The organism is Gordonia sp. UBA7860, from assembly GCF_002500165.1.
Classification (GTDB): domain Bacteria; phylum Actinomycetota; class Actinomycetes; order Mycobacteriales; family Mycobacteriaceae; genus Gordonia; species Gordonia sputi.
In genome coordinates this window covers 1-49,556 of record NZ_DLSO01000080.1, presented here as the reverse complement: position 1 = coordinate 49,556, position 49,556 = coordinate 1, and the positions used below count along the sequence as shown (strand labels likewise).

Here is a 49,556-nt window from a genome sequence, read left to right as displayed (position 1 = left end):
TTCGCGGTCGATGGCGAACGCGATAGCCTTACGAAGGCGGACGTCGGCCAGAGCGGGATTGGCGACGTTGATTCCCACGTACTCCTGCTGCTCGGCGCCGGTGTAGGTGATGTTGTTGAATCCGTATCGGCGCGTTGCCAATTCCTGGTCGTGGTTGTTGAGTCCGTAGGCGAGGTCGATCTGGCCCGTGCGGAGTCGGGTGTAGAGCGCCTGCTGGTCGGTGATGATGTCGAGGTCGATGGCGTCGAGGTTGGCTCGCGGACCCCAATAGGAGTCGTTGCGTACCAGGCGGACATCCGAATTCGGTTGCCACGACGAGAATCGGAACGGTCCGGTTCCGTTGAACACCTTGCCCGCGCGCAGCCCGTCGAGAGTGTTGCCGTCGATGATCGGTGCAGAGTCGAGCAGGTCGAAGATGTTGCTGAGCGGATGGTCGAAGGTCAGCACCACGCGGTGCGGATTGCTGGTGTCGTAGCCGGTGACTGCTGCGGCGGTCCGCTTGAACTGCGGTGTCCACGGCCCCGCGGTGTACGCCTTCAGTGAGCTCTCGACGTCGGCCGAGGTGAATGCCCGACCATCGTGGTAGCGCACGTCGTCGCGCAGATCGAGTGCGACGGAGCGTCCGTCTGGAGCGAGTTGCCAGCGTGTGGCCAGCGCCGGCCGGACGGTCAGATCGTCGCGCGAGTAGCGGATCAGGGTGTCGAAGACGTTCGACACCACGTGGCCGTTCATGCTGCCGGTGCCGATCTGCAGGAAGGTCTTCGGGCTCAGGTCGTTGAGCACACCGACCCGTAGGGTGCCGCCCTGCGGCGGCTTGTGGCCCGGCGGAAGGGCGGTCGCTGTCGAGTTCTGCTGCTGCGCGACGGCGGAGGTGCACGCGGTGGCCGTGGCCATCGTCAGCAGTGCGACGAGCGCGAGCAGCGCGGCTCGTGTGCGAGTGGGCATGGTCTTCGGATTCTCTTCCGTCCGATGGGATGGGGGCTGGGGGTGGTCGGTGATGCGGCAGGAGCCGAGCCGGACATCGACCACACGACGCACGGCCGAGGGTCGGTGTGCGTTCGTCGAATACGAGCAACTGTGAGGGCATTCGGGTGGCGACTTCAAGCTGATGAAGCCTTTCTCGGCAGCGTCGGAGAAAGGGTTGACAGACCGACCGGCCGTGCGGATGGTGTGTGATGCGCAACCGCGGACGGCGGCGGTCGCACGATCTTCGAGGAGGGACGATGGCAGACGGAAACAGCGAAATACCCGACTACGCACGGGGTTACGAAGGTTTCGAGGGTCGGGTCGGCCGTACATCGTCGCAGTCGACGCCCTGGTGGAAGCCCGAACCGAGCGCGCCGGCGGGTGCTCCGAACATCGTCGTCGTGCTGATTGACGACATGGGCTACTCCGATATCTCGCCGTTCGGTGCGGAGATCGATACCCCCAACATCGCGGCGCTCGCAGAGCGTGGATTCCGACTGTCGAATTACCACACGACGCCGGTCTGTTCGCCGGCTCGGGCTGCTCTGCTGACGGGGCTCAATCCGCACCGCGCCGGTTACGGCAGTGTGGCGAACTCCGATCCGGGCTTCCCCGGTCTACGTCTCGAACTCGCCGACGATGTGCTCTCGCTTCCGGAGATATTGCGCGCGAACGGCTATGCGACGTATGCGGTCGGTAAGTGGCATCTCGCCCGCGACGCCAACATGAGCCCCGGGCGTACGCGCGATTCGTGGCCGCTGCAGCGTGGGTTCGACTCCTATTACGGTTCGCTTGAAGGGCTGAACTCCTTCTTCTATCCCAACCAGCTCATCGCTGACAATTCGGTCGTCGACGTCGACGAGTACCCCGATGACTACTACGTCACCGACGATCTCACCGATCATGCTGTCGCGCAGATCAAGTCGCTGCGGGCGCACGATGCCGAGAAACCCTTCTTCCTCTACTTCGCGCATATCGCCATGCACGGTCCGCATCAGGTCAAGGAGTCCGACCTCGAGAAGTATCGCGGAAAGTATGCGGATGGATGGGATGCTGTGCGGCAGAGACGGTTCGACCGACAGGTCGAGGAAGGTTTGTTCGACGAGGGCACCCCGATCGCCGAGCGCAACACCGAGCCCGGCTACGATGCGCCACCGTGGGACGAGCTCGACGTTGCCGAGCAGGAACGATTCGCGAAGTACCAGGAAGTCTATGCGGCCATGGTCGATTCGGTCGATCAGAGCGTCGGGCGCATCGTCGACACCTTGACCGAGCTCGGTGAACTCGACAACACGATCATCGTGTTCACGTCCGACAACGGTGGTACCGCCGAGGGCGGTCCGGTCGGAACCCGTTCGTACTTCAGCCAATTCGTGCATGGTCCGGTGCCGTCGGACTGGGAGCGCGACGTTCCCCATGACGAGAATCTGATCGGCAGCGCGGCTCTCGGTGTGCACTATCCACGCGGGTGGGGCCAGGCGTCGAACACGCCCTTCCGCTTCTACAAGGGGCAGACCTTTGCCGGAGGTGTGCGGGTGCCGTTCGTGCTGTCGTGGCCCGACGGCCTGCCGCGCGACGCGGACGACAGCGGTGTCCGCCGACAGTATGCCTACGTGACAGATCTGGTGCCGACGCTGCTCGAGTTGGCGGGCGTCGAGGCGCCGACAGAACGGCACGGCAAACCCGCGCAATCGCGCGACGGTGTCAGCGCCGCAGGGTTTCTGCGCGATCAGGCAGCGAGTTCGGACCACACCGAGCAGTACGCCGAGTTCGGCGGACACCGCGGGTTCTATCGGGACGGGTGGAAGCTGCTGTCGCTGCACCGGGATCCCGATCGCGTCGACGACCCGGAGTGGGAACTCTACGACGTGACAACTGATCCCGCGGAGACGCACGACATCGCTGCGGAACACCCGGACGTCGTTGCCGAGCTTGCTCGCGCGTGGGACGAAGCCGCATGGCGCAATACTGTTTTCCCGCTATACGATTCGCCTGCTGATCAGGGACGTCGACGCCCAGACGAAGAACGCTACAGCGACCCGGTGCGCATACTCGCGGGCACTCCGACGCTCGAGCGGTACCGGTCGAGCAAGCTCATCGCGTACCGCGACTTCGACATCGAGATCGAGTTGCGCGACTGGACACGTGCAGACGAAGGCGTACTTGTTGCACACGGTGATCCGCAGGGCGGCTATCTGCTCTACATCGAAGACGGCACAGCGCATTTCGTGTTCAACAGCTACGGCCGCATCGCGCGTGTGTCCGGCGAGCTACCCGACGGCGTGGAGACCCTTGGGCTCCGTGCCGTCGCCACACCACAGGTGCGATGGGACTTCGTTCTCGAGGCGTCGGGTGGCGGGCAGGTCGAGGTAATCGCCAAGTTGGACAACCAGTTCCAACTCGTCGGCATGTCCCCGTGGACGGGAATCTCCGTCGGGCTCGATGCGCGGGGTCCCGTCGATCTGGAGCTACGGGAGCGGCGTGGCGTGTTCCGCTTCGGCAGCGCACTGCGCGCGGTGACGTACCGGCCGGGTCCTGTGCGGGTGCCGGCCGGTATCCGTCGCGAGATCGATGAGAGCGCCGAGTATCACGCCGACTGAGTATCGCGTCGACCGAGTATCACACGGCGGCACAAGGTTGTAATCGACGTGGGCGAGAACCTTTCGCCGATCGCCGATCAGTGGAGAAATCGAAGTAACGACGACATCAGCCAAGAGATGAGCCAAGGAGTACACCAGTGACACTGACCGACATCGAACGACGCACCGACAGCGAGTCCGCTGCTCAGGCCCTATACGACGACGCGTCGATCACCGTGACGAAGCTCGGCGAGAACATTGGCGCCAAGGTCGAGGGCGTCCGCCTCGGCGGTGATCTGTCCGCCGAGCAGGTCGAGGCGATCCGCACCGCGCTCGCCGTCAACAAGGTCATCGCTTTTACCGGGCAGGACCACCTCGACGACGAGACCCAGTACGCGTTCGCGTCGCTGCTCGGTGAGCCGACAGCACCGCACCCGACGGTGACGTCGCGCGGTGATCAGCTGCTCACCATCGAAGGCGCCGCGAACAGTTGGCACACGGACGTGACCTTCGTTGATCGCATCCCCAAGGCGTCGCTGCTGCGGCCAATTGTGTTGCCTGCCTACGGTGGTGCGACCACCTGGGCGTCGACCGTCGCTGCCTACGAGCAGTTGCCCAAGCCGCTGCGTTCGCTCGTCGAGGAACTGTGGGCCACGCACTCCAACCTGTACGACTATGTGGGACAGAAGGAACCGTCCGGCGGCGTCGACGTTGTGCAGAAGGAGGAGCACTACGCCGAGTTCACCAGTTCCGAGTACGAGACGCTGCATCCCGTTGTCCGCGTGCACCCGGAGACTGGTGAGCGCAGCCTGCTCCTCGGCCACTTCGCCAAGGAGTTCCGCGGCCTGAAGGCGTCGGAGTTCGCGAATCTGTACCAACTGCTTCAGGCTCGTATCACCAAGCTGGAGAACACCTTCCGCTGGAATTGGAGCTACGGTGACCTGGTGATCTGGGACAACCGGGCCACCCAGCACTACGGCATCGCCGACTTCGGCAACCAGAAGCGTCAGCTGCATCGGATCACCCTGGCAGGCGACGTGCCCGTCGATGTCAACGGCCAGCAGAGTCAGATCATCACCGGCGACGCGTCGCATTATTCGTCGGTGGAGCAGCCTCGGCGTCTGGCGGTGTTCGCTGCCTGATTCTGCTCGCCGGAGATTCTCTGGAGAGTGCACGATGCGGTCGGACCACGGGCTGGGTCCGGCCGCATCGTGCGTTGTCGAGCCTGTGGATGACTCACGTGGCGTACGGCTTTCAGAGCATTAGACTCCTCGCATGTCGAAGAGGATATTTGTCGGGACCTGTTGTGGTGCGGCGCTCATGCTGTCACTTGCTGGTTGCTCATCGTCGGGTGAGCCGGTAGCGCAATCGAATTCGAGTGCCACAGACGTCGCGACGAGCGCTGCGGAGTCCTCCGCGGCTCAGCCGACGGGACCGTCGGTGGGCACCGCGACGATGAAAGTGATCGGCGGTTCGACGCCCGTCACCATCCGCTACCGCATCAACGGTGGGCCGGAGACCACCGAGACCGCCGTGACGCTGCCCTGGAGCAAGGACTACCCGGTGTACGACAAGGTCTCGTCGAGCGTCAGCGTGACCGGCGGCGGTGAGTTGAGCTGCACGATCATGATGGGCAGCAACCTGGTCGCCTACAAGACCGAGCCCAACCCGACCTGCGAGTTCGCGTATTACGGGTGACCGGGCACTGGCGTGGCCAAGACGGAGCCGCCTAGGAGAATCGAACTCCTGACCTATTCAGTTCGAGTCTGATGCGGTGGCCTGGTCGCAAAGACCAGACCACCTTTGACCAGGCATTGAGGAACGTTGACGAACACGGTGGGCCAGCTGAGTAGTGTTGACTACCGACACCACACCGACACGGCTGCGTCGCGCAGTTGTGTGGGCGCAGAATCCAGCCAACGAACCCGAGTAGCAGATCAGTTCTCGGGGACTGGCCGTCAGTATGACCCGGGCACCTGGAGCTGTATCGCGAGGAGTTCGGCCGCAGCGGTAACGCCCGCAGAATTTTCCGGGTCGGAACTGATGAGATCGGAATAGGGAAGGAGTCGGCCTGCAGAGTCGACGACTACTCGTTTCTCGCCCGGTGCACTCCGCTCGGTGAGGATGCCTGCCTGGATCAGGGCGGGGTAGACGAGGACAAATGCCCGTCGTGAGTCCATCGTTGATGTGGGGTGGACGGCCGCTGCGGGGATGGGTTGGGTGGTGCGGTTGAGGATGTCTTGCGCGACTGGGCACAGTCGCTCACCGGGTTTGGGATAGGGCGTCGCGAATTCTGTTCGGATGCTGTCGTCGCTGACCGAGGCCATGATGGTGGAGTTTCCGGAGATCGCGGTAGCGACGCATACCGTGGACCGGTTGAACACGAATTCGGGTCGTCGGGAGTGCTTCGATGAAGTGGTGACATAGGCGACCGGATCGAGCACGTTACCTGCGGAGGTGTTGATGACCTGCAGGGTGATGGTTCGGGCGGCGGAGGTGGCACGACATCCGCGGGGGCCAAAGCCGTCGATCGAGATGTCCGTCCAGGTGGCGGGGTCGACGTCGAGTGCGCGCAGTGTGTTGGAAGTCAGGCTGGTGCATGGTTCGAACGAGGTGCCGTTGTTTCCGTTGTTCCAGCGTCCGGCCACCGGCGTGGGGTTGGTAAATGTTGTCGACGTGGGGCCGGTGTTGTCGTTCGACGAACCGCAGGCGGACACCAATCCGATGACGATCAATGCAACTAACTTGGTGACCAAAGCTGCAACGGTGCGGACTCTACGGGGTTGATCAGAGTTGGCGCTGCGATTCACTTTTCTCCGCCATCGACGTTGACTTCTAGGTACATCTAGGAACGGCGTGAGCGAGGTCGGTACCGACATGACGCCGACCCGAGGTGGACTTGCCTTGGGAGAGACTGCGAAGGAAATAGTCTCTCTGACCTGCGGAGCCGCCTAGGAGAATCGAACTCCTGACCTATTCATTACGAGTGAATCGCTCTACCGACTGAGCTAAGGCGGCGTGCTGCGCGAGGCAGCGCTCACGAGTGTAGCGAGCCACCTCTGTGGAACCAAAACCGGCACCGAGACGGGGCATGGCGCACGCGCTCAGAACGGGAAGTCGCGGCCGCACGGGACCGCGACCGGCGAGCTCGGGTCCAGTGCGTTCTGTACCAGTGCGGCCACTGTCGGCGAGTAGATCATGCCCAGATGCCCGACCTTCGACGCCGGGCACACGTTCTGCACGACGACGTTCGTGACGTTCGGCGCAGGCTCCATCAGGGCGTTACGCAGCGGGAAGACCACCTCGTCGTGCGTTGTGGCCAGGTTGACGTACCGGATCTTCGGGTGGTTGGGTCCGTTGTCGCCCTCGCCGCGCGGCGTGGGTTTCCCGCCGAACGAGTACCCGCGATTCGCCCCGGAGATATCGACGATGGTGCCGATCTGTGCGGCCCTGCCGGGCAACTGCGTGACCGACTGTGCAACCGCTGCGCCCTGCGAGTGTCCGACCAGGTCGACGGTGTGCGCCCCGGTTCTGCGACGGACGTGGTCAATGAGGGTGGCGAGCTGCTGCGTCGACTCTGCCCTGGGCGCCAGTCCGCCGACAGAACCGCTTCCCGGTACCTGGCCGAACGTGAAGGTGTAGACGCAAAAGCCGGCGTTGGCCAGCGTCGGAGCGAGGAATGACCACGCTGACGACTGATTCGAGGTCGTGCCGTGCACCAGGATGACGGGGTTGCGATCGTATCGATCGTGACAGTCGGGTTGATTCGCGCCGGCGGGGGCGGCATCGGCGGGACCGGTCAGCCCCTCGCGTTGGGCGGCCACCACGTCGGTGGTCACCGGGAACGGGTCGGCGAGTGCCGCGCCGGCTCCGAATGACGTCCCCACCAGTCCTGCTACCGCGAGCACCAGCGCCGCGCATGCGCGTGTGTGCATGCCGTCGATCATCCCAGAATGTGCCGTCTCGCGGAGGGCGACGAGCAACTGCGTGAACGCCCGACAACCAGTTCATCTCGATCGGACACAACCGCGACCCACATACGACGATCCGCCGTACCGTCGGGCTATGGCCCCTTCTCCGCGAAAGCCCGTCACCGCAGCAGACGCCTCCACACGGCTGTCCGACCCCTGGCGGGTCATCGGCAACAGCGTGCGTGCGGGGTACGACACCGGATCGATGGCCCGTGGCGTGCGCTTCCTCCATCGGATCGCGCAGGAAGCTGAGATCGCCGACCACCACCCAGACATCGATCTGCGTTACGGCACAATCCATCTCACTCTCTCAACGCACAGTGCGCACCGCATCACCGAAGCCGACGTCGGGCTCGCGAACCTCATCGCGCAGATCGCTCGCGAGCTCGAGCTCGAACCGCTTTCCATGCCCGAGGCCCGCTTCGACGTCGCCATCGACGCCCTCGATATCGACAAGATCCGACCTTTCTGGAAGGCCGTGCTCGGTTACAAGCAGCTCGACGACGACGCGCGCGACCTCGAGGCAGCCGACCTCGTGGACCCCGCCGGACGTCTCCCCGCAGTCTGGTTCCAACAGATGGACACCGAACGGGCAGAACGCAACCGTATCCACCTCGACTTCTGGATCCCGCACGACGAGGTGGAGGGCCGATTGAGCGCCGCGCTCGATGCCGGTGGCACGCTCGTCACCGACGAGTTCGCGCCCTCGTGGTGGGTACTCGCCGACGCCGAGGGCAACGAGGTGTGCCTGTGTACCTGGCAGGAGCGTGACGACAAGGGTCATGTCGGCGCGTAGCTCGCGTCACTGCGCGAATGCGCCGACGATCTCGGTGATGTCGTCGAGGGTTTGCTCCCAGCCGTACAACACGTCGTCGTAGGTCAGTCGGAGGGTGGGTCGGCCCTGCGTGAGTGATCTGCGGTCGCGGTGTCGATCGTTGGTGTAGTTCGCCGGGCTGAGGTGGTAGAGCTTGCTGTCGCATTCGATCAGGAGCCGGCCGATCCGCAGGTCCGCGTGCTCGGCCTCGGAGATCTCGGGTTGCACCTCGACCTCGAAACCGGCTCGGCGACAACGGACCCGGGTCAGACTCTCGGTCCCGGACATCGACCGCGGATCGCATTCGAGAAGCAGGGCCTCGATGAGCGGGCTCGTCTGCGGCAGCATCAGCCGAAGGTCGTCGACATCGATGCCGAGGGTGTGCATCGCCGAATCGAGCGTGGCGATCGTGTCGTCGTCTTTCATGCAGCCCGGAGCGCACACCAGAGACAGACCGATGGTGTCGGTGATGGTGGTGACGGGCAGTGGCGCGCCGGGAAGTGTGCAGTAGTCGGCGCGCCTCGGCGACGCGCTCTTGCCTGCGCGCACGTGGAGCGATTCGTATCCGGGCGGCACCCAGAGCCCGTGCTTGGTGAGCGCCGACGCGCAGGAGAGTGCGCCATAGCGTTTGGCTGCAGTCACGGCGTCCGGGTCGGCTTCGGGCTGGGCGTACCAGCCGCGCCGGGGAACGAGGAGTTCGCCGTGCCGAACTTTTCTGCGCAGGTCGGCGTCGGTGAGCCCGCGTGCTCGGAGCTCCGGCCGAGAAAAGACACCGAGGTTGACCGCGTCGGGGTCGATCGCGCCGAGCGGAAGCGCATCGGGAGTGAGGTCGGGGTTCACCGGGGGTCGAGTAACCATGGCATTTGGACGTTCTCCGTCCGCAAAAGTTCCGGGCCGCTCCCGTTTTCAGTCATTTTCAGAGGTGCCCGGCGGCAAAAGGCCAGGTCGGCTCGCCGGGAAGCACCAGAAATGACTGAAAACGGGAAAGCTCGGAACGTGAGAGCCCGAAAACGGGACAGCTCAGCCGGCATGGCGCGGAACCGGCGCGGCGTGTCGTACTTCTGTCGGAAGAATCGGTGTCGCGGGTCGCCGAGTAGGTCACAAAGATTCGACTCGCTAAGCAATCGGGAGTACAACTTGTATCTATGTTGGATCTGAGCGCGACATCGGCGGCCGACCGCGTGTACGAGGCGGTCAAGGAACTCATCCTGACAAACGCCATCGCCGGTGGCGAGCTGATCAGCGAGGGCGAGGTGGCTCAGCGCTGCGAGGTCAGTCGCACCCCGGTGCGTGAGGCGTTCCTTCGGCTGCAGGCAGAAGGCTGGATGCGGCTGTACCCGAAACGTGGCGCGCTGGTGCTGCCGGTGACCGACACCGAGGCCCGCGACGTTGTCGATGCCCGGATCCTCATCGAATCACACGCGGTACGCGGACTCGTCGCTCGCGGTCTGCCCACTGGCGACCTGGTGGCGGACCTGCGCCGCAACCTGGCCGCGCACGCGAAGGTGGAGCCCGACGACATCGCCGACTTCGCCCGTGTTGACGCCCAGTTCCACCAGTGCATCGTCTCGGCCGGAGCCAACGGCGTGCTCGCCGACTTCTACCTCGGTCTCGCGGAACGTCAACGACGCATGACCACTGCGAGCGTGCACCGAGAGCCGACCGTCACACCCCGGATCATCGCCGAGCACACCGCGCTCGTCGACGCCATCGAACGCGCAGACGCCGACAGATTCACATCGCTACTCGTCGACCATGTCGCGGGTGTTCATCGCATCGAGGATGTCTACGCCGTCCACGCCACCGACACGACCGACGCGCGCGCCACCGACACGACCGACGCGCGCGCCACCCACGCGATCTACGCCGACGCGCGCGGCACCCACGCAGAGGAAGGACAACGGTGACAACCACCGCAGACAACGCCACCCCCACAGTGACCGGTCCGACGGTTCGTCGCACCGCGTGGATCGCGGTGGCACTTGCCGTCTTCGCATCTGCCTGGGGCGGAAACGAATTCACGCCGCTGCTTGTGATGTACCGCGAAACGGGCAACTTCGGGGCCGTCGCTGTCGATGCGTTGCTGTTCCTCTATGTCGTGGGCATCGTGCCGTCGCTGTTGATCGGCGGTCCGCTGTCGGATCGGTACGGGCGCCGTCCGCTGATGTTGCCCGCGCCGGTGTTTGCGGCGGTGGGCTCGCTGCTCCTCGCACTCGGCGCGAATTCCATTGTGCTGCTGTCGATCGGTCGAGTGTTCAGCGGAATTGCGCTGGGACTGTCGATGGCGGTCGGTGGCAGTTGGATCACGGAGTTGTCGGTGCGTGGCGGCGCCGGAGCGGCATCCGGTGCCCGACGCGCCGCGATGAGCCTCACCGCCGGATTCGGCATTGGTGCGGGCGTGGCCGGTGCGCTGGCTCAGTGGGCGCCGTGGCCGCACGTGCTCGCCTACGTGGTGAACATCTCGCTCGCGGCTATCGCCTTGGTGCTCCTGCTCGTCCGCGCGCCCGAAACACGTTCGCCCAGTGGCACTCCCGGACGACTGGTCGACGACCTGAAGATTCCGTCGGCGGCGCACCGGCGGTTCCTGTTCGTGGTGCTGCCGGTTGCTCCCTGGGTGTTCGGTGCATGTGCGTCGGCGTACGCGATCATCCCTGCGCTGATGTCGGCGCGCACCGCCGGAGCGCCGATCGCATTCGCCGCGCTGTGCTGTGTGCTCGGACTCGCGGCGGGTTTCGGTATCCAGTCGCTGGGACGTCGCATCGACAACCCCGACGGTGTGCGCGGCGTCGCCGCTGCACTCACGGTGCTGGCAATCGGAATGGCGTTGGCGGCGTTGGCCGCTCACATGTTGACGATCTGGATGTCGCTGATCGCCGCGACGGTGCTCGGCTGCGGCTACGGCATGGCGATGATCGCAGGTCTACTCGAGGTGCAACGGATCGCGGCCCGCAGCGGCCGTAACGACCTCGCCGGCCTCACCGCGGTGTTCTACAGCGTCACCTACCTGGGGTTCGCGATTCCGGCTGTGCTGGCGTTGATCACCGAGTTCTGGCACGCGGTCACCTACACCCACATGTTCATCTTCGGGATCGTCGCGGCGCTGCTGTGTCTCGCCATCGCGCTGTATGGGCATCGTCGGCACGCTGTGGCCGCCTGACTGACGTCAGGCCTCCCGCTCGGAACTCCTGGTGAACATCTGGTGCAGCAGTTCCAGTTCGGCGGTAGAAGCCGTGGTGAGTACGTTGGGCGCGGGATCGTCGACGTCCCAGACGGTTTGGAGAACCTCGCGCCCGGAGTCGGTGAGGTGGACTTCTTTTCGACGACGATCACTCGACGACGGTTGGCGCACCACATAGCCGGCGGACTCGAGGTCGGACACCGCGACCGACGCCGCGGGAGCATCGATGGTGGCGGCGTGAGCGATCTCGGTGATCGTCAGCGGGCCGTTGCGCAACCGCTTCAGCACCCGGATCCTGCTGAACGGCAACCCTGTTTCTGCTACCACCGTGCGTCGCCACGCGTCGCGTGAATCTGTCACGAACGAGGTCAGCTCACGCCAGACCTGCGCGACCAGTTCGTCGTGTCGCCCGCCAGGCTCGTCGCGTGACGCAGGCTCGTCGTGCGACACAGTGCCGTGCTCGTGGGCCGCTCCGGGTTCAGACATGGGACATCTCCGGTTCGATCAGCCGCTCCGAGACGGTCCGTGCGGTGCGCAGCGCCCAGGGTGTCGTGGACACGACGCCGAGGACGAGAATCGCTGCGCTGAAGGCGATCACGATCCACCACATGGCGGTCATCGCCGTCGAGAAGTCGACGGCGGTGTGTGCCGCGGCCAAGCCGGTGACACTACCCGCAAGGGCCACACCGAGACTCACGCCGATCTGACGGCTCGTCGACGCCACGGCGCTGGCAGCTCCCGCTCGATGTCGGGGCATGCCTGCGACCGCGGAGTTGGTGATGGGTGCGTTGATCATCCCGAAACCGAGTCCAAAGATGAAGAAAATCAAGGCCAGCAGGGGGATCGGGGTGGCGTCGTCGATGAAGAGCATCATCGACGAACTGATGAGGAGCGCGATCCCGGCGATCACGAGCGACGGTCGCGTGCCCCAGCGACCCACCGCGCGCCCGGAGAGTGGCGAGCAGATCAAGACCGCTACCGCGGGTGGAACGAGCATCGCGCCGGTGCCGACGGCGCTGAACCCGCGATCTTCCTGAAGATAGAGCGACATCAGGAACAGGAACCCACCCCAGTTGGCGAACGCGCAGATGGCGATGACGGTTGCCGATGCGAACGGCACGCTGCCGAAGAATCGGAGGTCGATGAACGGGTCGTCGTGGCGTCGTTCCCACAGCAGAAATCCGACGAAAGCGATTGCTGCGACGACGAATACGACGATGGTGCGTGGAGATCCCCACCCGTGGCCAGGTCCCTCGATGAGGCCGTAGACAGCGCCGCCGAGGGCGATCATCGCCAATCCCTGTCCGACGGGATCGAGTGTGCGCATGATGGGCGAGCGTGATTCGGGGACCAGGATGGCGGTGAGCACGATCGCTACCAGGCAGATCGGCAGGTTGATCCAGAACACCGCTCGCCACCCGATCGTGTCGATGAGCACCCCGCCGACGATCGGTCCGGCAGCCATCGAGATCCCGACCACCGATCCCCACACACCGATCGCGCGGGCGCGCTCACGCGGGTCGACGAAGATCTGCGTGATGATCGACATCGCCACGGGGTTGAGCATCGAACCACCGACGGCCTGCAGGGCGCGTGCGGCGATGAGAACCCCGACGCTCGGCGCCAGGCTGCACGCCAGCGATCCGATCGCGAACGTGACCAGGCCGATCTGGAACAAGCGTTTGCGTCCGTATCGGTCGGCGGTGGCTCCCGACACCATCAACAGGCTGGCCAGCACCAGCGTGTAGATGTCGATGACCCACTGCAACGACGACACACTCGCGTTCAGATCCGTCCGGATCGCCGGCAGTGCGACGTTGACGATGGTGGCGTCCATCGACACGATCAGCAGGCTCATGCAGCAGGTGGCGAGAATCGCCATCTTCCTGCGCGGCGTCAGCTCGACGGAAGTAGTTGTGGACATACAAAGATTGTAGAACTACAAGTATCCGACGTCCAGGGGTGACGGATACATGGTCAACGGTGGCTGCGGGACGGCGCGGTAACCTGCACGAGGTCGACTGGTTGGTCGGTCCGGGATGAATCCGGTTCCGGCCGGGTGAGTGAGAGGACGGGTGTCAGTGCTGCTCGGGGCGTGGGTGAGTGTGGTGACCGTCGTCCTGCTCATTGTTCCCGGGGCGTGTGTCGGACGTCGGATGACGCTGAGTTGGCCCGTCGCGATCGCGGCAGGCGCGCCCATCACGTTCGCGATCGTGAGCGTGTCGACCGTGCTCTACGGCGCGATCGGCTTCGAATGGAACGTCATCACCGCGCTGGTCGCCGTGCTCGTCGCGTTTGCGCTGGCCTGGGTCTATTCCGCGCTGCTCGGCACGCGGGTGGGGCGTCGAATCGCTCCTGCACCCGCCGCGACGTCGACCTGGGAGGACGGTACGGTCGACGCTCCGCTGAGCCGGCGTGCGGCACTGGGTGGCGGCATCGGAATCGCACTCGGGGCGATCATCATCGCGATCACGTGCATCAGGCCCATCGCCAAGACGGCCTTCGCGGGCCTCGACAGCATTCCTCAGGTCTGGGATTCGCTCTGGCATGCGAGTTCGCTGCGCTGGATTCACGAGACCGGCGTCGGATCGTCGTTGCGCATGGGCGAGCTCATGAACTACGACACCCACGGCTTCAACTACTACCCGAATACGTGGCACGCGCTCGGTGCCCTGGAGCTCCCGCTGACCGGCGCGAACCCGGTCCAGCTGTACAACACGTATTCGCCCGCGACGTTGGCGGTCACGGTCACGCTGGGCGTCGCATCGCTCGCGTATTGGTTTGCGCGCCACCGCTTCGACACGTCGACGTCGGCGTTGATCGCGGGTGTGGCGGGCGCGGTGGCGGCACTCTTCCCGTCGCTGCCGTATGTCGAGGTGCAGTTGACGTCGGTGCCGAATGCCGTGGGTGTGTCGATGGCGCCCATCGCCGCGGTGCTCACGATCAGTGCGGTGCGTGATCGACGTCGGGTGCTGCCCGCGGCCGTCTCGGTCTCCGGGGTGACGGCGACGCACCCGTCCGGCCTGATCCTGGTGGGTGTGATCGTCGGGGTGTGGTGGCTGTTCGAGGCGCTGCGTCGGCCCGTGCATAGCCGCGTCGGAGACTTCGTCACCCTGGTGATCGCCGGGTTGGCGACGGTGGTGCTGGTCTTCCCGGTGGTGCTGGGCACAATTCGCGTCGCCGATACCAACGAGCTGCCGTTCTTCGACTTCCGTGTCGACACGGTCGGTGTGCTCGAAGGGCTTTCGCAGGCGCTGTTCAACGGCACGGTGCCGCTGCAGACGCAGGACTATCCGGTGTGGGGTCTGGTGATCCTCACCGTGCTCGGTGCGCTCGCGCTGCTGTGGTTGCGGTGCTGGGGCGGGCTGGTGACCTGGGCGATCTTCGTGTTGGTCACCGCCAATTCGGTTGTCTCGCTTGGCCCGCTGTCGGCGCCGCTCGGTGTGATCGGCGGTTACTTCTACAACTCGCCGCACCGGCTGACGTTTGTGGTTGCACTGTTCTCCGCGGCTGCCGCGGGCGTCGCGTTGGGAATTGCGGCACTGGCCGGGGCGCGGTGGGTGGCGCGGTCGGGGTCCGGTGATCGCGTTGCGACGCAGCGACGTTGGGCTGTTCCGGTGACATTCGCGCTCCTGCTGGTGGTCATCGCGGGCGCTGCGGTGTGGCGCTACCCGTCGAACGCTCAGATCGCGTCGAAGGAGCGGGGCGAAAAGCTCGTCGGCAGAGACGATCTCGCCGCATACCACTGGCTCGATCGTCAGCCCGACGCGCACGACGCGCTGATCCTGAACAACCTCGACCAGGGCACCGGGTGGCTGTACCCGGTGACCGGACTGACCCCGTTGTTCTCGTTCTATCGGGCAAACGAGTTCTCCGAGCGCCAGCGCGACTTGTACTGGGGGACAGCGCAAATCGGTGCCGATCCGCACGTCGATCAGATCGTCCGCGACATGAAGGTGCACTACGTCATCGACAGCCCGCCGAGCTATTGGCCCTTCCAGAACGGCGTTCCCGACCCTGAGCACGGCGTGCAGGGCGACCCGTTCCTGGCCCTGCGCGAACACGGCGCGCCGGGGCTGACCCCAGTGTTCCGGCAGGGCAACGTGACGGTGTATCGGGTCAACGAGAACGTGCTCACCGGGCCGCGCTGATCTGCCGGGGGCCATACCCTCAGGCGTCCGGGTAGCCCTCAGGGTTGTTCGACTGCCAGCGCCAGGTGTCGACGCACATGTCGTCGATTGTCTTGCCCGCGAACCAGTCCAGCTCTTTGTTCGCCCTCGTCGGGTCGGCGTACGACGCCGCGATGTCGCCGGCTCGACGCGGCGCGATCTCATACGGGATCGGCTTACCGCTGGCGCGCTCGAAGGCCTGTACCACCTGCAGTACCGAAACCCCTTGTCCGGTACCAAGATTCCACGTCGACATCGGTTCGGACCCTGCGCTGATTCGTTCCAGTGCCGCGACGTGCCCAGCGGCGAGGTCGTCGACGTGGATGTAGTCGCGCACTCCGGTGCCGTCGGGGGTGTCGTAGTCGTCGCCGAAGATCGAGAGCTTCTCCCGGCGCCCGACCGCGACCTGTGCGACGAAGGGCATCAGGTTGTTGGGGATGCCGCTAGGGTCCTCGCCGATCTGTCCGCTCGGGTGGGCCCCGACCGGGTTGAAGTAGCGCAGCGCGGCGATGCGCCAGGCGGGATCGCTCGCGGCGACGTCGCGCAGCACCTGCTCGATCATCACCTTGGTCCAGCCGTACGGATTGGTCGCCGACGTCGGGGAGTCCTCGGTCATCGGGAGCACCGGCTCTGCGCCGTAGACCGTGGCCGACGAGGAGAACACCAGCCGGTGCACGTCGTGGCGTCTCATTGCGCGCAGCAGAGAAAAGGTGCTGCCGAGGTTGTTCTCGTAGTACTCGAGGGGCTTGGCCACCGACTCGCCGACGGCCTTGAACCCCGCGAAGTGGATCACGGCGTCGACGTCCTCGTGGTCGAAGAACTTCTCCGTTTTGTCGACGTCGGTGAGGTCGAAGGAGTGGACCGGTATGTGGACGCCGGTCAGGGCCTCGAGTCGGCCGACGACCGTCGGCTTGGCGTTGCTGAAGTCATCGACGACGACGACGTCGTGTCCTGCTTCGACGAGTCGGATCACGGTGTGTGAGCCGATGTAGCCGGCCCCTCCACTGACGAGTACGCGCATGACAATCACGGTAAGCGCTACCGCTGGGATTCATCCACGCGGACCCTGTGAGGTACCGCTCGGCGAAGACATCGCGTGCGGAAGTGCGCCTAGCAGTTCAGCGACACCCTCGACACGGAGGCGCAGCACTGGAACACGTGACGCTCGCAGTGGCCGCGATAGCCGCTGTCGTGTAATCGTGGCTGACGCGATGACCCGCTCGGGGTTAGGCAGCCGAACCACCAGTCGCCGACACGAAAGATCCGGTCTGACAAGCTGTGTTCACCGGAATCTGGTCGCGAGTGAGACGAGGGATCATGGGGTCAGAGCGCACCGATGTGGAGTTCACGTCCGACGGCGTCGTCATCCGAGCTTGGCTCTATCGACCAAATGTGCCGAATCCGCCGATCATCGTGATGGCGCATGGCCTCGGCGGCGTCAAGACCATGCGGCTCGACGCCTTCGCCGAGCGCTTCGTCGAAGCGGGGTATGCGTGTCTTGTGTTCGATTACCGCCACTTTGGTGACAGTGACGGAGAACCGAGACAGCTGCTGTCGGTACGCCGACAGCTCGCCGACTACGACGCCGCGATCGAGTACGCGAAGTCGTTGGACGACGTCGACGCCGCACGCATAGTCGTATGGGGGTCATCATTCTCCGGGGGTCACGCGCTGACGCTTGCCGCGCGGCAGCCGGGTCTCGCGGCAGCGGTGTCGCAGTGCCCGTTCACCAGTGGCCCCGCATCGTTGCTGGCTCTGGACCTGATCTCGTCGGTGAAGGTCACCGGGCGCGCTGTTGCCGACATCGCGTCGAGTGCGTTGCACCGAGATCCGGTGCTGGTGGGGCTGGCCGGGCACGGACATGACGCTGCACTGATGACCGCCCCGGACGCCGAACCCGGGTATCTCTCACTGGTGCCCGACGGCGCGTCGTTCACCAACAGTGTGACGGCGCGCGCCGGCCTGGCCATCCCGTTCTACTCACCCGCACGGCACATGCGCCGCATCGGCGTTCCCACCTTCGTGGCGATCTGTGAGACCGACAGCGTCGCGCCGCCCGGCCCGACGATCCGGGCCGCGCAGGGCAACCCGCACATCACGGCGAAGGTCTACCCCTACGGCCACTTCGACATCTACGTCGGAGATGCTTTCGACGACGTGGTCGCCGACGAGATCGAATTTCTGCGCGACGTCGTACCGGTGAGCCACTGATCGGCGACGGCGTCGGCGAATCGAAGTGACAGGCGGTCGGCATCGACCTCGTAGATCGGCCCGTACAGGGCGGTGCGACCGAGTTCGACGTCGAAATCGTCTGGTAGTTCTCCGCGTTCGAGTGCGCGATGAAACGGCGCGATCTCACGTGCACGTTGCCCGACGACGAACTGCTCGTCGAACTTCTCGGCGAAGGCGGTGTCGAGTTGCGCGTGTGCGCGCAAGGCGCGCAGCATCTTTCCCTCGTCGTTGATCAGTAGGAACTCGGCGAGAAGTCGTGCGGCGGCGCGCACGTCGCCAGACAGCGATCCCGTGTCGGGTGGTGTGAGCCGGTCGGCGGCGTCGCGATCAAGTGCCGACAGCAGGACGTCGCCCTTGGTGGGCCACCAGCGATAGATCGTCTGCTTGGCGACGCCCGCGCGCTTGGCCAGTCCCTCCATGGTCACCGCGGCGAAGCCGACCTCGGCGAGGAGATCATCGGCGGCGTTGAGGATTTTGTGATGTGCGTCCTCGCTGCGTCCGTACCGATTGCCGTGATGCTCGCTCATGGGCTGAAGAGTAGCCGGTCTAGACAAGACGCAACGGTGCGTCTAGCCTAGCGAGCATGAAGAATTCGACGGCTTTCCTCGTGGCGGGGTGCTTCTTCATGGAGATGCTCGACGCCACCATCGTCACGACTGCGGCGCCCGAAATCGGTGCTGCCCTGCACGAGCCCGCGACTGCTGTCGCCATCGTGATCACCAGCTACATGCTCGCTTTGGCGGCCTTTATCCCGATCGGTGGCTGGCTCATCACGCGCCTACCGGCCCGCAGCGTGCTGGTCGGTGCAATCGCTACGTTCACGGTCGCGTCCCTGCTCTGTGGGTTGGCTCAGTCGCTCGAATGGCTGGTCGTCGCGCGCGTTCTACAGGGTGTCGGCGGGGCGATGATGGTTCCGGTCGGCAGGCAGGTGGTGCTGCGCGACGCAGCAAAGACCGACGTCATGCGGCTCATGTCGTACATCATCTGGCCGGGACTGCTGGCGCCGGTGATCGCGCCGCTCGTCGGTGCGCTCATCGCTGGCCATCTGGGCTGGCAGTGGATCTTCTGGATCAACGTGCCGCTCGGCGTCGTGGCCGCCCTCGTTGCACTGCGGGTCACGCCGACGACGGTCGATGGTCCGCCCCGCCGGCTGGACATCCCCGGTGTGGTGCTCGTCGGAGCGTCGCTGGGCGCGGTGGTCTGGACCGCGCATCTGATCGCCGACACCGATTCTGCAGCGGCAGTGGTGATCTCGTGGTTGGTCGCCAGTGTCGTCCTACTCGTTGCTGCCCTTGTTCACCTGCTGCGCGCGAAGGAGCCGATCGTCGAATTACATGTATTGCGCGACAGAGTCTTTGGTGCGTCCCAGTTCGGGATGGGTGTCTTCTTTATGGTTGTCTCTGCTGTGCCGTTCCTCATGCCGCTGATGTTGCAAACAGCATTCGGGTGGTCGCCGGTACGAGCGGGCGTGCTCGTGATGTTCGTCTTCGTCGGAAACATCGGGATCAAGCCTGTCGCGAAGCCTCTGATCGAGCGGTTCGGATTCCGGCGGATACTCGGCGTGTCGACGATCGGGCTCGCCGCCACCGCAGTCGCGCTCGGATTATGCACTGCCGCAACAAGTCCGGTGATCATCGCACTGATTGCGCTCCTGAGTGGTGTGTTCCGCTCGACGGCGCTGACCGCCTACTCGACCATCGGATTCGCGACCATCGAGGTATCGCAGCGTCGAGCTGCGAACACGCTGAGCGCTGTCAACCAACAACTCGCGACCGGGCTCGGCGTCGCGATCGCCGCGGTCGGGGTGCGGTTCGGTGCTGTGCTCAGCGGTGATCCACAGTCGCACGTCGCGTACGCGTGGGCATTCGGAGTCGTTGCTGCGGTGACACTGCTCTCGGCGCTCGCAGTGGTGCTGCTACCGGGAGATGCCGGGCGAGAACTGCACGCGAGTCGCGCGTGACGCGCGCGGGGTCATTTCGTGCAGACCCGCGTCGCGACGGCACCGCCGGCGAGCGTCCCGATCGGCCCGACGGTCGGCGGCGAGAGGCACTGCATCTCGCCGCCGAGGGTCGGGGTCAGGGTGCGCGGGTCGAATTGGAATGTCCAACGAAGGTGGAGATCCGTCGACGGGCGTCGACCCGGGTACATTCCGAACGCTTCAGGGAGCGTCGAACCGGGTCCGCGCCCGACGAAGGCATACCGACGAGCGCCGGGTGTGCCCTGGTTCGCGTTGTGGAGTTTTCGCAGCACCGTGAAGTAGTACGGGGCGCTGAACGGGCTGTCTTGTCGGTAGACGCCGGCGAACTCGTAGACTTGGACGCCCGCGGCGAACAGCGCCTGGTAGGGCAGATTGGCCACGTCGTCGACGATGGATACATCTGTTGGCTCGGCGTCGGCGTGGGCGCCTCCGGTGAACGCCACGCCGCCGACCACTGCCGCCGCCGCGACCAGCGCGGTGGCGACTCGGGTCCGCAGTTGTCGAGAGCCGGTACCGCGGGCCGAACCCATGCTGACCTCCGATGGTCGACGCCCCGACAGACCTCCCTCTTGCTCCAGAGTGTCGACGGTCGACGAATGTGTCATCCCTCGCGACTCAATGAAACGAACCTGTTATCGGCGTCAAGGGTCTAGTCGACCATCGGCGACCGTTCGGTCACAGCGGCTCAGCCGCCGCAACGGTTACCGAGAATCGCAGCGCCGCCGGTCAGCGGTCCGATGGGCCCGGAGACGAACTTCGGGCAGGGGAGTGGACGTGGGTTGTAGTCGAGTGGCTGCAGCGTGCGGGGGTCGACGCGGAAGTAGAAGTTGCCGAGATTGTGCGGCTCGGGGCGCAGTCGCGAGTAGAGGGCGAATACCTCTGGCAGTTGCGTCCCGGGACCGAGTCCGACGAATCCGTATCGCAGGCTCCCGGGCGTGCCCTCGCGCGGGTTGTGCACCTTCCGTAGCACGGTGTAGTAGTACCGCGGGGTGATCCCGAGCGAATCGGATTTACCGCGAACCGTCGTCGCATACTCGTACACCTGCACGCCCGCACTGAAGAGCGCCTGGTAGGTCAGATCGCCGAGTTGGTCGACCTGGTGAATGCCGGGTTGTGTCGGCGCGGCGTGCGCGCTGGGTGCTGTTGCTACTGCCGCGCCGCTGGCGATTGTTGCCGCGGCGAGTGCGGCTACGACACCGCGACGAATACGTGAAGCTGTGACCATGAGAATCTCCGATGCCGTGTGTGCTGGACGAACCTCTGTACTGGAAGAGTCGTCGCGGCGTCGAAAATCGTTAGCCGGCGTAATTCAATGAGACGACGAGCCGGTGCGGAAGGTAGTTGTGCACAGATGAGGTAGCTGCGCGTCGAGCCGCTGGCTCTTAGGCCAGCTGGTGTGCGGCTCCGGCTCGTTGGACCCGGGATGAAGGCGCTACTTTTCGCGGTCGCGCCGGCTCGATCGTCGGATGACCATGTCGTCGGCGACGCTGAACAGCAGAACACGCGTGTCGTCTGACAGCGCCCTCCAGCGGTGGGGTACGCCGGCGTCGATGTAGAGCGAGTCGCCGGCACGGAGTGTCTCCTCCCGATCGCCGTCAGCGCTGCTGAGTGTGGCGTGCGCACTCCCATCGATCACGTACATGATCTCGTCGTGGGCGTGGGTGAACTCTCTGTCATCGTGTGCCGAACCGGTGAATTCCAGTCCCCGCAGCGCCTTCTTGCCCCGCACCAGTGAACGCACCTGGGCGTCTGGTTTGTCGGAGAGGGTGAGCAGTTCGTCGTCGGCTCTGGCCACGGGATCGGCGCCGGTGTCGGCATCGGCAAGGAGCACCGTCGCTGTGGTGTCGAGGGCATCTGCGACGGTTTGCAGCGACCGGAGGCTGGTGTTGGTGCGGCCGTTCTCGAGTTGACTGAGGAACGACGCGGACAGCCCGGTCTGTTCGGACATCTGCGCCAGCGTCAGCCCCTTCTCCAGTCGGGCGGCGCGGATCACGCCGCCGAGTTGTGCGGAATCGAGGGTCTTGCCGCGTGTCAGTCCGGTGGTCACCGGTAGTCCTCTCGCCGTTAAGTGTCGCCGCGCGACCCCATGTAAACGACGCTGCTCCGAACGGGAATCCAGAGTTAACGCCAGCGTGACCAGAACTCTGGCCAACTCTCCTACTGTGACTGAATATTCAGTACTGAATATTCAGTATCAACTCTTCGGTACTGAACCTTTGGTCAGATCGATTCTAGGAGACTCAGTTGGAACAGAACACGCTCAAACGACGAGGTGTCGGCCTCATCGGCGTCGATCCTGCAGTTTCGGCCGGTGGCTACACGCTGTACGCGCCGCTGAACCGCTCGGGGCAGGTGTACTTGGTTGATGCCGAGGGCAACGAGGCGCACCGGTGGGACCTGCCCTACCGCCCGGGGCGACACGCACGACTACTCGACGACGGCTCGTTGGCCTACAACGGAAGCCTCGTCGGCGCTGAATCGGGCGTCGAACCGCTCTTCGACATGTGGCGCAAGTACGGCGGGGGTTCGATGGCGCGCTATGACGCATCGGGAAACCTGCTCAGCGAGCACGTTGACGCGCTGCAACACCACGATGCCAACCACCTCGACGACGGCAGCATCCTTTACGCCTCGGTCGAGCCGTTAACCGGCAACCGTGCGCGCGCCGTGCGCGGCGGATTTCCCGGTACCGAGGCGCTCGGTGGCGACAAGGGCGACGTCGTCTATGCCGATGTCATCAATCACGTCGACGCGCAGGGGCGACCTCTGTGGCAGTGGCGAGCATTCGAGCATCTCGACGTGACGACCTTCCCGCTCCAGCCGCACTATTGGCGTGAGCATTGGCCGCTCATCAACAGTGTCGCACCGCTCGGCGACGACAAGGTGGTGGCGAGTCTCCGCAGTGTGTCGGCGGTGATCGTCATCGACAAGCCCACCGGAGACGTTGTCTGGCAGCTGGATTCGAGTGTTGTTGCGCAACAGCATCATGTGACACCGCTGCCGAACGGCACTCTGCTCATCTTCGACAACGGCACCTTCCGTACCGGCGAGTCGGTCACCTATAGTCGCGTGATCGAGGTCGACCCCGAGACCAAGCAGATCCTGTGGAGCTACACGGACCAGATTCGTGAGGCCTTCTTCACGCCATATATGGGTGGGGCGCAACGACTCTGGAACGGAAATACTCTCGTCACGGAGGCGGCGTTCGGACGGATCTTTGAGGTGACGTCCGACAAGCAGATGTGCTGGGAGTACGTCGTTCCCCACTTCTCCACCTACGCCGATCCCGACACGGCTGCTCGTTTCCCCGCGTCGAGTAATGCAATCTTCCGCGCTTACCGCTACTCCGATGCCCAGGTCGAATCATGGGGATTGCTGTCATGACCACATCTGACAGGGCTGTCGACGATTCGGGCGTCGCGGGATCATGTGCGGGGATGACGCCGTCGAATTCGCCTGCGCTGCAGCAGGAACAAACCGCAGACATCCCCGTCTCGGAAAGTGATACGCATCCCGTCGACACCAGACCTCAGTGGCGACAGCTCGTCCCGATGTCGATCCAGCATCTGCTGGTGATGATCGCGACGCCGATCTCGTCGGTGTTTCTGATCAGTGCGACATTGGAACTCGACGCGTCGACCACACGCGCGTTGCTGTGCGCGACGTTGCTGGCCTGCGGAGTCGGAACGCTGCTGCAGTCGATGGGGTGGCTCGGACTCGGCGCTCGACTTCCGTTCGTGATGCTGCCCGGTGGCGCTGCGGTGGTGTTGTTCCTGCAGATCGCACATACCTCGGGAGCGGCCACGGCGACCGGTGCGGTCATCGTCACGGGGCTGGTGGGAATCGCGTTGTCGCCCTTCGCCGGTCGCGTGGTGCGCTTTGTTCCTCCGGTGGTGATCGCGGCGATGATCGTGGTGATCGGCATCAACCTGGTGAAGGTCTCCGGCGGACTCATCGTCGGAGCCAAGGGCACCACCGCGCCGATGTGGGCAGTCGGCTTGGCCGCGGTCACCGTGGCGTCGATCGTTGTGCTGCACAGGCTTCTTCCCGCACCGCTGAATCGGATCTCTGTGCTCGCGGGTATGGCGGTCGGGACGGCTGTCAGCGCTCTGACCGGGCATCTCCATCTCGACGCAGGGCATCAGGCGATCCAGGTACCGTCGGTGTTTCCCTTCGGCACACCGCATTTCGACATCCTCGCGACCATTCCGCTGCTGGTGTTCAGTATCGGTTCGATGGCGGAGGCAACAGGGCAGGTGGTGCTCAACGCCGACGTCGTTGGTAAGCGGATCGATAGCGGCGCAACGGTTGGGCGCACCATCCGCGGTGATGCTGTGACGTCGGTGTTCGCAGGGGTCTTCGGCGGGCAAACGATGGTCACCAGCGGGGAGAACATCGGCATCGTGCGCGCAACCGGAGTCCGGTCGCGGTATGTGAGCACGGGGACCGGCGTGCTGCTGCTGTTGATGGCGTTCGTGGCTCCGGTCGGCGCGATCATCAACTCGCTACCGGCGCCCGTGGTCGGCGCCACCGCGGCCTACGTGTTCGCGATGATCATCGTGACCGGGTTGAAGATGTTCACGGCTATCGACATGTCGGCCGACCGCAACTTCGTCACCGCTGTGGCAGCGCTGACAGCGGGCCTGCTGCCGGTGGTCGCACCCGGTCTGTACGGGGCGTTTCCGTCGACCCCGCGGCTGCTGCTGTCGAGCGGTGTCACCATGGCCGCGCTGGTCGGGATCGTTGTCGCCGCGCTCTACGCCCGTCGGCCGCGCAGCCCGCTCAGCCGATGACCTGCTCGGTGCTGGCGTACTTCGCCTCCGCGTCGCCCTTGGCGGCCTGCCACCACGCGGGGTTGTCGCGGTACCAGTCGATGGTCGCCGACAGGCCGGAGCGGAAGTCGGTGTAGCGCGGTGACCAGCCCAGTTCGGTCCGCAGGCGCGTCGAATCAATGGCGTAGCGGCGGTCGTGGCCGGGGCGGTCGGTGACGAAGTCGAAGGCGTCGCGCGGCTGTCCGAGAAGTTCCAGGATGGTTTCGACGACGGTCCGGTTGTCCACCTCGCCGTCGGCGCCGATCAGGTACGTCTCGCCGATCTCGCCCTTCTCGATGATCGTCCAGACGGCGTCGTTGTGGTCGTCGACGTGAATCCAGTCGCGCACGTTGCGGCCGTCGCCGTAGAGCTTGGGCCGTACGCCGGAGAGCACGTTGGTGATCTGGCGGGGGATGAACTTCTCGACGTGCTGGTAGGGGCCGTAGTTGTTGGAACAGTTGGAGATGGTCGCGGGCACCCCGAACGACCGCACCCAGGCACGAACCAGCAGGTCACTGCCCGCTTTGGTGGAGCTGTACGGGCTCGACGGGTTGTACGGGGTCGACTCGGTGAACCGCGACGGGTCGTCGAGGTCGAGGTCGCCGTAGACCTCGTCGGTGCTGATGTGGTGATACCGCACGTCGTGGCGGCGAACCGCTTCAAGCAGGGTGTACGTGCCGACAAGGTTGGTCTGCACAAAGGCCGACGGGTCGGCAAGCGAGTTGTCGTTGTGCGACTCCGCGGCGAAGTGCACGACGAGGTCGGCGTCGGCGACGAGACGGTCGGTCAGCGAGGCGTCGGCGATATCGCCCTCGATGAGGTTGATACGATCCGCGACGGGTGCCAGCGTCGCGGGGCTGGCCGCGTAGGTGAGCTTGTCGAGGACGGTCAACTGCACGTCGGGCCGCTGTTCGAGCGTGCGGAGGACGAAGTTCGCCCCGATGAACCCGGCTCCGCCGGTAACCAGAACCCGCATGCGCTCGTGACCTCTCATCCGTGGCGTGCGACCCGAATTGCCGCTTCGCCGTCGGCGTCTACCCTATTCGACATGCGCGGAATCATTCTCGCCGGCGGGACGGGGTCGAGGTTGCACCCGATCACGCAGGGTGTGAGCAAACAGTTGGTGCCTGTCTATGACAAGCCGATGATCTATTACCCGTTGTCGACGTTGATGTTGGCGGGTGTTCGCGACATCCTGGTGATCACGACACCGCAGGATTCTGCAGCGTTCTCGGGGTTGTTGGGCGACGGTAGTCAGTTCGGTATCGACATCTCCTACGTCACGCAGCCGTCACCGGATGGTCTGGCGCAAGCGTTCGTGCTCGGTGCCGATCACATCGGGAATGAGTCGGTGGCGTTGGTGCTGGGCGACAACATCTTTTACGGTCCCGGTCTGGGTTCGCAGCTGCAGGGGTTCGATGCGATCGACGGTGGTGCGATCTTCGCGTATTGGGTGGCCAATCCGTCGGCGTACGGGGTGGTCGACTTCGACGCGCAGGGGCGGGCGGTGTCGTTGGAGGAGAAGCCGACCTCCCCGAAGTCCAACTACGCGGTGCCGGGACTGTACTTCTACGACAACGACGTCATCGAGATCGCACGTGGCCTGCAGCCGAGTGCGCGAGGCGAGTACGAGATCACCGACGTCAACGCGCACTATCTGGATCAGGGCAAGCTCGCGGTGAAGGTGCTGCCGCGTGGCACTGCGTGGCTCGACACGGGGACCTTTGATTCGCTGCTGGACGCCGGCAACTTCGTGCGCACCGTCGAGCAGAGGCAGGGACTGAAAATCGCTGTGCCCGAAGAGATTGCGTGGCGGCAGGGGTATCTGTCCGACGATGAGCTCGCGACGCGCGCCGAGACGTTGCGCAAGTCGGGCTACGGCAACTATCTGCTCGACATCCTGGCCCGCGGTAAGGGTTTCGAGTGAACACGATGCACGAGGTAGGGGAGCGCGAGTGAAGATCCGTCCGTTGTCGATCGACGGTGCCTGGGAGTTCACGCCTGTGCAGCACGGCGACGCTCGCGGCTTGTTCGCCGAGGTGTTCAAGGGAGATCTGCTCGACGACGTGATCGGTCACCGACTCGACCTCGCGCAGGTCAATCTGTCGGTGTCGGCCGCGGGGGTCTTGCGGGGTGTTCACTTCGCCGACGTTCCACCCGGGCAGGCGAAGTACGTGACGTGTCCGAAGGGTGCGATCCTCGACGTGATCGTCGACATCCGCGTCGGTTCACCGACGTTCGGTACCTACGACACCGTGCTCCTCGACGACGTCGACCGTGGTGCGGTCTACCTCTCCGAGGGCCTCGGACACGCTTTCTGTGCACTGGAAGACGGGTCGACTGCGACGTACCTGTGCTCGACCGGCTACAACCCCGGCGCAGAGCACGGGATCAATCCACTCGACCCGGAGCTGGGCATCGAATGGCCGACGCTGGCCCGTGACGGCTCGCCCCTGGTCTATGAGCTGTCCGAGAAGGACACTGCGGCACCGGGTTTGACCGCCGCGCGCGAATCGGGGCTCCTCCCGGACTACATCGACGTGACCGCGTATCTGCGGTCGCTGGCCGAAGGGGCGTCGTAGACGCGGCTCGTTCTGGTGAACGCGGCTGGTGCACCAGCCGCGTTTGCAAGTTCGGGCGGCGTTTTGCGGCTGGCTCGGGCGGACAGGGCTCTCAGTCGCGCCGGTTCTCGACCTCGGCGTTCTGCAGTGCGACGGCGCGCGCGAGTCGAGCGTAGCGGATCTCCAGCTCGCGGAACCTGAGATACGTTGCGACAGTGGTGAATGCGAACGCGATCACCAGGCAGTAGAGCACCAGGTCGGTGCCGCGGCCGACGCCAACCCAGCCCGCGACGGTCGTCAGATCGTTGGGGCGGAACATCGCGTAGACGCCGAAGACCACGAACGCGACGAACAGAAGCTTCACTCCCGCAGACGATCTCGCGTTGCCACGGTTGGTGACGAAGAACCACACGAGTCCGAGGGCCGCGAGCAGGAGCAGTATCTGGATGACGATCATGGCTATCTCCTCATGCGCCCGTGCAGCAGACCGTCGGCGACGATGTTGACGCCGTTGATCAGCGACTGCCCCTTGGCGCGTGAGTAGTCGGTGTAGAGGATGGTGACCGGCTGCTCGGCGACCCGCCAGTGATGATGGTCGATGAGCGCGACGAACTCCGACGCGTGGCTCATGCCCGCCATCAGCAGGTCGAGCTGGTCGGCGACGGTCTTGTTGAACGCGCGCAGGCCGTTGTGGGCATCGGAGAGTCCGAGCCTGCGCGTGCGGGGACTCAGGAAAACGACGGTCCGCAGCACGATCCGACGCAGCAGCGGTACCGACTCGCTCCGGCCGTCGGCGAATCGGGTGCCGACGATGATGTCGACGGGCTCGGTGCGTAGGCGATCGATCATCGCGATGACGTCGTCGACGCGGTGCTGGCCGTCGGCGTCGAAGGTGACGAAGTACCGGGCATTGGGCCGTGCCCGCGCATATTCGACGCCGGTCTGGATCGCAGCGCCCTGGCCGAGATTGACCGGATGGCGCACGAGGTGGATGCCGCCGGTCTGCGTGCTCTCGACGTCGGCTGCTGCCGATCGGATCTGAGCGACCGAGTCGTCGGAGCTGCCGTCGTCGACGCAGACGATGTTCGGGAAGGTCTTCGAGGCGTCGACCAGTACGTCTCGGATCACTTCGCCCTCGTTGTAGACGGGGATCACCAACCACACGTCGTCGTTGGTGGGGCGCTCCGTCATGGGGGTAACCCTATCGGAGCAGGTGCGGGGCACTTCGGACGTGCCCGGAAGCCGTGGCGGCGTCAGCGTCTACCCTGATCGGGTGCCTATCGACGTCATGATGCCCTTCTACGGCGACGTCGAGCAGTTCAAGCAGGCGGTCACCAGCGTTCTGGAGCAGTCGGACCCCGACTTCCGGCTCGTCGTCGTCGACGATTGTCATCCGAGCGATGAGCCGCGCGAATGGCTCGCCGGTCTCGCCGACGGTCGCGTCCACTACGAGCGCAACGCGCACAACCTCGGCGTGAACGGCAATTTTCGACGCTGCGTCGACCTCGTCACCGCCGACCGGTACGTCGTGATGGGCTGCGACGACGTGTTGCTGCCCGGGTATCTCGCGGGTGTCCGTGCGCTGGCCGACGCGCATCCCGATGCTGCGGTGATCGCGCCGGGTGTCGAGGTGATCGACGCCGACGATCAGGTGGTGCGCCCGCTCGGGGATCGGATCAAGGCGGTGCTCGCGCCGTCGTCTGCGACGGTCCTGCGCGGCGAGGCGATGGCTACCAGTCTGTATCGCGGCAACTGGACCTACTTTCCGTCGCTGCTGTGGCGCACCGATGCCGTGCGGGCTGTCGGGTTCAGGGAGGGGCTCGACGTCGTCCTCGACCTCGCACTCCTCGTCGACCTCGCCTTCGCGGGGGAGGCGCTCGCCTACGACCCGCGCGTACTGTTCCGATACCGCCGCCACGACGCATCGGTCAGCTCGGTGCAGGCAGTCGACGGTCGACGCTTTGCCGAGGAGAACGCCTTCTTCGACGGCGAGGCGCAACGATCTGCAGCGCGCGGATGGACGCGCGCCGCGCGGGCGGCACGGCTGCACGCGACGTCCCGGCTGCACCACGGCATGGCGCGGATCGCGAGCGCGGTGGCTGGTCGAGGCCGGTAGGTGGCCTTCGACTCGGGTGCTCGCTGCGCTCGCGCCCGGCTCAACCAGCGGGAGGTGGCGCGCCCGGCTCAACCAGCGGGAGGTGCCGCGCTCGGCTCAACCAGCGGGAGGCTCACTCACGCTCGAACGAGGCAACTCAGGTGCACGCATGCCCCGACGAGCGGCCCGACGACCAAGGACAGCGCGACGCGGTCGGTAACCTCGAGCGGCACGGTCAGTAGCGCGGCGCAGGCGATCGCGGCGACCCACCACCCCGCCGCGTACCACCGGTGCGCGCCGACGGACAGCGTGGCTGCGCCGGTCACGGTCAGCAGACCCAGGGCCGTGGCGCCGACCATGAACAACGCGATGGTGCCGCCGCCGAGCGTGAAGTCGGCGCCGAAGATGTGGGTGAGCAGCCAGGAGCCGATCGCCCACGCCGCGACCGCGCCGATCGCACCGACCACGACGACCGCGGCGAGCGGCACGGCGAGTGAGCGCAGCAACGCGTCGCGCGCCGCGACGAACCGGGTGATCAGCACGCCTTGAAAGCTGTTGAGCGGCACCAGTAGTGGCGCTCTGGTCAAAGTGACCGCCAGGATGACGGCTCCCACAACGCGCGAATCGTCGTCGGCGCGCGCGGTGATGTTGATCAGTACCGGGAAGCCCATCACCACCACCGCCGACGCCAGGGCGGCCGCCATCGCGGTGAGGGTGTTGCCCGCCAGGCGTCGGTCGTCGACGTCGCCGGGCAATCCGACTGCGTGTCGGGCCGTCGACGACGTTGCGAGCACCATGATCCACGACACCGAGCCGACCACCGTGATCACCAGAAACGCCGGCACGCCCCAGCCGAAAGCGACTGCGATGCCCGCGCCGACCAGTCGGATCAGCGCGTCGACGCTCAGCAGGACCGCGAACGGCGACCACGACAGCGACCCCGACAACGCCCCGCAGAGGTGCGCGTACACCGCGAAGCTCGCGACCCCGACCGCGAGCAGCGCCACCGACAGCGCCCCGTACTGGTCGAACACGTGGTCGCTCCACAGCGGCGACGTTGCCGCGACGATGACCGCGAGCGCCGCGCCGATACATACGTTGACCAGTAGTGGTCGGCCGCGCGCCGTGCGGGTGTCCGAGGCGGCGCGGATGGTGCGCGTCGTCTCCTGGAGCTGCCCGTTCTGTGCGCCGGTGACGAGGCCGTATGCCGCCCAGAAGACCGCGAAGACGGCGTATCCGGTCGCGCCGAGCTGCCGTGCGGCGAGGAGCAGGACCAGGTAGCCCGACGCCGCCGCGATGATCGTCGCGATGGTGACGCGACCGACGGCGCTGCGCCCGCCGGAACTCGGCCCGCTCGCACCGTCGGACACCGCGGGGATCTCGGGATCAGGACCCGACGTCATCGACACACCGATGCCTCGGGTGTCAGGACGGTTCGGGGAACGCCGGAAGCGCCGGGGTGAACAGCCAGGCCTGCCACAGATCGTTCAGCGGGGCGGCGGAGTAGTTTGCCGCGAGCGCGATGAAATCCTCGGTCGTGACGGTTCCGTAGCGGTACTTGTCAGTCCAGCGATGCAGGAGTGCGAAGAAGTTTCCGTCGCCGATGCGAAGACGTAAGGCGTGCAACGTGATTGCGCCGCGCTTGTAGACCCAGTCGTCGAACATCTTTCGCGGTCCGGGATCGACGAGCGTGACCCGGACCGGGTTGGCGGCGAGTTTGGCGTAGTAATGGCGCGCCCACTCGTCGGCGCTTCGGCCGCCCGATCGTTGGCTCCACAGCCACTCGGAGTAGCAGGCGAATCCCTCGTGGAGCCAGATGTCGTGCCACTGCTCGAGTGTCACCGAATTGCCGAACCACTGATGGGCGAGTTCGTGGGCGATCAGCCTCTCGGCGTCGCGGCTGCCGTCGCAGTGGTTGGCCCCGAATGTGCTGAAACTCTGTGCCTCGATGGGGATTTCGAGCGAATCGTCGGTCACCACGACGGTGTAGTTGGCAAACGGGTAGGGGCCGAACATCTCGGTGAACGCCTCGACCATCTCCAACTGTTTTCCGAAGTCGACGCGGAAGTTCTCCTTCAGTCGTGACGGTAGGATCGCTTCAACAGGAACGGGTTTCGACGCCAGTCTGATGTGCTCGTATGGCCCGATCTGGATCGAGGCCAGATAGGTCGACATCGGTTCGATCTGTTCGTAGACCCACGTCGTCTGTGCTGCACGTACGCGTTTGGACTCGAGCACGCCGTTGGCGAGTGCGTAGTACGGGCTGTCGGTGGTGATCGAGATGCGGTAGGGCGCTTTGGCGCTCGGGTGGTCGTCGCAGGGAAACCACGACGCCGCGCCGTTGGGCTGGTTGGCGCACAGCGAGCCGTCGGTCAGTTCTTCCCATCCGACGGTGCCCCACGGACCCCGGATGGGGCGCGGGGTGCCGCTGTAGCGGATGACGACCGTCATCGCCCCGCCCGGCTGGATGGGGGAGTCGGGGGTGATGAACAGCTTGCGCTGCCGGTGGCTGTACCTGGCCCGCCTGTCGTTGACGGTGACCTTGCTGACGTTGAGCGTCGACGCCATGTCGAGACTGAAACGCGCCAGCTCGACATACGACGTAGCGGTCAGCGTCGCAGCGCCTTCGAGGCGGTTGCTGGCGACTTTGTATTCGAGGTCGAGGTCGTAGCGGGAGATGCGATAACCGAGATTGCCATTGTCCGGCAGGTAGGGGTCGACGCTGTCGGCCGGTGTGCCGAGAACAGGTTGCCGTGAACTCTTTCCCGACTTTCCCGGCACGCAACGGCTCCTGTCTCTGGCCCTACTGGTGTCTCTGGCCCTACTGGCTGACTCTTCGGCTCTACCATCCACCCGAGCCTGTCCAGCTTGTCCGGCTTGGGCTTTTTTCGGCGTCGTTTTCTCGATCGGGACGCGAGAACTCACCCTACCCGTAGCGTTGGTTTCGTGAGGCGCGTCAGGTTGTAAACGGACTGTGGTCCGGTTAGATTCGTGTTCGATAGGAACAACGCAAGGGGCGAACATCGTCCTGAGAAAGGTGACAGCATGTACCCGATCCGCAGTCTCGGACTCTTTGCCGCACGGGTGATCCTCGGCATCATCTTCATCGCGCACGGCTGGCAGAAGCTCCACACCTTCGGGCTCGACGGCACCAAGGCCAGCTTCACCAAGATGGGCGCACCCTTCCCTGAGTTCTCCGCGTACTACGCGACCTGGGTCGAGCTGATCGGCGGCATTCTGCTGATCGTCGGCGTTCTGCTGCCGCTCGTCTCCGTGCTGCTGATCATCGACATGATCGGCGCGATCTTCGTCGCCCACATCGATCAGGGGTTCTGGGCATCCGACGGCGGTTACGAGTTCCCGCTGGCGCTCATCGCGGGTCTCCTCGCGGTCGGCTTCGCCTCGGCGGGTGGTCTGGCCTTCGACACCCACGTCTTCCGACGACGCAACCGAGTGGCCGACTGACGCGATTCGCCCGATCGGGCTACAGCAGTTGGTCTGATCGGGCGACGCGCGACGCTCCGCAAGGCTCTTAACCTCAACAGATGGTGCGACGCGACTCCCAACCCGATGGCGTGAACCCCGAATCACCCGTCCGCGGCGCCGACATGGTTCACCTCCCGGCGGCGCGACCCCAGACGGGGGTCAGCCCCGCAGGCTGGGCGCGGCACTACCCTCCGCAGGCGGTTCCCTACCTGGCCAACGTCCCCGGACCGGGCCCGGTGCCGTACTGGGGACCGGGCCCAAGCCCCTGGCCCGGCCCGCCGGGGATGCCGATGAGTGGCCCGCCGGTGTTCGGAGTGTCCGATCCCGAATTACTGGCGTTGCGCCGTCCCACACGCGTGTCGATCTTCGGTTGGCTGCATGCTGCCGGTTCGGTCATCGCAATCCTCGGGGGGATCGTTCTGCTGGTCTCGCTGTCGGCTCAGTTCGGTCCGGGCGGACAGGCGACGCCCATGTTCGTGGTCACCGTAGCCGAGATCGTCTTCTTGCTGCTGAACTCGGGCATTGCCGTCGGTTTCCTTCGCGGATCGCGGGGTTGCTATCTCTACTACTGCACGGTCGCGGTGATCAGCGTCTCGTTACTCGCGGTCGCTGTGGTCGCGACGATCGTGGCTCTGGTTGTGATGGCTGAAGTAGCCGCGGTGCTGGTCGGGCCGGTCATCCTGTGGGGACTGATCGCTGCAGTGTGGTGGTACATGCTGTTCAACCGGCCCACCGCGGCGTACTTCTCGCGCAGGAGTGTTGCAATCAGAGAGGGCCGGTACGTCCGGTAGGCAGCGATGCCGCCGATTCTCGACGTCGCGGTCCTCAGTCGACGAGACCGTCGATGGTGACCCGGTCGGTAAGCTGCGCGACATCTGCGGGCGGTGTCGTCGAGACGAACTCCGCAAGTGCGGAGCCCAACGCTCCCGCGTGATGGATCGGGACGCCGTCGAGTCGGTCGTCGGAGAGCAGGGTCGTCGGGTCGGTGTCGTGGCGGTGAACGGCTGCGGCGCCGAGTAGGCGGCGCGCCTGCGCCGGGTCGGTGTCCCAGAGGGCGTCGGCGGTCAGCACGTAGAGGCGCAGCGCGCGTGCGTAGTCGGCCAGGTGAACCAGTGCCCAGGCCCAGTGCTTGGCGACGTCGACGGTGTCGGCCTCGCCGCGGCCGTGGGTGTGCACGTACTTGCCGTAGAGCTCGTGGCAGAGCGGGTTGGAATCGGCCCACAATTCGAGTGCTGACATGCAGCGAACGCAGTCGTGGACGTTGGCGAGGTACGACACCGAATACGGGCCCTCCCGACGTGAGCGCATCTCGCGCAGCACCGAGAACTCGGCGAGGGCGTGGTCGTACTCGCCGGCGGCGTAGAGCGACTCGGCATCCTGTTGCATTTCTGCCAACATCTCCACAGTTTCCCTGATCGCGAGTCGTCGCGTGCCGTCTTCGGCGATTCGCTCCTGGGCCTATCGTGGAGGTGTGAGCGACGAAAACGAATCCATCATCGAAGGTGACAGCGAGTACGCACTCGACCCCGACGATCAGTTGCAGCCTCAGGACTCACTCGACGACCGCGGCGTCGACGACGTCCTCGACGAGGGGTACTCGCCGCCCGACTACGAGCCCAAGGCCGCGATGCGCGGGCTCACCGCATCCGAGATGCGCGAGGGTGAGTCGCTCGACGAGAAGCTCTCCGAGGAAGAGCCCGACCCGTGGCAGAACGACGACCCGATCGACGAGATCGAGCGCGACGAGCACCCCGATTGGCAAGCGCACGAGAGCGATTCGAGTCCTGAGTTCGTCGAGGACGACCAGGTGGGCGACCGACGCGCAGGCCGACTCCTCGCACCCGATCAGGGTGGCGTCGTCGACAACGAAGCCGAGGCCGTGGCGACCGACTGCGGAATCGACGGAGCGGGCGCGAGCGCCGAGGAAGCCGCCGTGCACGTCGTCGACGAGGGCGAAGACGCCGCCGACGCCGAGTGGGAGGACGAGGCCGAGGGGCGCTGAGCGCTTCGGGCGGTGACACTGGAGTCGCTTCGCTTGGGGTAAATGTCAGACCCCTGTGCTGGACTGGATGCAGGAGTTCGCGAACCGCCTGGTAGACGCCAACCGCGTTGACAGGGTGCGCGGCCCTGGCAACGATGGTGTTGTCGGCGAGTGATCGTCTGATCGCTTGTCCCGCGACGAACAGCCACCGGAGGTTTTCCAGTGAGCATCACCAATCGCATATCCGCTGAGCAGGTTTCGGCACCTGCCACAGACGAAGCGTCGAGAACACGGCGATTCCTTGATATCCGCGCACTGACAGATCAGTTGTGCTCGACGCTGTCGGCCGAAGACCAGACACCGCAATCGATGACCTCGGCCAGCCCCGCCAAGTGGCATCGCGCGCACGTGACCTGGTTCTTCGAAGAGTTCATCCTGCGCAAGGATCCGTCGTACGTGGTCTACGACGAGACCTTCCGCTACCTGTTCAACAGCTACTACGAGACCGTCGGCGAGCGACACCCGCGACCCGACCGCGGGCTGGTCACCCGTCCCGGCGTCACCGACATCACGCGCTACCGCGAATACGTCGACGCCGCGATGAGTGAATTTCTCCAGCGCGGCGACTACGACGAGTCGACGCTGGGGCTGCTCGAGCTGGGCTTCAACCACGAGCAGCAACACCAGGAGCTGATCCTGATGGACCTCAAGCACCTGTTCTCCACGCACCACTTCGACCCCGTCTACGTCGACCGCCCCGCCGACGATCAGGGCGAGCCTGACGCCCTGACATGGCGCGAGGTCGCGGGTGGCGTCGTCGAGGTCGGGACGCCGTTCGCCGGGTCGGGCACCACGCCCGAGACCTTCGCGTACGACAACGAGGGTCCTCGGCATCGGGTGTTCCTGGAAGACTTCGAGATCGCCGAGCGCGCTGTCACCAATGCCGACTGGCTCGACTTCATCGCCGACGACGGCTACCGACGACACGAACTGTGGCTGTCGAATGGGTGGGCACATATCAACGAAACCGGCTGGCGCGCACCGGGATACTGGTCGTTCGACGACGGCGAGTGGACGACGTTCACGTTGTCGGGGCGTCGACCTGTCGTATGGGATGAGCCCGTCGCACACGTGTCGTTCTACGAGGCGGATGCCTATGCGCGGTGGGCGGGGGCACGGCTGCCAACCGAGTTCGAGTGGGAATATGCGGCAACGGGCGCGCCCAGCGCGCCCGGCGGGCCGAACCCGGCAGGCGTCGGCGGTGCGCGTGGGGAACTGCTCGATCCAGCACGATGTCATCCCGGACGCGCAGGTTCGGCGATGATCGGCGACGTGTGGGAGTGGACATCGAGTGCGTACCTGCCCTATCCCGGTTTCGCGCCCGCGAACGGGGCCGTCGGCGAGTACAACGGCAAATTCATGTGCGACCAACACGTGTTGCGCGGAGCCAGCGCGATCACGCCTCGCGGGCATGAGCGGGTCAGCTATCGCAACTTCTTCCCCGCCGAGTCGCGCTGGGTCTTCTCCGGGTTGCGCCTGGCCCGATGACCTCAACCACAGCCAATCCGGCCCTGGCCGCAGATGCCGCCGAGGGACTCTGGCAAACCCCGCCTGTCCTGCCGACCAAATGGCTCTACGACGAACGCGGTAGCAAACTCTTCGACGAGATCACCTTTCTGCCCGAGTATTACCCGACGCGCAGGGAGACAGCGATCCTCGCCGCGCACGCCACCGACATCGCGTCGACGACCGACGCGACGATGATGGTCGAGTTGGGTTCGGGAACGTCGACCAAGACGCGACTGCTACTCGACGCCTTTGCCACGCACGCCGCAGAACGCGGACGTGAGTTCACCTACGTCCCGGTCGACGTGAGTGCCGAAATGCTCGCAGCCACAGCCGAAATCCTCGCCGCCGACTACCCGTCGTTGACGATCGAGCCGGTGCTCGCCGACTTCACCGCACCCGGACTCCAACTGCCGCGGTCCGACGGGCCGAGGTTGGCGGCGTTCCTCGGAGGCACCATCGGGAACTTCGACGACCCCGCGCGCGACGAGTTCTTGACCGCACTGTCAGAGGCATTGAGTCCTGGAGACTACTTCCTGCTCGGCGCCGACCGCATCAAAGACACCGGCCGACTGGTTGCCGCCTACGACGACAAGGCTGGTGTCACAGCGGATTTCAACAGGAACATGATCGAGGTGCTGCGTCGCGGACTCGACGCGACGGGTTTGTTCGTCGACGACTTCGACCACATCGCCCGGTGGAATCCCAAGCTGCACCGGATGGAGATGTGGCTACGCGCGCGACGTCCGATCAACGCGCACCTCGGTGCGCTCGATCGCGAGTGGCAGCTACCCGAAGGCGCGGAGATCCTCACCGAGATCAGTACCAAGTTCGCGCCGGACGAACTCGCCGCAGAGCTGTCCGACGCGGGGCTGCCGGTAGTGGAGACCTGGTCTGATCCGGCCGGCGACTTCCAGGTCACGCTGAGCCGCAAGTGATGTTGAGCCGCAAGTGGTCTCGGGCCAGACTCAAGCGGCGGCGTTGCCTGCGGCCAGGCGCGCGTCGTCGTTGATTTCGGGGGCGACGTTGCCGGTACGTGGGATGACCGCCAGGGCGACGACGGCGAGCGCCGCGACCAGAGCGAAGAGGTAGAAGCCCCACGGGTGGCCCTGCCCGGAGGCAATCAGAGCGCCGGTCAGTGTGGGGCCGAAGATGGCGCCGAGTCGGCCAACGCTGGCAGCGAGGCCGAGTGCGGTGCCGCGGATCGGGGCCGGATACGCCTGCGTCACATAGGCGTAGACGAGCACCTGGGCGGAGAACACGAACATCCCGGTGACGAAGACCAGTGCGTTGAGCAGAACCGAACTCTCGATGCGCACGCTCAGCAGTGCCAGCAGGACGGCGGATGCGCCGAACCACAGCAGGATCGTCGACTTGGTGCCGCGTCGGTCCGCGACCGCGCCGGCCAGTAGCAGACCGGCGATGGCGCCGATGTTCAACATCAGCAGCAGGCTCAGCGACGTCGCGAGGCTGTAGCCGGCGTCGTGCATCAGCTTCGGCAGCCACGTGTTCAAGCCATAGACCAGAAGCAGGCCCATGAACGAGCCGATCCAGATGCCGATGGTCGTTCTGGCGAGTCCTCCCGCGAACAGTGCTCGGACCGACGGACGCCTCTGGGACTCCCTGGCCGCCAGGAATGCCTCAGACTCGGGAAGCTTGAACCACAGCAGCGGAAGCAGCAGCAGTCCCGCCACGCCGCCGACGTAGAACACTGCGGTCCACGACGGCAGGAAGGCCAGGCCGACGAGCGCCGCAATGACGGCTCCGGTGTGATAGCCGGTCATGGTGAGTGTGCTGGCGGTGGCTTTGCGCTTGGCGTCGGAGTACTCGGACATGAGCGTCAGCGCCACCGGCATGCAGGCACCGAGGCCGATGCCGCCGACGAGGCGCCAGGCATCGAACGCCATGATCGACGGCGACAGCGGCAGCGCGATGGTCGCCACCGAGAACAGTGCCACCGCTGCCAGGAGTGCGCGGCGGCGTCCGACGCGGTCGGCGACAGGACCCGATACAGCCGCTCCGATCGCGACGCCGACGAGCGACAACGTGGCCGCAACGGTCGTCGACGACGCGGTGAATCCGAGATGGTGCTGGTCGATCAGCGTGGGGATGACGACGCCGAGGACGACGAGGTCGAACCCGTCGAGAAGAACCACGAGCCAACACAACACTGCTGGCCACGAACGGAATGCGGTCATTTCGATCACTCACTCTTATGTGTTATCGGGGTGGACGACACCATCGACCTCGTAGAGCCGATGTGTTGCCGGTCACGATAAGACGCCGTTTGTGATTCAGTCCAATCTATAATTTTCTGAGAATAGATAGAATCCATCTATGTCGGTCGACCTGAACCTGGCCCGAACCTTCGTGACGGTGTATGAAACCCGCAGCGTCACCGTGGCAGCGGATGTTCTGGGCGTCACTCAGCCGACGGTCAGCTACAGCCTCGCGAAGCTGCGACGCCTCCTCGGCGACCCGTTGTTCGTTCGCGGACCGGGCGGCCTGTTACCGACCGCGGAAGCCGAGCGGCTCTACCGGTCGGTGGCGAACTCGGTGAGTTCGCTCGACGCCGCGTTCGTCCCGCGCGCGCCGTTCGATCCGGAGTCGGCCCCCGCGCTCACGCTCTCCCTGTCCGACCTCGGCGAGGTGACGGTACTTCCTCTCATCGTCGCCGAACTCGCCGAGCGCACCAGCCGTTTCGATCTGCGAGTGCGAGCGTTCGACCTCGACACCGCGGCTGACGAATTGATCCGAGGCGTGACCGACGTGGTGATCGCGAGTCCGCAGCTCGACGCCCCGCGTCTCGAGCGCACGGTGCTGTTCTCTGAAGGCTATGTCGGTATGGTCGCTGCCGACCATCCGAGACTCGGTCGCCAGACGCCGACCCACGAGGATCTCGTCGGCGAGCGACTCGTGGTCGTCGACGGCTCCACCGGACACGACGAACCGCGCCGAGCGATTCGCGAACTCGGGCTCGATGAACGAATCGCATTGCGGGTCACCAGATTTGCCACGCTTGGCTATGTGGTGCAGTCCAGCGAACTGGTCGCGATTGTGCCCGACCTGGTCGCGGAGCTGATGGCTCGGGCAACGCCGGTGACCACCTTCGGGCTGCCCTGGTCGCTCGGGCGGGTTGAGGTTGCGGCGTACACGCGGCGGAGTCCGGCCGCCAGTCCTGCCCAACGGTGGTTCTTCGACGCCGTCACGGCGTCGATCGAGCGCATACCGACCAGTGCTCCGACACTGCGAAGGCACGTGGGAGCCGAGCCGTCAGGACTCGGCGAGTAGCTCGCGGACGCGCGGGATCACCTGTGTCCCATAGAGTTCGACGCTTCGCATGAGTGCGGAGTGTGGGAGCGTGCCGTGCGAGTACTTGAGGTCGAACCGGCTCAGCCCCAGCGCTTTCGCGGTGCGCGCGATCTTCTGAGCAACGGTTTCCGGCGATCCGACGTAGAGCGAGCCGGCAGGCCCGGTCGATTGGTCGAACTCGATGCGCGTCGGTGGTGGCCAGCCGCGTTCGGCACCGATACGCCCGACGGTGACCCGATAGTGCGGCCAGAGTTCGTCGCGCGCCTGCTCGTCGGTCTCGGCGATGTGGCCGGGGGAGTGGACGCCGACGGGGAGGTCGGTGGGCTTGTCGAGTTGTTCGAGGGCGCGACGGTAGAGGTCGACGTACGGCGCGAACCGCAGCGGGTCGCCCCCGATGATCGCGAGCATCAGCGGTAGACCGTAACTCGCTGCGCGGACCACGGACTCGGGGCTGCCGCCCACGGCAATCCATGTTGGCAGTGGCGGGTTCTCCAACCTCGGGTACACCGTCTGGTCGCGCAACGGTGGCCGCGATGCTCCCTCCCACGTCACCGGCTCACCCGTGCGCAACTCGGCGAACAGTGACAGCTTCTCGGTGAACAACTCCTCGTACTGGTCGAGTTCGAACCCGAACAGCGGGAACGATTCGGTGAAGGAGCCGCGGCCGAGGATCACCTCGGCGCGCCCCGACGAGATTGCGTCGACCGTCGAGAAGCGTTCGAACACGCGGATCGGGTCGTCGGAGCTGAGAACGGTGACAGCAGAGCCGAGTCGTATCCGCTCGGTGCGCGCGGCAATCGCGCCGAGGACGACGTCTGGCGCGGAGACCGCGTAGTCGTCGCGGTGGTGTTCGCCGAGTCCCAGGAAGTCGACGCCGACGGAATCGGCGAGGATGGCTTGGTCGAGTACGTTGCGGATCGTCTGCGCATAGGAGATGGTGTCGTCGGAGTCGTCGACTGTGACGTCGCCGAACGTGTCGAGGCCGAGTTCGAGGGTCATGTCTCTCATCATGCCCGACCCGCACCATGACCTCGGGTGTCGAAACCGCTTTCTGAGGTGGATGAATTAGCAATCTCGCCCGTACAGCACTCGGGATTACCTGTAGCGTCAACGACGGCCAACAAGGCCGATTCCCGCCGAGCTAGGAGAAACCGAAATGTGGGAAGGCTTCTGGAACTTCTTGTGGACGATGGTCGTGATCTTTGCGTTCGTCGCCTATCTGATCGTGTTGTGGTACATCATCGCCGACCTCTTCCGTGACCATAAGTCTTCGGGGTGGGCGAAAGCGATCTGGGTCATCTTCCTGATCATTTTCCCGTACATCACCGCAATTGTGTATCTGCTCGTCAAGGGCAAGGGTATGCAGGAGCGCGCGCAGGCCGCGGCCGCCGAGTACCAAAAGGAATCCGACAGCTACATCCGTGACGTCGCGGGAACCTCACCTGCCCAACAGATCGCGGATGCAAAGGCGCTCCTCGACTCGGGAGCCATCACGCCCGAAGAGTTCGAGCACCTCAAATCGAAGGCCCTCGCCTCGAGCTGAGTTTCACTCAACCGGCGAAAAGTGCCCGTCCCGAATTCGGGGCGGGCACTTCGCTGTTCACTGTGTTGTTCAGGGAGGTCGGACTATGTCGATGACTCCGGCGTGACCGCGTCGCCGAAGGGATCGTCGGTGTGGCCGACGAGGTCGTTGACCGAATCCAGGATGAGTGTGGGGCGGTAGGGATACTTCTCGACCGACTTCCGGGTGGAGATACCGGTGAGCACCAGGATCGTCCGCATTCCCGATTCGAGGCCCGCGATGATGTCGGTGTCCATCCGGTCGCCGATCATCAGGGTGTTCTCCGAGTGCGAGCCGAGGCGTCGAAGTGCGGACCGCATCATAATCGGATTGGGTTTGCCGACGTAGTAGGGTTCGCGGCCGGTGGCCTTGGAGATCATGGCGGCCACCGCGCCGGTCGCCGGGATCGAGCCGTCGTGCGAGGGTCCCGTCACGTCGGGGTTGGTGGCGATGAACTTCGAGCCGCGCTCGATCATGCGGATCGCGCTGGTGATCGCCTCGAAGGAGTACATGCGCGTCTCGCCGAGTACCACGTAGTCGGGGTTGGTCTCCGTCGTCACGAACCCCTTCTCGTACAGCGGTGTGGTCAGCCCCGATTCGCCGATGACGAACGCGGTGTCGCCCTGGTCCTGTGACGCGAGGAAGTCGGCCGTCGCCATTCCCGACGTCCAGATCGATTCCTCCGGAATGTCGAGGCCGATCTGCAGCAACCGAGCGTGCTGATCGCGTGCCGTGCGGATCGAGTTGTTGGTGAGAACCGAAAAGGGAATGTCGTTGTTGCGTAATTCTGCGATGAAATCGTCTGCGCCGGGAACGAGGTGTTCCTCGTTCGTCAGCACGCCGTCCATGTCCATGAGAAACGTCCAGCCCATGGCCTCACCCTACGGTGAGCTTCGGGACGTTTACCGCGAGATGTAGCGGACTGTTATTGGTCCGCTACCTCTCATGCGATTCCCGTTCACGCACGTCGGACGTCGTTGTCGACACGCCACAGCGGATTGACAGGGCCGTGCCCGGCTCCGAGAGGGTAGGCCGAGCGCAGGCCCCGCGTGACCCACTGCTTCGCGAAATCGATGGCGTCCGGCACGGCATATTTGTGCGCGAGAGCGCACGCGATCGCCGCTGCAAGCGTGTCGCCCGCGCCGTGATCGTGCGGGGTGTCGACGCGAGCGCTCGCGAATTCGAGGAAGTCGGTGCCGTCGTACAGCAGGTCGGGACTGAGCGAACTCGAACGCAGGTGGCCACCTTTGACAAGTGCCCACTGCGGACCCAACCCGTGCAATTCGACGGCGGCCTTGCGCTGCGACGCAGCGTCGACGACCTCCACTCCCGTCAGCAGTCGCACCTCGTCCAGGTTGGGTGTGACGACAGTGGCAAGAGGAAATAGCCTGCGCCGCAACACATCCAACGCATCGTCGGCGAGTAGTTGGTCGCCGTGCATCGACGCACACACCGGGTCGACGACGAGGGGGGTGCTCCCGCCGCGGCCGATGCCGAGTTCCACACAGGTATCGGCGACGGCGTCAATGATCGGTCCCGACGCCAGCATGCCGGTCTTGGCGGCACTCGTTCCGATATCGGTGACGACACTGCGTATCTGCGCCGAGACGGTCTCCGGATCGATCTCTTGAAAGCCGCTGACGCCCACCGAGTTCTGCACCGTCACCGCGGTGACCGCGACGAGTCCGTGCAGTCCGAGCAACGCGAAAGTCCGCATGTCCGCCTGGATTCCGGCGCCGCCACCGGAGTCCGAACCCGCGATGGTCATCACCCGGACGGGAGTGGCCCCCGGTGCGGTGGTGGGCAACAGTGGTGTCGTCATGATCTGCTTGCGGCTCCCGATGTCGCATCGATCGGCAGGTAGACGCGGTTGCCGGCGTCGGCGAACTCGGCGGACTTCGCTGCCATCTCCTGCTCGATTCGTCGGTCGATGTCTTCTGCTGTCACCAGATTGTGCTCCTCTGCATACGCCCGTACGTCGGCCGAGATACGCATCGAGCAGAACTTCGGGCCGCACATCGAGCAGAAGTGAGCCGTCTTGGCGGGCTCCGCGGGCAGGGTCTCGTCGTGATACTCGCGTGCGGTGTCGGGGTCCAGCGCGAGGTTGAACTGGTCTGTCCAGCGAAACTCGAAGCGCGCCTTGCTCAATGCGTCGTCGCGTTCCTGTGCTCGCGGGTGGCCTTTGGCCAGATCAGCAGAGTGGGCCGCGATCTTGTAGGTGATCACACCGACCTTCACGTCGTCGCGGTCGGGAAGGCCGAGGTGTTCCTTCGGCGTGACGTAGCAGAGCATGGCTGTCCCGGCTTGCGCGATCATCGCCGCACCGATCGCCGAGGTGATGTGGTCGTATGCGGGCGCGATGTCGGTGGCAAGCGGGCCGAGCGTGTAGAACGGCGCCTCCTCGCACAACTCTTCTTCGAGGCGCACATTCTCGACGATCTTGTGCATCGGGATATGACCCGGACCCTCGATCATCACCTGCACGCCATGGGATTTCGCGATGCGGGTCAACTCACCGAGCGTGCGCAGCTCGGCGAACTGTGCCTCGTCGTTGGCGTCGGCGATCGAGCCCGGACGCAGCCCGTCGCCGAGCGAGAAGGTGATGTCGTAGCGCGCGAAGATCTCGCACAGCTCGTCGAAATGCGTGTAGAGGAACGACTCTTCGTGGTGGGCGAGGCACCACGCAGCCATGATCGACCCGCCGCGCGAGACGATTCCGGTCACCCGGCGAGCCGTCAGCGGTACGTAGCGCAGCAGCACGCCCGCGTGCACCGTCATGTAGTCGACGCCCTGCTCGGCCTGCTCGATCACGGTGTCGCGGTACATCTCCCACGTCAGCTTGGTCGGATCGCCCTTGACCTTCTCCAGCGCCTGATAGATCGGGACCGTGCCGACGGGCACAGGGGAATTGCGCATGATCCACTCGCGGGTGAGGTGAATGTCGTCGCCGGTGGACAGATCCATGATGGTGTCGGCGCCCCAGCGCGTCGCCCAGACCATCTTCTCGACCTCTTCCGCGATGGAACTGGTCACCGCCGAATTGCCGATATTCGCATTGATTTTCACCGCGAACGCCTTGCCGATGATCATCGGTTCGGACTCGGGATGACGGTGGTTGGCCGGAATCACCGCGCGTCCGGCAGCGACCTCGCTTCGTACGAGCTCGACGTCGACGTTCTCGCGTGCGGCGATGAAACGCATCTCGTCGGTGACGAGTCCGGCTCGTGCCCAAGCGAGTTGGGTCGACGCTCCGTCGACGGGGTCGGGACGGTGCCACTCGTCGCGGGTGCGGCTAAGGCCTGCCTCGACGTCGATCACCGCGGTGGAGTCGGTGTAGGGGCCCGAGGTGTCGTAGACATCGAGGTGCTCACCGTTGGTGAGGTTGATGCGTCGCTGTGGAACCTGGAGCCCGTCGACGTCGACGTAGTGCTTGGTGCTGCCCTCGATCGGTCCCGTGGTCAGGATGTCGGAGTCGACCTTGTAGGCGGAATTCCTGTACGCGGAATTGCTGCCGCCGGATACACGTGTGCCCATGAGATTCTCCCTACGCCGGCATTACCCGGACAGGTTCATGCGGTCAGCGGCCGCCTGCCGCCATCTCAGCCTTCGGTTACGTGAGAGCCCCCGCGTTGATTCGGTTGTGTGCGCAATTCACTCTACTGGCTCGTTGCTGTTGCGTCACGAAACCGGGGGTAGCCCAACGAGAGTTCGTAACTTAGGATTGCCTTACCAAATAGACAGTGGGTCCGCGTGAGTTCGCGACGATCCGGAAGGGTGCGACAGCGATGGCGTTGGTGGAGATCGTAGGTCTGCAGAAGGATTACGGGGAGGTGCACGCGCTTCGCGGAATCGACGTCGAGATCGCTGAGGGAGAGGTCCTCGGCCTGCTGGGCCCCAACGGCAGCGGCAAGACGACGACTGTCTCGATCCTCGCGACGCTGCAGCGTCCGACTGCCGGGCGGGCGCTCATCGCCGGACACGACGTGGTCGAGGAAGCGGCGAGAGTGCGCGAATTGATCTCTCTCACAGGGCAATACGCCTCTCTGGACAACAACCTCTCCGCGCGGGAGAACCTCGTCATGTTCGGTAGGCTCACCGGTTTGTCGTCGAGCAAGGCGAAAGACTCCGTGTCGTACGTGGCAGAAACCTTCGGGCTGAGCGAGTTTGTCGATCGGCGAGTGTCAGCGTTGTCTGGTGGTCAGCGGCGTCGAGTTGACATTGCGTGCGCACTCGTCACGCGCCCGCAGGTACTGTTCCTCGACGAACCGACAACCGGGCTCGACCCGCGTAGCCGTGCCGCAGTGTGGGAAACGATTGCGGCGTTGCGAACCGAGGGCATCACCGTGCTGCTCACGACGCAGTATCTCGAAGAGGCGGACCGCCTTGCCGACAACATCGTCATGCTCGATCACGGCTCCGTGGTCGCCCGCGGAACCCCCGAGCAACTCAAACACCAAGCGGGATCGGCGATCTGCGAGATCACGCTGCTCGACGTAGCCGACGTGCCGCGTGTACGAACCGCGCTGGCCGACCACGAGTTCCTTGACGCCGCAACGGCGACGCAGTCGCGTCCGGTCCTCGTCGTCGAGGCTCCGCGAGAGCTCGACACGGTCGTTGCGGTCGCGTCGACGCTTCGCGCCGAATCGGTCGGGGTCTTCGACATCGCGCTTCGTCGGCCGTCCCTCGACGAGGTGTTCCTCCAGTTGACCGACGAGAACCGTGCTACCAGTGAGGAAGTCGTGCCATGACGATCTCCGCGGAGCTGACGGCGGTGCGTCGGGAATCGGCGCCACGGACGTCGGTAGGCTGGTCGACGGCATATGCTGTACTCACCAGGAGGAGCCTCGCCGCGACGGTCCGCACGGGGGTGCTCTTCTTCGCCATCGGGTCGCCGATCGTCTTCTTCACCTGCTTCTACGTGCCGCTGCACAGCCGCTTCGAGCGCAGTGGCGTCGACTACGCACAATACGTTCTGCCGCTGGTCATCCTGCAGGCCGGCATCTTCGTCGCCATCATCTCCTGTGAGATCGCGGGCGAAGAGGCGACCGGCGGTATGCGTGAGCGGCTGAGCTCGCTGCCGATCAGTCACCTGACGCCTGGCGCGGCCCGAATGACGAATGCTGTTGTGCGGATTGGTGTCTCGGCGCTGGCAGTTGCGCTGTATGCGAGTGTGTTCGGATTCAGGCTGCACGGCAACGTCATCGAATCGATCGGGTTCTTCGCGCTCGCAATCATTTTCGCCCTGGCGCTGAGCATGATGGCCGACGCGTTGGGCGGCGTCGCCACACACGCGGAGAGCATCGCGCAGATGCTGATGATTCCACAGTTGTTGCTCGTGATGTGCTCGACGGGCCTTGTGCCGGCAGATGCCTTCCCCGAGTGGATCGAGCCCGTCGTCCGCAACCAGCCGGTGTCGGTGTTCGCAGAGGCGATGCGCGCACTCTCGACCGGCACCGACGTTCAGACCGCGCCGGTCGTCGGGTGGAGCGTTGGGCTGCTGGCGGCCGGAACGCTGTGCCTGGCACTGACCGCTCGAAAGGGGGAGCAACGATGACCGCCGACTCGTCACGCACGGCAGCGGTACTCAGGGCAGGCAAATCCGGGGCAGAGAAATCCCGGGCAGAGGAGCTCGGGGTGGGGGAGCGTAGGGCAAGTGGAGTGAGCGTCGGGGCGCGGGTGCTTGCGTCGACGCTACTGCGGACCTGGTCGCGCGACCCCGGGGTGCTCATTCAAGCGGTCGTCTTTCCCGCCTTCCTGCTGGCGATGTTCCAGCTCGTGCTGGGTCGGATCACGACCGCCATCGGCGCGGGCCAGAGTATCTATGGTTACACCGGACTCGTCGCCTTGGTCGGTGCGATGTTCGGCACGCTGATGACGGGCATATACCTCGTTTCCGAGCGTGAGTCCGGCGTGCTCGGGAGGCTGTGGACGCTACCGATTCCGCGGTCGAGCTTTTTGGCCGGTCGGGTGCTCGCTGAGATGGCACGCACGTTGCTCGGCACCGTCGTCCTGTTCGCGGTGGCCGCGCTCATGGGATTTCGGTTCACCCAGGGCTGGCTCGCCGGGATCTGCGCGGTGCTGGTGCCTGTGGTCTTCGGTGTCGGATTCGTCTTCGTGGTCATCGCGATCGCGACCGTCTCGCAAAAGTCCGTCGTCGATCACCTCGGGGTTCTGTTCTTGCTGATGCTGTTCTTCAACACGGGGTTCGCGCCGATCTCCGAGTACCCGGGCTGGCTGCAGCCCATCGTGCGGTATCAGCCGATGAGCCCGGCGATCGACACCATGACCGGGCTGACCGAGGGCGGCCCGATTGTGGCACCCTTCTGCCTCACCGTCGGATGGGCGGTGGCCTTTGCGCTGGTCTTCGGTGTGCTCTCGATGCGCGGTTATCGGCGGGCCGTCGAACGTGGTGCCTCATAGCGGGCCGTCGACGTCCCGTCACGCGCGAGTGAACCGCAAGCGGACGTTTGCGGTGAATCCGTCTCGATACCGGTGGACTCGTCTCAAAGCCCTTGAACCTACGCTCCCGCAGGTTACGATGTGACTGCGATCACACACCATCGTGCCCGGAGGGGAACCGGACGCAGCAATCAGTGAGCTGTGTAGACGCTGCGAACGAGCCTGAAGAGGGGATGGACGAGCCATGCACCGGAAGAATCATCAGCGGCCGACTCAGTCGGCCCGATCGATCCTGCAGCAGATAGCGCAGGTCGTGCACAACCCGACCCGCGACAGATTCGAGCTATGGGTGGCGGGCGACCTCGTCGGCGTTCTCGGATACTCCAGCGAGACGGTCGACGGCGAGACAACGCTGACCGTTCTCCACACGGTGCTCTACGACGAATACACCGGTCACGGCCTCGGTACCGGCCTGACGCGCAGCGTGATCAGTTACGCCAAGGGACAGGGCGCCCGGTTGCGCCCGGTGTGCACGTTCACCAAGCACTATCTCGACGGACATCCCGGGGTTGTTCCGCTCGCTCCCGCCTGAGAGCGAGCCGGGCCTGCCCCGGCAGGCCCGGCCCAAATGAACTCAGCGCCTGCTCTGTACCAACCCGACGATCCACAGCAGGATCACCGCGCCGAGAACCGCGGTGAAGAGTGTGAACCACCAACCGCCGGACGCGGTGTCGACGAAGAAGCTGAGCAGGAATCCGCCGATCAGTGCACCGACGATGCCGATGACGATGTTCATCAGGATTCCTGATCCGCTGCCCTTGACGATCTTCCCGGCGATCCACCCGGCAATGGCGCCGATGATGATGTAGCCGATCCAGCCGACGTTCGTCAACGTCGTCGATCGTGCGAGTACCTCGGTAGCGGCGAGAATGGTCATGATCGACTCCCTACGTCGTGGGTTCCCCGTCTGTCTGCAGGGATGATGTCAACGTAACCCTGTGCGGCACGGCGCAACAAGCATTCGGCCACATGCGCTGCAGTGAGTCGTTTGCCTCGGAGTCGGTCGTCTCAGGGGCGGCTGCCTCAGAGTCGACGGTCGTCGCCGACGGTGACGACGGTGACCCCGGCGCGACGCCAACGGGTGATCAGCTCGCGTCGTCGATCTGCCGAGGTTTCGAGCAGCGTCGCAAAGGTTTTGTGCGGCACGGCGACGTCGCGATAGTGGTCGCGGAAGCGGAGCTGCGACGTCGCGAACCAGTCGAAGGCCCCGCGGTCGGCGGCGAGCAGGCGGTCGGCGTCGACGATGTTGGTCAGGTACCCCGCGGGACTGTCGGTGGGGCCGGCGGAGTCGTCGAGTTCGCGCATGCACTCGTCGAACGCATCGGCATTGTGTCCGAAGTAGTCGGGGAAATCCCATGCGCGCGCATAGGTGTCGTAGAGGCCGTCGACGGTGGTCATCGTTCGGCCGGTCACCTCGCGGTACTCGTACGACGACGGCGCGCTCGGTGGTCGGCTGCCCACCCAGAGTCCGACGACGGGCCCCTGTCGCGAAGCGGCGTCGAGGAAACGTGCCAGGGGAATGCCGGTGTCGGAGATGCTGTCGCCTCCCGCGCCTGAGGTCATCGGTGTTGGCTCATCGGTTGGGGCCTCGGATCTGGACGAAGGTGTTGTAGTGGTCGGCGGTATACCAGGCGGAACCGTCGCTGCCCGTCACGATACGTTCCGCATCGCGGCTTCTTCCCGCTTCGCGACGGTTGACGTCCCACTCGGTGTAGGTGATCCGCTTACCCGACGACGTCGTCTTCGGCAGTCGACCCTCGAAGTTCCCGAAGCTGGTCCCACCCTTGGTCCCCGACGAATCATTCGGCGGCCACGCCCCCGCATCGATGAGCGAGAG

At 65.0% G+C, this 49,556-nt stretch carries 50 protein-coding genes and 1 tRNA gene; 25 read left to right on the top strand and 26 right to left on the bottom strand.

The features are described from left to right. The coding region (locus B3T59_RS10395; RefSeq protein WP_287002184.1) for an ABC transporter substrate-binding protein at positions 1-945 on the bottom strand (945 nt) is incomplete at its 3' end. Positions 946-1,223: 278 nt separating this feature from the next. Between B3T59_RS10395 and B3T59_RS10390 the strand changes: the two genes are divergently transcribed. The 3 genes from B3T59_RS10390 to B3T59_RS10380 all read left to right on the top strand — a co-directional run bounded on the left by B3T59_RS10390 (position 1,224) and on the right by B3T59_RS10380 (position 5,243). Further along, positions 1,224-3,566, top strand: coding sequence for a sulfatase-like hydrolase/transferase (locus B3T59_RS10390; RefSeq protein ID WP_287002183.1), 2,343 nt, complete (start codon positions 1,224-1,226; stop codon positions 3,564-3,566). Positions 3,567-3,703: 137 nt separating this feature from the next. Continuing rightward, positions 3,704-4,687, top strand: coding sequence for a TauD/TfdA dioxygenase family protein (locus tag B3T59_RS10385; RefSeq protein WP_064862257.1), 984 nt, complete (start codon positions 3,704-3,706; stop codon positions 4,685-4,687). 133 nt (positions 4,688-4,820) lie between these two features. Next, the gene (locus B3T59_RS10380; protein WP_287002182.1) at positions 4,821-5,243 is read left to right on the top strand and encodes a hypothetical protein; all 423 of its coding nucleotides are present in this window, start codon (positions 4,821-4,823) and stop codon (positions 5,241-5,243) included. Positions 5,244-5,503: 260 nt separating this feature from the next. Here B3T59_RS10380 and B3T59_RS10375 read toward each other — a convergent pair whose 3' ends face one another. From B3T59_RS10375 to B3T59_RS10365, 3 genes are all read right to left on the bottom strand, one after another. Then, the gene (locus B3T59_RS10375) at positions 5,504-6,301 is read right to left on the bottom strand and encodes a hypothetical protein (protein WP_287002181.1); all 798 of its coding nucleotides are present in this window, start codon (positions 6,299-6,301) and stop codon (positions 5,504-5,506) included. A 189-nt stretch (positions 6,302-6,490) separates the two neighbouring features. Continuing rightward, a tRNA-Thr gene (locus B3T59_RS10370) sits at positions 6,491-6,563 on the bottom strand. Between the two features lie 86 nt (positions 6,564-6,649). Further along, entirely contained in the window at positions 6,650-7,480 is an 831-nt protein-coding gene (locus B3T59_RS10365) for an esterase/lipase family protein (protein WP_287002180.1), read from the bottom strand. Positions 7,481-7,610: 130 nt separating this feature from the next. Between B3T59_RS10365 and B3T59_RS10360 the strand changes: the two genes are divergently transcribed. After that, positions 7,611-8,312, top strand: coding sequence for a VOC family protein (locus B3T59_RS10360; RefSeq protein WP_287002179.1), 702 nt, complete (start codon positions 7,611-7,613; stop codon positions 8,310-8,312). A gap of 6 nt (positions 8,313-8,318) precedes the next feature. Here B3T59_RS10360 and B3T59_RS10355 read toward each other — a convergent pair whose 3' ends face one another. Continuing rightward, positions 8,319-9,188, bottom strand: a complete 870-nt coding sequence (locus B3T59_RS10355; protein ID WP_287002178.1) for a type IV toxin-antitoxin system AbiEi family antitoxin domain-containing protein — start codon at positions 9,186-9,188, stop codon at positions 8,319-8,321. A gap of 287 nt (positions 9,189-9,475) precedes the next feature. Between B3T59_RS10355 and B3T59_RS10350 the strand changes: the two genes are divergently transcribed. Both B3T59_RS10350 and B3T59_RS10345 read left to right on the top strand, forming a co-directional pair. After that, positions 9,476-10,237, top strand: a complete 762-nt coding sequence (locus tag B3T59_RS10350) for a GntR family transcriptional regulator (RefSeq protein ID WP_287002177.1) — start codon at positions 9,476-9,478, stop codon at positions 10,235-10,237. Further along, on the top strand, positions 10,234-11,487 hold the full coding sequence (locus tag B3T59_RS10345; protein WP_005206735.1) for an MFS transporter: 1,254 nt from the start codon (positions 10,234-10,236) through the stop codon (positions 11,485-11,487). Before B3T59_RS10350 ends, B3T59_RS10345 begins: the two co-directional genes overlap by 4 nt. Before the next feature lie 6 nt (positions 11,488-11,493). On the opposite strand, the gene B3T59_RS10340 is transcribed toward B3T59_RS10345, so the two are convergent. Further along, positions 11,494-11,994, bottom strand: a complete 501-nt coding sequence (locus B3T59_RS10340) for a MarR family winged helix-turn-helix transcriptional regulator (protein WP_287002176.1) — start codon at positions 11,992-11,994, stop codon at positions 11,494-11,496. Next, complete coding sequence (locus tag B3T59_RS10335) at positions 11,987-13,432, bottom strand: MFS transporter (RefSeq protein ID WP_376782640.1); 1,446 nt, start codon at positions 13,430-13,432, stop codon at positions 11,987-11,989. The genes B3T59_RS10340 and B3T59_RS10335 overlap by 8 nt, the downstream gene beginning before the upstream one ends. A 157-nt stretch (positions 13,433-13,589) precedes the next feature. Between B3T59_RS10335 and B3T59_RS10330 the strand changes: the two genes are divergently transcribed. Further along, entirely contained in the window at positions 13,590-15,659 is a 2,070-nt protein-coding gene (locus B3T59_RS10330) for a DUF6541 family protein (RefSeq protein WP_287002187.1), read from the top strand. A gap of 19 nt (positions 15,660-15,678) precedes the next feature. Here B3T59_RS10330 and galE read toward each other — a convergent pair whose 3' ends face one another. Continuing rightward, positions 15,679-16,698, bottom strand: a complete 1,020-nt coding sequence (galE, locus tag B3T59_RS10325; RefSeq protein ID WP_287002175.1) for a UDP-glucose 4-epimerase GalE — start codon at positions 16,696-16,698, stop codon at positions 15,679-15,681. 296 nt (positions 16,699-16,994) lie between these two features. Here galE and B3T59_RS10320 point away from each other — a divergent pair, with 296 nt between their 5' ends. Then, positions 16,995-17,888 carry an alpha/beta hydrolase gene (locus tag B3T59_RS10320; protein ID WP_287002174.1) on the top strand — a complete coding sequence of 298 codons (894 nt, stop codon included), beginning with the start codon at positions 16,995-16,997 and terminating at the stop codon, positions 17,886-17,888. On the opposite strand, the gene B3T59_RS10315 is transcribed toward B3T59_RS10320, so the two are convergent. Then, positions 17,810-18,436 carry a TetR/AcrR family transcriptional regulator gene (locus B3T59_RS10315; RefSeq protein WP_287002173.1) on the bottom strand — a complete coding sequence of 209 codons (627 nt, stop codon included), beginning with the start codon at positions 18,434-18,436 and terminating at the stop codon, positions 17,810-17,812. The genes B3T59_RS10320 and B3T59_RS10315 overlap by 79 nt on opposite strands. 56 nt (positions 18,437-18,492) lie before the next feature. Here B3T59_RS10315 and B3T59_RS10310 point away from each other — a divergent pair, with 56 nt between their 5' ends. Then, positions 18,493-19,869, top strand: a complete 1,377-nt coding sequence (locus B3T59_RS10310) for an MFS transporter (RefSeq protein WP_287002172.1) — start codon at positions 18,493-18,495, stop codon at positions 19,867-19,869. Positions 19,870-19,880: 11 nt separating this feature from the next. Here the strand turns inward: B3T59_RS10310 and B3T59_RS10305 are convergent, their stop codons facing one another. The 3 genes from B3T59_RS10305 to B3T59_RS10295 form a co-directional block, all read right to left on the bottom strand. Then, positions 19,881-20,492 carry a hypothetical protein gene (locus tag B3T59_RS10305; protein ID WP_231895023.1) on the bottom strand — a complete coding sequence of 204 codons (612 nt, stop codon included), beginning with the start codon at positions 20,490-20,492 and terminating at the stop codon, positions 19,881-19,883. 80 nt (positions 20,493-20,572) lie between these two features. Continuing rightward, entirely contained in the window at positions 20,573-21,112 is a 540-nt protein-coding gene (locus B3T59_RS10300; protein WP_064862681.1) for a hypothetical protein, read from the bottom strand. 207 nt (positions 21,113-21,319) lie between these two features. Beyond that, positions 21,320-21,934: a helix-turn-helix domain-containing protein gene (locus B3T59_RS10295; RefSeq protein WP_156529471.1), complete on the bottom strand. Its 615-nt coding sequence runs from the start codon at positions 21,932-21,934 to the stop codon at positions 21,320-21,322. 197 nt (positions 21,935-22,131) lie between these two features. Between B3T59_RS10295 and B3T59_RS10290 the strand changes: the two genes are divergently transcribed. Further along, positions 22,132-23,271: an aryl-sulfate sulfotransferase gene (locus tag B3T59_RS10290; RefSeq protein WP_064865052.1), complete on the top strand. Its 1,140-nt coding sequence runs from the start codon at positions 22,132-22,134 to the stop codon at positions 23,269-23,271. Further along, complete coding sequence (locus B3T59_RS10285; protein WP_287002171.1) at positions 23,268-24,680, top strand: uracil-xanthine permease family protein; 1,413 nt, start codon at positions 23,268-23,270, stop codon at positions 24,678-24,680. Before B3T59_RS10290 ends, B3T59_RS10285 begins: the two co-directional genes overlap by 4 nt. Here B3T59_RS10285 and rfbB read toward each other — a convergent pair. Next, positions 24,670-25,674, bottom strand: coding sequence for a dTDP-glucose 4,6-dehydratase (gene rfbB / locus B3T59_RS10280; protein WP_251722116.1), 1,005 nt, complete (start codon positions 25,672-25,674; stop codon positions 24,670-24,672). The genes B3T59_RS10285 and rfbB overlap by 11 nt on opposite strands. A 72-nt stretch (positions 25,675-25,746) precedes the next feature. Here rfbB and rfbA point away from each other — a divergent pair, with 72 nt between their 5' ends. Next, positions 25,747-26,625 (top strand): glucose-1-phosphate thymidylyltransferase RfbA, encoded by an 879-nt coding sequence (rfbA, locus tag B3T59_RS10275; RefSeq protein WP_064861998.1) that lies wholly within the window; start codon positions 25,747-25,749, stop codon positions 26,623-26,625. Positions 26,626-26,653: 28 nt separating this feature from the next. Then, positions 26,654-27,280 (top strand): dTDP-4-dehydrorhamnose 3,5-epimerase family protein, encoded by a 627-nt coding sequence (locus B3T59_RS10270; RefSeq protein ID WP_064862002.1) that lies wholly within the window; start codon positions 26,654-26,656, stop codon positions 27,278-27,280. Between the two features lie 91 nt (positions 27,281-27,371). Here the strand turns inward: B3T59_RS10270 and B3T59_RS10265 are convergent, their stop codons facing one another. Together B3T59_RS10265 and B3T59_RS10260 are read right to left on the bottom strand one after the other, a co-directional pair. Beyond that, positions 27,372-27,716: a DUF2304 domain-containing protein gene (locus B3T59_RS10265; RefSeq protein WP_005206720.1), complete on the bottom strand. Its 345-nt coding sequence runs from the start codon at positions 27,714-27,716 to the stop codon at positions 27,372-27,374. 2 nt (positions 27,717-27,718) lie between these two features. Further along, positions 27,719-28,450, bottom strand: a complete 732-nt coding sequence (locus tag B3T59_RS10260; RefSeq protein ID WP_064861997.1) for a glycosyltransferase family 2 protein — start codon at positions 28,448-28,450, stop codon at positions 27,719-27,721. 82 nt (positions 28,451-28,532) lie between these two features. On the opposite strand from B3T59_RS10260, the gene B3T59_RS10255 reads away from it, so the two are divergent. Further along, the gene (locus B3T59_RS10255; RefSeq protein WP_064861996.1) at positions 28,533-29,375 is read left to right on the top strand and encodes a glycosyltransferase family 2 protein; all 843 of its coding nucleotides are present in this window, start codon (positions 28,533-28,535) and stop codon (positions 29,373-29,375) included. A 116-nt stretch (positions 29,376-29,491) separates the two neighbouring features. On the opposite strand, the gene B3T59_RS10250 is transcribed toward B3T59_RS10255, so the two are convergent. Beyond that, positions 29,492-30,757, bottom strand: a complete 1,266-nt coding sequence (locus tag B3T59_RS10250) for a lipopolysaccharide biosynthesis protein (protein WP_287002170.1) — start codon at positions 30,755-30,757, stop codon at positions 29,492-29,494. A gap of 22 nt (positions 30,758-30,779) precedes the next feature. Continuing rightward, positions 30,780-32,135: a M1 family metallopeptidase gene (locus tag B3T59_RS10245; protein WP_287002169.1), complete on the bottom strand. Its 1,356-nt coding sequence runs from the start codon at positions 32,133-32,135 to the stop codon at positions 30,780-30,782. Between the two features lie 264 nt (positions 32,136-32,399). Here B3T59_RS10245 and B3T59_RS10240 point away from each other — a divergent pair, with 264 nt between their 5' ends. After that, complete coding sequence (locus B3T59_RS10240) at positions 32,400-32,819, top strand: DoxX family protein (protein ID WP_064862000.1); 420 nt, start codon at positions 32,400-32,402, stop codon at positions 32,817-32,819. Positions 32,820-32,899: 80 nt separating this feature from the next. Continuing rightward, a complete protein-coding gene (locus B3T59_RS10235) occupies positions 32,900-33,631 on the top strand; it encodes a hypothetical protein (protein WP_287002168.1) in 732 nt (243 codons plus the stop codon). A gap of 34 nt (positions 33,632-33,665) precedes the next feature. On the opposite strand, the gene B3T59_RS10230 is transcribed toward B3T59_RS10235, so the two are convergent. After that, positions 33,666-34,238, bottom strand: a complete 573-nt coding sequence (locus tag B3T59_RS10230; protein WP_064863015.1) for a hypothetical protein — start codon at positions 34,236-34,238, stop codon at positions 33,666-33,668. 73 nt (positions 34,239-34,311) lie between these two features. Here B3T59_RS10230 and B3T59_RS10225 point away from each other — a divergent pair, with 73 nt between their 5' ends. The 3 genes from B3T59_RS10225 to egtD all read left to right on the top strand — a co-directional run bounded on the left by B3T59_RS10225 (position 34,312) and on the right by egtD (position 37,325). Continuing rightward, on the top strand, positions 34,312-34,842 hold the full coding sequence (locus B3T59_RS10225; RefSeq protein WP_251722125.1) for a DUF5709 domain-containing protein: 531 nt from the start codon (positions 34,312-34,314) through the stop codon (positions 34,840-34,842). A 201-nt stretch (positions 34,843-35,043) separates the two neighbouring features. Next, complete coding sequence (gene egtB / locus B3T59_RS10220) at positions 35,044-36,369, top strand: ergothioneine biosynthesis protein EgtB (protein ID WP_376782641.1); 1,326 nt, start codon at positions 35,044-35,046, stop codon at positions 36,367-36,369. Beyond that, complete coding sequence (gene egtD / locus B3T59_RS10215) at positions 36,366-37,325, top strand: L-histidine N(alpha)-methyltransferase (RefSeq protein ID WP_287002167.1); 960 nt, start codon at positions 36,366-36,368, stop codon at positions 37,323-37,325. Before egtB ends, egtD begins: the two co-directional genes overlap by 4 nt. 30 nt (positions 37,326-37,355) lie before the next feature. Here the strand turns inward: egtD and B3T59_RS10210 are convergent, their stop codons facing one another. Beyond that, positions 37,356-38,585, bottom strand: coding sequence for an MFS transporter (locus B3T59_RS10210; RefSeq protein WP_287002166.1), 1,230 nt, complete (start codon positions 38,583-38,585; stop codon positions 37,356-37,358). A 139-nt stretch (positions 38,586-38,724) separates the two neighbouring features. On the opposite strand from B3T59_RS10210, the gene B3T59_RS10205 reads away from it, so the two are divergent. Further along, positions 38,725-39,678 carry a LysR family transcriptional regulator gene (locus B3T59_RS10205; protein WP_251722130.1) on the top strand — a complete coding sequence of 318 codons (954 nt, stop codon included), beginning with the start codon at positions 38,725-38,727 and terminating at the stop codon, positions 39,676-39,678. On the opposite strand, the gene B3T59_RS10200 is transcribed toward B3T59_RS10205, so the two are convergent. After that, the gene (locus B3T59_RS10200) at positions 39,661-40,698 is read right to left on the bottom strand and encodes an LLM class flavin-dependent oxidoreductase (RefSeq protein WP_251722131.1); all 1,038 of its coding nucleotides are present in this window, start codon (positions 40,696-40,698) and stop codon (positions 39,661-39,663) included. The genes B3T59_RS10205 and B3T59_RS10200 overlap by 18 nt on opposite strands. A gap of 157 nt (positions 40,699-40,855) precedes the next feature. Here B3T59_RS10200 and B3T59_RS10195 point away from each other — a divergent pair, with 157 nt between their 5' ends. Then, on the top strand, positions 40,856-41,242 hold the full coding sequence (locus tag B3T59_RS10195; protein WP_287002165.1) for an SHOCT domain-containing protein: 387 nt from the start codon (positions 40,856-40,858) through the stop codon (positions 41,240-41,242). Between the two features lie 83 nt (positions 41,243-41,325). Here B3T59_RS10195 and B3T59_RS10190 read toward each other — a convergent pair whose 3' ends face one another. The 3 genes from B3T59_RS10190 to thiC form a co-directional block, all read right to left on the bottom strand. After that, positions 41,326-42,132 carry an HAD-IIA family hydrolase gene (locus B3T59_RS10190; protein ID WP_251722136.1) on the bottom strand — a complete coding sequence of 269 codons (807 nt, stop codon included), beginning with the start codon at positions 42,130-42,132 and terminating at the stop codon, positions 41,326-41,328. A gap of 86 nt (positions 42,133-42,218) precedes the next feature. Further along, positions 42,219-43,082 carry a bifunctional hydroxymethylpyrimidine kinase/phosphomethylpyrimidine kinase gene (thiD, locus tag B3T59_RS10185; protein ID WP_287002164.1) on the bottom strand — a complete coding sequence of 288 codons (864 nt, stop codon included), beginning with the start codon at positions 43,080-43,082 and terminating at the stop codon, positions 42,219-42,221. Further along, positions 43,079-44,794 (bottom strand): phosphomethylpyrimidine synthase ThiC, encoded by a 1,716-nt coding sequence (gene thiC / locus B3T59_RS10180; protein ID WP_287002163.1) that lies wholly within the window; start codon positions 44,792-44,794, stop codon positions 43,079-43,081. The genes thiD and thiC overlap by 4 nt, the downstream gene beginning before the upstream one ends. 251 nt (positions 44,795-45,045) lie before the next feature. On the opposite strand from thiC, the gene B3T59_RS10175 reads away from it, so the two are divergent. From B3T59_RS10175 to B3T59_RS10160, 4 genes are all read left to right on the top strand, one after another. Continuing rightward, positions 45,046-46,008 (top strand): ATP-binding cassette domain-containing protein, encoded by a 963-nt coding sequence (locus B3T59_RS10175; protein ID WP_287002185.1) that lies wholly within the window; start codon positions 45,046-45,048, stop codon positions 46,006-46,008. Continuing rightward, positions 46,005-46,814, top strand: coding sequence for an ABC transporter permease (locus B3T59_RS10170; RefSeq protein ID WP_287002162.1), 810 nt, complete (start codon positions 46,005-46,007; stop codon positions 46,812-46,814). The genes B3T59_RS10175 and B3T59_RS10170 overlap by 4 nt, the downstream gene beginning before the upstream one ends. Continuing rightward, entirely contained in the window at positions 46,811-47,680 is an 870-nt protein-coding gene (locus B3T59_RS10165; RefSeq protein WP_287002161.1) for an ABC transporter permease, read from the top strand. Before B3T59_RS10170 ends, B3T59_RS10165 begins: the two co-directional genes overlap by 4 nt. A gap of 223 nt (positions 47,681-47,903) precedes the next feature. Further along, positions 47,904-48,251: a GNAT family N-acetyltransferase gene (locus B3T59_RS10160; protein WP_251722144.1), complete on the top strand. Its 348-nt coding sequence runs from the start codon at positions 47,904-47,906 to the stop codon at positions 48,249-48,251. Positions 48,252-48,293: 42 nt separating this feature from the next. Here B3T59_RS10160 and B3T59_RS10155 read toward each other — a convergent pair whose 3' ends face one another. The 3 genes from B3T59_RS10155 to B3T59_RS10145 all read right to left on the bottom strand — a co-directional run. Next, complete coding sequence (locus B3T59_RS10155) at positions 48,294-48,596, bottom strand: GlsB/YeaQ/YmgE family stress response membrane protein (RefSeq protein WP_287002160.1); 303 nt, start codon at positions 48,594-48,596, stop codon at positions 48,294-48,296. 146 nt (positions 48,597-48,742) lie between these two features. Then, on the bottom strand, positions 48,743-49,282 hold the full coding sequence (locus B3T59_RS10150; RefSeq protein WP_287002159.1) for a barstar family protein: 540 nt from the start codon (positions 49,280-49,282) through the stop codon (positions 48,743-48,745). 10 nt (positions 49,283-49,292) lie between these two features. Beyond that, positions 49,293-49,556, bottom strand: a 264-nt coding sequence (locus B3T59_RS10145; RefSeq protein WP_287002158.1) for a ribonuclease domain-containing protein, incomplete at its 5' end; no start/stop codon positions are given.

What these genes read in the sequence shown, in the direction of transcription:
- B3T59_RS10335 (WP_376782640.1), bottom strand. Translation starts at nt 13,432, where the DNA reads ATGTCCACAACTACTTCCGTCGAGCTGACGCCGCGCAGGAAGATGGCG.
- galE (WP_287002175.1), bottom strand. Translation starts at nt 16,698, where the DNA reads ATGCGCGTACTCGTCAGTGGAGGGGCCGGCTACATCGGCTCACACACC.
- B3T59_RS10390 (WP_287002183.1), top strand. Translation starts at nt 1,224, where the DNA reads ATGGCAGACGGAAACAGCGAAATACCCGACTACGCACGGGGTTACGAA.
- B3T59_RS10155 (WP_287002160.1), bottom strand. Translation starts at nt 48,596, where the DNA reads ATGACCATTCTCGCCGCTACCGAGGTACTCGCACGATCGACGACGTTG.
- B3T59_RS10355 (WP_287002178.1), bottom strand. Translation starts at nt 9,188, where the DNA reads ATGGTTACTCGACCCCCGGTGAACCCCGACCTCACTCCCGATGCGCTT.
- B3T59_RS10250 (WP_287002170.1), bottom strand. Translation starts at nt 30,757, where the DNA reads ATGACGTCGGGTCCTGATCCCGAGATCCCCGCGGTGTCCGACGGTGCG.
- B3T59_RS10310 (WP_287002172.1), top strand. Translation starts at nt 18,493, where the DNA reads ATGAAGAATTCGACGGCTTTCCTCGTGGCGGGGTGCTTCTTCATGGAG.
- rfbA (WP_064861998.1), top strand. Translation starts at nt 25,747, where the DNA reads ATGCGCGGAATCATTCTCGCCGGCGGGACGGGGTCGAGGTTGCACCCG.
- B3T59_RS10175 (WP_287002185.1), top strand. Translation starts at nt 45,046, where the DNA reads ATGGCGTTGGTGGAGATCGTAGGTCTGCAGAAGGATTACGGGGAGGTG.
- B3T59_RS10360 (WP_287002179.1), top strand. Translation starts at nt 7,611, where the DNA reads ATGGCCCCTTCTCCGCGAAAGCCCGTCACCGCAGCAGACGCCTCCACA.
- B3T59_RS10240 (WP_064862000.1), top strand. Translation starts at nt 32,400, where the DNA reads ATGTACCCGATCCGCAGTCTCGGACTCTTTGCCGCACGGGTGATCCTC.
- B3T59_RS10235 (WP_287002168.1), top strand. Translation starts at nt 32,900, where the DNA reads ATGGTGCGACGCGACTCCCAACCCGATGGCGTGAACCCCGAATCACCC.
- B3T59_RS10165 (WP_287002161.1), top strand. Translation starts at nt 46,811, where the DNA reads ATGACCGCCGACTCGTCACGCACGGCAGCGGTACTCAGGGCAGGCAAA.
- B3T59_RS10200 (WP_251722131.1), bottom strand. Translation starts at nt 40,698, where the DNA reads ATGACCCTCGAACTCGGCCTCGACACGTTCGGCGACGTCACAGTCGAC.
- B3T59_RS10260 (WP_064861997.1), bottom strand. Translation starts at nt 28,450, where the DNA reads ATGACGGAGCGCCCCACCAACGACGACGTGTGGTTGGTGATCCCCGTC.
- egtD (WP_287002167.1), top strand. Translation starts at nt 36,366, where the DNA reads ATGACCTCAACCACAGCCAATCCGGCCCTGGCCGCAGATGCCGCCGAG.
- rfbB (WP_251722116.1), bottom strand. Translation starts at nt 25,674, where the DNA reads ATGCGGGTTCTGGTTACCGGCGGAGCCGGGTTCATCGGGGCGAACTTC.
- B3T59_RS10320 (WP_287002174.1), top strand. Translation starts at nt 16,995, where the DNA reads ATGGGGTCAGAGCGCACCGATGTGGAGTTCACGTCCGACGGCGTCGTC.
- B3T59_RS10170 (WP_287002162.1), top strand. Translation starts at nt 46,005, where the DNA reads ATGACGATCTCCGCGGAGCTGACGGCGGTGCGTCGGGAATCGGCGCCA.
- B3T59_RS10365 (WP_287002180.1), bottom strand. Translation starts at nt 7,480, where the DNA reads ATGCACACACGCGCATGCGCGGCGCTGGTGCTCGCGGTAGCAGGACTG.
- thiC (WP_287002163.1), bottom strand. Translation starts at nt 44,794, where the DNA reads ATGGGCACACGTGTATCCGGCGGCAGCAATTCCGCGTACAGGAATTCC.
- B3T59_RS10265 (WP_005206720.1), bottom strand. Translation starts at nt 27,716, where the DNA reads ATGATCGTCATCCAGATACTGCTCCTGCTCGCGGCCCTCGGACTCGTG.
- B3T59_RS10150 (WP_287002159.1), bottom strand. Translation starts at nt 49,282, where the DNA reads ATGACCTCAGGCGCGGGAGGCGACAGCATCTCCGACACCGGCATTCCC.
- B3T59_RS10160 (WP_251722144.1), top strand. Translation starts at nt 47,904, where the DNA reads ATGCACCGGAAGAATCATCAGCGGCCGACTCAGTCGGCCCGATCGATC.
- B3T59_RS10305 (WP_231895023.1), bottom strand. Translation starts at nt 20,492, where the DNA reads ATGACACATTCGTCGACCGTCGACACTCTGGAGCAAGAGGGAGGTCTG.
- thiD (WP_287002164.1), bottom strand. Translation starts at nt 43,082, where the DNA reads ATGACGACACCACTGTTGCCCACCACCGCACCGGGGGCCACTCCCGTC.
- B3T59_RS10210 (WP_287002166.1), bottom strand. Translation starts at nt 38,585, where the DNA reads ATGACCGCATTCCGTTCGTGGCCAGCAGTGTTGTGTTGGCTCGTGGTT.
- B3T59_RS10195 (WP_287002165.1), top strand. Translation starts at nt 40,856, where the DNA reads ATGTGGGAAGGCTTCTGGAACTTCTTGTGGACGATGGTCGTGATCTTT.
- B3T59_RS10340 (WP_287002176.1), bottom strand. Translation starts at nt 11,994, where the DNA reads ATGTCTGAACCCGGAGCGGCCCACGAGCACGGCACTGTGTCGCACGAC.
- B3T59_RS10285 (WP_287002171.1), top strand. Translation starts at nt 23,268, where the DNA reads ATGACCACATCTGACAGGGCTGTCGACGATTCGGGCGTCGCGGGATCA.
- B3T59_RS10205 (WP_251722130.1), top strand. Translation starts at nt 38,725, where the DNA reads ATGTCGGTCGACCTGAACCTGGCCCGAACCTTCGTGACGGTGTATGAA.
- B3T59_RS10315 (WP_287002173.1), bottom strand. Translation starts at nt 18,436, where the DNA reads ATGAGCGAGCATCACGGCAATCGGTACGGACGCAGCGAGGACGCACAT.
- B3T59_RS10190 (WP_251722136.1), bottom strand. Translation starts at nt 42,132, where the DNA reads ATGGGCTGGACGTTTCTCATGGACATGGACGGCGTGCTGACGAACGAG.
- B3T59_RS10230 (WP_064863015.1), bottom strand. Translation starts at nt 34,238, where the DNA reads ATGTTGGCAGAAATGCAACAGGATGCCGAGTCGCTCTACGCCGCCGGC.
- B3T59_RS10350 (WP_287002177.1), top strand. Translation starts at nt 9,476, where the DNA reads ATGTTGGATCTGAGCGCGACATCGGCGGCCGACCGCGTGTACGAGGCG.
- B3T59_RS10300 (WP_064862681.1), bottom strand. Translation starts at nt 21,112, where the DNA reads ATGGTCACAGCTTCACGTATTCGTCGCGGTGTCGTAGCCGCACTCGCC.
- B3T59_RS10380 (WP_287002182.1), top strand. Translation starts at nt 4,821, where the DNA reads ATGTCGAAGAGGATATTTGTCGGGACCTGTTGTGGTGCGGCGCTCATG.